Origin of the sequence: Salinisphaera sp. G21_0 (assembly GCF_017744115.1) — a bacterium.
Lineage (GTDB): Bacteria > Pseudomonadota > Gammaproteobacteria > Pseudomonadales > Endozoicomonadaceae > Endozoicomonas.
Window position 1 is genome coordinate 1 of sequence record NZ_JAGHQW010000035.1, and the last position, 57,671, is coordinate 57,671.

The following is a 57,671-nucleotide window of genomic DNA, read 5'->3' on the forward strand; positions in this document are numbered from 1 at the left end:
CTTTAGCGCCGGAAGCGATTTGCCGACAGGATGGTTCCACAAAAAATGATTGTGAAAAAGCAGCAATAAGACGTTTTCTGGCGCAGACAAAACACGACCATCCACGCCTGAAACTAGTGATTCTGCTTGGAGGCTGAACGAGAATAGTGCCCGCCCAGGCGACCCCATAGCGAGGATGGCAGAAAATTGAGGATAAAAAGTCGGAAATTTTTGGTGAATAGTGGTTCTATTTGCTAAAAATTTCCGATTTTTTAGACCAATTTGCTGCCACCGCACGACTGCATGGATGCAGGAGCCAGAGCAACGCAGGAGCAGTTGCCGCGTAGGGCAGTCTATTCTCGGTCAGCCTCCTGGTACACCATTTCAATAATTACAGCAAAGCTCTGTTGGACTTGTTCCCAAGGGGGACCAAGGCGATGTATAACGTGATTATCTAATTCAGTAAGACAACCTTGTCTTCAGGCACGCGAATGGTTGCAGACTGTCGGCATACAGCCACCAGTTTGCCGGTACTGTCCCACATCTCTCCCTGCTCTTCCAGAACGCCATTCGCTAACATACGGCTGCTGAATTTGGTGGCAATATAGCCGGGCGCAGGCTTTGCCAGACACTGGACTGTCAGGTCCAGGGTCGGTAACCAGCCCATAACTCCCGTTCGCATGCCCAATGCCCGTGGCAAGGCATCAGCAAAGGTCAACAGTGCCAACAGATCAGCGGGTCGATTATCCGCAAAGCGAAGCCAGCCGTAATGTTCCATCCGCCCTTTTCCCCCGTCATGGAAAAACTGGAAATCATCAGGCACCAGCCGTGTTTCCACTTGTTCACGAAAAGAGATGATATCAGCAGGCAACAGTTCACAGTCCTCTGGCGGGGGCATGACGGGGGCGCTGAATTCGTTGCAGGTTGCACCGTCCATGGACCCGATATTCCCGTAAGTGGCCATGAGTTGCACACAGGGCTTACCGTTTTGCGTTAAAGTCGCTATCCCCTGAGAAAAGCGTTTCCCCTGTCGGTGAGTAGTTACTTCAATCTCAGCACTGCCTGCATCCGCCGGATTAATAAAAGTTGCCGTGGCGGAAATGGGATCACAATGATTGTACTCGCCCCGGGAAAAAGCCTTGCCCATGGCCCGTGCAACAATGGACATCATATAGCCACCGTTTGGCGCAACGCGAAAGAACCAGTCCTTCGATATCTGTGCCTGCCAGCGATTTGTCCCCACAGATTCAACACCTGTAGCCAAATCAAATTGATACGACATGACTCACCAATAGAGAAATAGAGTAGATTCAATCAGCGGGCTTTAACCTGACATCCGTCGGCCAAGCCCCCCGATAAGTATAAGTTGAGCATTGACCGTTATTTATTGTGCAGCGGCAAAACGCCGGGTATGGAAGTCAGTGCTGCCAAACAAATACTGGATGGTGGTCAGTCGTTTGAACAGATGACCAACATCCAGCTCATCGGTGACACCAATGCCGCCGTGTAATTGCACGGCTTCCTGGCCAATTAAGCGGGCCGCTTTGCCCACCCGGCTTTTCGCGGCAGAAACGGCTTTTGGCGCAATACCCTGATTCGCATCCAGCTGCATGGCGGCCATAATGAGAATGGAGCGTGCCTGCTCATACTCTATAAACATATCGGCCATACGGTGTTGCAGGGCCTGGAAACGGGCAATGGGAACACCGAACTGTTTTCTGGTCCGGGTATATTCGACTGTTTTTTTATAAGCAACTTCCATTGCCCCCACCGCTTCGGCACACAAGGCCAGTGACGCCCGGTCAATCATCTGTTCGATAACAGGGAGTGCTTTACCTTCAGCGCCCAGCAGGTTACTGGCCGGTACCTTGACATCAGTAAAGCTGACTTCAGCCGCCCGGTGTCCATCCACTGTTGTATAACCACGAATATCAATCCCTGCCGTCTGACTATCAACCAGTAACAGACTGATACCGTCAGCGTCCAGCTGCGCTCCGGAGGTACGTACCGCCACGATCAAATAGTCAGCAGCCGGGGCATTCAATACCACGGACTTCTGGCCATTGAGGGTATAGCTGTCATCCTGAGAGGTGGCGGTCATGGCAACATCAGCAAGGTTGTATCGGCTTTGCGGCTCAGCAAAGGCAAAAGCCAACTGCAGCCGACCTTGCATCAGCACACCCAGCAGCTCCTCCTTCTGGGCCTCGTTGCCGGTAGCCGCTATTAATCCCCCCCCCAGGATGGCACTTGCCAGAAAGGGCTCCACCACCATGCCTTTACCAAACGCCTCCATGACGATCATAAGATCAACGGCGGAACCCCCAAGGCCACCATCGGCCTCAGTAAAAGGAACCATCAGCCAACCCAGCTCGGCAAACAGTTGCCAGTGATCGTTACTGAACCCCGTTTCGCTATCCACCAGTTGGCGGCGGCGATCAAAGTCATAATCCTGTTGAACAAATTTGGCAACGCTGTCCTGCAGCATCTTCTGTTCATCGCTATAAGAAAAATTCATACGTCAATCCTCAGATGCCTGCGTTGCTCAAAGTCCAAGTACCGCTTTGCAAATAATATTTTTCTGTATTTCGTTGCTGCCCCCATAAATCGACACTTTGCGATTATTAAAATATTTGGGAGCACTATTGGCGGCGGTACCTGGCCCAACCGCTACACCATCAAACCCATCGACAAACTGCTCTTTCACAAAGGGCATGCTGTAATAACCGGCGACCTCTACATAGAGTTCATCGATCATCTGGGCCACTTCGGAGCCTTTGATTTTGAGAATCGACGATTCCGGACCAGGCGCAGATCCTGTACTGACAGCGGCCAGGGTACGGAGATTGGTGTATTCAAGGGCCAGCAGTTCGATTTCCACCTCGGCCAGCTTTTGGGAAAAGGCCGGGTTGGTCAGTAAATTTCCGCCTGCCCCGGTGATGCTGTCAGGGGTTGATGCGGCAAGCTCCTTCAGAGACTTCATGCATTGCCTGGAAATGGCCACCCTGGCGATACCGGTGCGCTCATGGGTCAGCAGCACCTTGGCATAGGTCCAACCCTTACCCTCTTCCCCAATGCGGTTGGCCACCGGCACTCTGACATTATCAAAGTGCACTTCGTTCACTTCCCTGTGACCATCCAGCGTGATAATGGGGGACACGGTGATGCCCGGGTGATCCATATCAATCAATAGAAAGCTGATAGCTTCCTGATTTTTTACCTCAGGGCTGCCGGTGCGCACCAGGCAGAATATCCAGTCAGCATAATGGCCAAGGGTGGTCCAGGTTTTGGTGCCATTAACAACGTAGTCATCACCGTCACGTACGGCAGTGGTTTTCATAGAGGCAAGGTCAGAACCTGCATTAGGCTCGGAATACCCCTGACACCACCAGACATTGGTCGCCAGAATATCCGGCAGGAACCGTTGCTTTTGCTCTTCAGTTCCAAAGGTGTAGATAATTGGTGCCACCATCTTTAAGCCAAAAGGTATGACATCCGGCGCACCCGCTTTGGCACACTCTTCAGCCCAGATATGCTTTTGGGTTGGGGTCCAGCCAGTGCCGCCGTGCTCAACGGGCCAGTTGACGCCTGCCCATCCCCGGGCGTGCAGGATCTTTTGCCAGGACACATAGTCTTCTTTGGTCAGATGTGTACCTTTCAGCGTTTTTTCACTGATATCCGCAGGCAATTTATCAGCGAGAAACGCCTGAACCTCTTTTTGAAAGGCGAGTTCTTCAGGAGAAAAATCAATATTCATAACAACGTCCCGGTTACTTATTATTATTTAAGGTTCGCAGATCTCAGCTCGCGGCTTTAACCATATTTCGAGCAATAATCATGCGTTGGATTTCCGAGGTGCCTTCGTACAAACGGAACAAGCGCACATCCCGGTAAAAGCGTTCAACAGCGTACTCGGAGATATACCCCGAGCCGCCATGAATCTGTACAGCCCGATCAGCGACCCGGCCCACCATTTCGGTAGCAAACAATTTGCAGCAGGAAACTTCTGTACTGATTGACTGTCCTTCATCACGCTGTCGGGCAGCCTCCATCACCATGCATCTGGTCGCATAGGTTTCGGTCTTACAGTCTGCCAGCATGGCTTGAATCATCTGGTGTTCGGCAATGGGTTTGCCGAATTGCCTGCGATCCATGGCATATTGCAGGGCATCGTCTATCAGACGTTGGGCAATACCAACGCTCAGGGCAGCAATGTGCAAACGACCACGGTCGAGTACTTTCATGGAAGCAATAAACCCTTCGCCTTCCTTGCCGCCAATAAGGTTCTCTACGGGAACGCGGACATCATCAAAAATGACATCTGACGTATGGGAACCGGCCTGTCCCATCTTTTTATCTTTAACACCCAGGGAAATGCCTTCGCTACCGGCATCAACAATAAAGGCTGATATGCCCCGGGCACCTTTAATGGCAGGATTGGTACGGGCCATCACCGTGAAAGTACCTGCCCGGGGCGCATTGGTGATAAATCGTTTGGTACCATTGAGTACATAATGATTACCTTCGAGCCTGGCGGTGGTTTTGATCGCAGACGCATCTGAACCCACATCCGGCTCGGTCAGGCAAAAAGAGCCAATCAACTCCCCGGTGGCATATTTTGGCAGGTATTTCTTTTTTTGATCATCAGTACCATCAAAGACGATGGCTGCGGAACCAATGCCATTGTTGGTACCAATCAGTGAACGAAAAGCCGGTGAGGTGCGCCCCAATTCCATGGCCACCAGGGCTTCTTCCTCCATAGTTAATCCCAGTCCACCGAACTCCTCCGGTATGGTTAACCCGAATAAACCCAGCTCTTTCATCTCCCTGATAATCGCTTCGGGAATTTCATCCTGTTCGGCTACCTGAGCCTCAGCAGGCACCAATCGACCCTGGACAAAGCGGGCAATGCTATCCAGCAACTGGTCAAGAGTTTCCTGATCTCTAATCATTGGTTTACCCTATGGTCTGGAACGATTCCTGTGGCCAGACAACATCTGTTCTTATTATTTAATCATTTTGCAATCCATTAGTTTCGCTTTGCGAAATTAAATGTCAAAATAAACAAAACCCATCGATTAATCAACCGAAAAAATTAAATATAGGGGAGTGCTTAATAAAGGCGGGGCGATTACACAAAATAAACATCAGTCGTTTATTTGAAGGTATTTCCTGCAGGTCACGAGTCGGCTCCCATATGGGAACCGACCCGCATCAAGACTGTTTTACCCGGGTCCGGGAATCAGCATTCCGGGTAATCGATATCGACCCAGTTGCGATGATTTCGTGACTGCTCGGCAGCGGCACCAATGGCACAGAGCTGAGCCATCCGCACCGGGTTATTTCGGGTCTGGCCGCCGCTGAGCAAGGCATCAAAGAAGTCTTTAACCGACTCATGCATGCCGGGCCAGCCAGCAATTGGCAATATTGGATCGATCTGTTCACTGCGCCAGTCCTGGTCACCCTTAACGCGCACACGGAACTCGCCGGTGAAATAACTGGCGGTCAGCTCACCTTCGGTGCCATAGACCTCCAGCACAGTTTCATCGGATGCTGCGGCAGAGGCGATATTGGCCCGGAAGGTGGCACTCACCTTGCCAAAATCCAGCACTGCCTGACTCTGACTCTGGGTGCGTGTCTGAATATATTCCTGATCCTCAAACACCATAACCCGCAGTGGCAGCTGGCTGACAACACGACAGATAACATCAATGTACCAGGGGGCAATATTGTTCATCAGCGACAGGCCGTTGTCTGTCAGCGGCCCCCAGCTGGAATTCAGGCGCAGGTTGATATGGCGTATGTCACCCAGCAGACCACTTTGGGCACACTCAAATGCTTTTGCAAACACCGGAGCATAAACCAGCTCGGTATCGCCATGGAGCAGCTGCGGTGCACTCAGAAGCTTGTCCACCATGATGGGGATACGTGCCGCCTCGTGAGAGATCGGTGGCTCGTAAAAAGTCGGCACCCCGGATTGAATCACCTGAAGCAGATACTGCTCATGGAGCTTGTCAGGCACAGCCAGAAAAACTGCATCCAGTGTTTCTTCGGCCAGCATGGTTTCCAGACAGGTATACAGCCTGAGAGAATCGCCAAGGCTATTACGGGCTTTTTCCAGGGTGGCTTCACTGCGGGCACAAACGGCAACAATTTCTGCCCGGCCATCTTGTTGAATAGCCGGAGTGTAGGCTTCAGCGCCCCACCAGCCATATCCAATCAGTGCAACTTTCAGAGGTGCTGCTTTGTCTGCTGAGGCAACAGACAGTACTTCCTGACTCATTAACATTTGCTCTTGATAACTGGTAATACCCGGCAAAATTAACAGAACCCCGGGGATGAACCAATACGATCATGGTGTGGGGATGGAATAAACGCAAGATGTCTGACGCAGAGCAATAATATCAGTAGCAAGACAGGAAAGATAAAATGGCCAAAATATAAACAACAACGCTATTTTATTACGGCCTGTACTCATTAAGCTTCCAGTTGTAGCGGTAACTGATCCGTCCTCTGTAGTTTTCCAATTGATGCTTTAAATCACCGCTGGCAAATGATTTTATCTCGTTCAATACCCCATCTTTATCAATAAAATCATCTTCATACCAATCAAAAATACTGGACAGCACCAGGCGACCATTGACCAGGGTTGCGCCTTTTTTCTGATTAATAAAGCGTCGGGCGGCTGCCTCCAGCTGTTGATCAATCCTGCTTCCCCGGAACGCATCAGGCAATAAATCAGGGCAGCCAATGCTGGCACAGTTCAATGCATAGTGAATCCGGGGATTGTTCCAGATGGGGCGGAGAATTCGATGTTCAATATCGTGCAGGGAGATAGCCTGACCAGCAATCATGATAAGTTCATCCCGCCAGGGCCCCATACGGAACCATCCCTTGCCCAACTTGGTAATGGACTTGACCGGATAGTAATCAAGAATCAGGTCAACGGTTAATGCGTTATAAAGGTTGATCCAATAAGCCAACTGTTCGGTACGATTCAGCTTTCTGGGGTCCAGCCCGGCAAGACTGTTCAGATAACCATCCAGACTCTCTTTTTCAGTTTTGGTAACACGCCCATACTCAACCATATACATTCCGGTTGATTCAGAGAGTATTACGTAGCGATCCAGAAAATTCTGCCATTGCGAGTGATCAACCACCTGCTCACTACTCTGGTCAGCCTTATCCCAATATGACCAGCGATCCGGGGATGGAACCGCCCGGACCGCAATACTGAACAATAAGAGCAAAGCTGAAACGACGTATCTGGCCATACATGGCACCTTTTTTTAGCGTTATTTCAGAGCCATCCTTTGGTGAAGCGCCTGATTAAGAAAGTTGATCGGCAAAGAAACAGGCTACTTCAGCTCATTCAGGCGCCAGTCATATTGGTACTGAATGGTGCCGGTGTATTTTTTCAGCCGCCGGGCATCTGCCTGAGAAGCAAACTGCCGCAGATGTAAAACAACCCCCTCCTGATCAACAAAATCCTGTTCATACCATTCATAGATGCGCGACAGCGTCAGCTTGCCTTCCACCCAGCTCATGCCTTTTTCCTGCCGGATAAAGCGCCTGGCAAGTTCATCCAGCATTGGCTCAGTATTGTCTGCGGTAAACACCATGGGGGACAAATCCGGGCAACCGATGCTGGCACAATTCACCGCATAATGAATACGGCTATCGTCCCATAGTGGTCTGAGAATCCGGTGTTCAATATCATTCAACGTCAGGTTTTGCCCCGCTACCTGGGTGATATCCATATCCCATGGGCCAAACTGATACCACGGGCCAATTTTGGTAATGGATGTAACCGGATAGTGTTCCAGCACCAGATCAACCGTTAACGCGTTATAAACGTTGATCCAGTACGCTTTCTGCTCCGCTAATGAGTATGTCCTTGGGTCCAGGGAGGCCATAGCCGTCAGGTATTTATCAAGCTTGTCCCGATCTTCCTGACTGACCTGTCCATATCGAAAACGATTGCCACCCGGGCGAAGTGCCAGATAGGTATCCAGTATCTCCTGCCAGAGATGGTGATTGATCACCGCAGAAGACTCTGGATTGCTTTTGTCCCAAAATGCCCAGTAGGTGCTGGCAGGCGCTGCCACCACCAGGCCCGGAAGAATGAGTAGCAAGGCACCAAGGGACAATGTTTTTACTGTTCGCCATAGATTGACAAAGCAAAAACGGAGCGAGGCAGAATTGCTGAATGATATGGTCACGGGAATTCCTTCTTTTAATATTTAGCCTTGATTATGTAAATCATACCGCAGCAATTGATTGCTGTTGATCATGGAAAGCAGTTCTTCAATATATTCTTCACCCCGGATGGAATATGCCCGCAAACCATGGACCAGGTCAGCGCCTGTGACTGGCTCCTGGCTGACTCTTCTCTGCTCCCGCAGCTGCCTCAAAGCCCTGTATTGATGATTGGTGTTCAGGTTGTGCATATAAGCACGGACCGAAGCCGCAACATCCTTAAACTTCTGAACTTCGTAGGTCTCTCCTTCCGGGCGAGCCCCGGGTACAATTCCGCACCCCGGTCTGAAACACCACTGGCCAAAGAAGTTGTTACCCTGTCGGGCAAATCGTGAAGTCCCCCACGCTGTTTCATTAGCCGACTGAGCCAGGGCAAGAGAAGCAGGGATCATATCGACACACGTCAGCAACTCGGCAAAAAACAGCTCATCAAAGACTGACACATCACCTATACGGTACTTTCTACCCATATCAGCCAGCCATAACCGATCGTTCTCCGTCAGCTCTGACTGGGAAGATAACGCCATAATCTGCTGACGATTTTGTAAAATCGTATCATTCTCTTCTTGCACCATCGGCAATAAGAAGCCAAAGAAAGCACTTTTCTTGGCATTGACATCAACCATGCTGCTGAAATCCGGTATGGTCACAACCGGCAACGCTTCTGTCTTTTCAACCGCCCCCGGTATTTCAGGCCCTGACGCAAACTTACCCTGCCAGTGAATCCCCAAAGACAGCACGATTAACGCCAGAAAAATACCCAACATAATTTTATCAATCTTATTGAGCATGAGTACCTCAGTAAAACATCTTGATCAGCAACAGGATAAAGGCTGATGGCCAAAAAAGGGAGAAAATCCACTAAAAAACGTTCAGTTTCTTTACAAACCGGGCGAAACATGACAACACTTGAGGAGCGGCTTAACGCGGTTCTGCGATGGAAAACCTCTGCAGAGAGCCAATAATAATAACAAAGGTTAAGCGCCGGTCAGTATCAGTATCCACCACTTCAGTGGAAGAAGCGGCCTGATATCCTGCCGAATATATGGAGGCACTGTTATGATCCTAAGCCATTTCTGGGGCTTGCTTACTGAGCCCGACAACGAATGGGTCAGCATTCGCAAGAACCCACCCGGATTGATCCAGCTCTACCTTGGCCAAATCATCTGGCTGGCAGCCCTGCCCGCCATCTGCACTTACATTGGTACTACGATGACTGGCTGGAGCCTTCCCGGCAGCACCAATGTGGTAAGACTCACACCTGAGAGTGCCCTGTGGATGTCCATCCTTGCCTGGATGGCGATGGTCTGTGGCGTTGCGGTCATGAGTTGGTTTATCCACTGGATGAGTGGTAACTTCAACAGCGACCCGTCGCTGGCAGACTGTACAGCCTTTACCTGCTATACCGCCTATCCTCTGTTTCTCATTGGTATCTGCGGTCTCTATCCATCCCTGTGGCTGGCTATTATTGCCGGCACTGTGGCGGTATCTGCCACGGCCTACCTGCTGTACAGCGGTCTCCATATTTTCATGAAGATTCCTCAGGAACAGGGCTTTATCTATGCCAGCTCGGTTCTCTGTATTGGCCTGGTGGTTCTGGTGTCCATTATGATCACTACCGTTATTTTCTGGGGTATGGGCATTGGGCCTGAGTATGTTCAGAGTTATTAGTCCCAACCTTACAGATTAACCCGGATATTTCATAAACTGCCCCGAATCTCGCGCAGGACTCTGTCGCTCTAAGGGATTTTGTGAGGGAGCGCCGTACCGGGGAGTACGGTCGACTGAACAAAGCTCCCTTAGAGCGGCGAAGGACAAGCGAGAACGGGAGCATGTTTATGAAATATCCGGGTTAAGCCGTTTTATACGGCTTTTTTTGTGCCTTACGGATTTCACAATCCTGAGCAATCCACTATGATTTGCGGGCAAACTCAGAGAGCAGACAGACCATTGTCGAACGACCTTCACCAAATTGAACAGCGGATTCTTGAGCTTTATCAGGAAGCAGAAAGCTTTTTTCAACAACCGTTTAAAAAACCTTATATTCGACTGGATCTCACCGGGGAGACAGCGGGTCAGGCGTGGATTGAAAAACATCAACTGCGCTTTAATAAAGTGCTGCTTCAGGAAAACCGTGAGCACTTTATCCAGCAAACCGTTGCCCACGAGGTGGCACACCTGCTGGCCTATGAACTGTTTGGCCGAAACATCCGGGCTCATGGCAGAGAGTGGCAAGGGATCATGACCAGGGTATTCAGACTTCCCGCCGATCGTTGTCACCGGTACGACACCGGAAGAAGCAGCCGGAAGCAGTGGCTCTATCGATGCCACTGTCAGGGCAAGACGATTCACCTGAGCACCATACGACACAACCGCTCACAACGGGGAACGGTCTATCTGTGCACCGCCTGTAAAGGACCATTAACATTTCTCGGTAACGCCCTGGCTGCCCCCCAAAACTGCTAATAAGTCATCGCCGTATTTCTCCAGCTTAAACTGACCTATTCCAGTGATTTTCGACAATTCAAGATGGGATTGAGGACGCACCTTTATCAGCTCCATCAGGGTCTTGTCGTTAACGATGACATAAGCGGGGACATTCTGTTCTTCAGCATGGGTACGGCGCCACTGGCGCAAAGCCTCCCACAACTGCTGATCATGGGCTTCCACCACCACACGACCAACTTCCCGGTATTCCTGCTCATACCTCCGGGAAGGCTCATAACGATCACGGCGTAACTGAATACGCTCATCACCTTTTAACAGTGACCGGCAACGCTCATTCAGTTTAAGGGCACCGTGACTGTCGTGATCCACATTCACGTACCCTCTGGCCACCAGCTGGCGATAGACCGACCGCCAGCTGCTCTGATCCAGCTCGGTGCCAATACCAAAAGTGCTCAGACGATCATGACCAAAACGGCGGATTTTATCGGTACTTTTCCCCAGCAGAATATCCACAAGATGAGCCACCCCGAAGCTCTGCCCGCTCCGGTAAATACAGGACAACGCCTTGCGGGCAACTTCGGTCCCATCCCATATTTCCGGTGGCTCAAGACACAAGTCACAATAGCCACAGGGTTTATCCAGAGGCTCATCAAAGTAATTCAACAACACCTGTCGTCGACATCCGGTCACCTCACAAAGCGCCAGCATGGCTTCCAGCTTTTGCTGCTCTATCTGTTGAATATGCACACTGGCACTGGAACGGGCCTGAAGCTGTTTGAGCAGCACCACATCCTGTAAGCCATAAACCATCCAGGCGGTCGCGGGTAGACCATCACGCCCCGCTCGGCCGGTCTCCTGGTAATAGGCTTCAATACTTCTTGGCAGGTCGAGGTGGGCAACAAACCGCACATCCGGTTTATCAATCCCCATACCAAAGGCAATGGTCGCGACAATGATGATCCCTTCTTCGACAATGAACCGGTGCTGGTTTACCCGCCGTTCTTCCGGTGAAAGCCCGGCATGGTAGGGCAGCGCCTTTCGCCCTGACTGCGTCAACCACTGGGCAGTCTGCTCCACTTTCTTACGGGAAAGGCAATAAACAATACCGGAATCTTCGGGATGCTCTTTATTAAGAAAGTTCAGTAGCTGTTGTTTACCCTGCTTCTTCTGGCTGATCCGGTAGAAAATATTGGGTCGGTTAAAGCTATCTATAAATACCCGGGCAGCTCCAAGCCCCAGTCGTTCACGGATTTCCTGCCGGGTTCTCTGATCGGCCGTCGCTGTCAGGGCAATTCTGGGAACCCCGGGAAACCGTGTTTGCAAACAGGAGAGTTGCAGGTATTCCGGCCGGAAATCGTGCCCCCACTGAGAGACACAGTGAGCCTCATCAATGGCAAACAAAGCCACCTGAATCTGATCCAGTAGCCGCTGCATCGACTCAGTCAGCAATCTTTCCGGCGCTACATACAATAAATCCAGATCACCGATCAGCAGTTCCCGCTCAACCTGAAGCCTGTCTTCCCCCAGCATGGCGGAGTGCAGACAGTCGGCACGAATACCCAGCTCCCGAAGACTGTTAATCTGGTCATCCATCAAGGCGATCAAAGGAGAAACGACAACTGCCGTACCACCTCTTAATAACGCGGGGATCTGGTAACAGAGTGATTTCCCACCCCCTGTAGGCATCAATACCAGGGCATCACGGCCAGCAACGATTTCATTAATTACCTCTTGCTGGAATCCTCGAAAGGACGGGTAACCAAATGTATTTTTTAAAATATCCAGAGCAGGATCAGGCATTGAACATAATCGCATCTGATAAAAGGCCAAGTATACGGATACTCGCCAACATCTTCATCAAATCCTGATAGGATCCAACAAATCATACTATCGTCATATGTCGCCCACCTGTTTCAATACATAACTTTAAATCTCTCGATAAGTTATTGACAAATTCATCATTCTCATGGGGATTATTATGCACCTCTATAGTGGTCAAATAATGACCAACCCATGAAGCCTTACACAACACCTTTAGCCTGTTCATGTTCTCATAAAGAAGAATGCTGACCAGCTTCTGGCCTCCGGTTGAGAATCGGTTAAAATACGGCACCAGTTCACGAGCTGGCTCGTGTTTTAATTGGGGACACCCTCGATAACTGGCAACAATTGAAAAGCTGCCCGCCTTGGCTTTTCCCAGTTTGAGAAGATACTCGGCACATAAGCTATTGGACAATGATTTTGCCGCCATTAATTCCTGACGAATGTCATTCAATGCTTTCACCCAAGCCACTACATTTGATGTATTTTCCTGACTTTTACAAATGGCAACGGCAATCTCTAAAAATTCACTCCCATTAGCCTGTAAACTTAATTCTGGAAATACCTGACCGGCATAATCCTGATAATTGAAATTTAAATATTTATCAAGATACTCTTGAAACTGGGCATTCCATAAACACCTGCATTCAGCTAAAACCGCTTGTTTTAGAGCACTCAAATAAGAAACACCATAATTCTTCAGTGTATCAATATTACCCTCAAGCCAAAAATCAAAAAACTGTTTTTTTCCTGAAGGATACCAGCGAAGTAAATTTGAGCATCGCACCACAATCTCTTCCATGCCAGCATGATTACCATCAGACTGGATACCTCTTATTATTAAACCTTCATTATATTCAGACACCCAGTTAAATTTACTCAACTGCCACCGCACATCATACTTACTCAGAGTGGTATCACATAAAAACACCTTATTATCTTTTAACAAAAAACCTTTTTTAAAATAAGTTTTTCTGGTTTTTGGCTTTTTTGAAACAGTAGATAATAGACTATCGTCGCTGTTACAACGCCTCAACCCGCCATCATTCAGTGCTCGAGCAGCAAGCAAACCTCCGGCATTCCCGGTTATCTCTTCGATGTCCAGGAGTAGCCGCCTTGAAGCTGCCGGCTTGATTTGTCTCTCTACCACCCGTGCCACCTTACCATGAAAGTTCAGATTTATTTTTGCTTCATTCAGGCGCCAATTACCACTTTTACTCAAAGAACCAAGACTGATCATCACAGAAAAAGAACAAGGTAATTTCAGTTTTTTTGCCTTACCATCTGCATTGATATACTCATTGTAAGTCACAGTTGATTTCAAAACACACCGCCAGTCGTTTAGTTCCAAAATATGAGTGCAGCTTGAAGATCCTGAGCAACTCAGTTTTAACCCCATTTCAGAGAAGTACGCATATAGCTGATTCAACAAGCCTTGCCCAAGAAGAATTTTCAAGGAATCCGACAGCTCAGAACCCTGCCCCTCAAGATATGAAGCCATCATCCTCTCAACCTCATGATTACTGACAGATTCATCTGCAAGATTCAAACTGCACTTATAGTTTTTGGTGTTGAACTTGTGTGGTTGAGCACCATGCGTACCTTCTTTAATAATGGTTAAATCAACCCTGCCTACGTCATTCTGATACGATTCTTCATATTTCCTTAATCTGACTTTTTCGGTTCCCCCATTTGCCAGATAAGCCGCACAATCCCGGATGGCATCGTTATCACAAATCTTACGTGCCATTTCATGGGGAAGTGTTTCCTCAACATCATTGAGCTTGCAGGAGAAGGTTACCGGAAAAAAAAACGCAGAAAAGCAATCTTTTGCTTTTGCCGACTGGTTTGGGATCCCTCTCATAACATCCACTGCAGCCCCGAATTCAGCTCGCCCCATAGGAGACCTTGCACTGGTCGACGCTGCCTCAACTCTTGACCGGGATATCCTGCCACGTATTTCTGAACTGACTTTTCCGGCAAGTTGCCTATCACAATGCACAAGCTCCCGTCGATCTTTAGCATACACCGGTTCCTCAGCAGGCCTTTGACGCATTAACATCAACCTCAAAGATTTAAATGGCCTTACTGATTTGCCATCCTTCATGCGCCCTTCTCTAACAGGCTTATCCCTTTGGTCATCAGATCGCAAGCTATATGTTTTGCAGGGTCTACCTACAGGCTTATTATCCATACTCAATCTCCAAGGATTCACCATACATATGAACGACATCTGATTTTTTATCTTACGCCCAACCCATATAAGAGATTGTTTGGACGGATTATGAGCTGACCGCTCCCTTACGTTAGCAACCAACATTTAGTTCTATAAAAAAAACAGTGATCCTTATTATCAGGTAACCCATCATGATAAAGGCTTCACCGGACAGACTTTTATCTCCACCAAAGCCAGAGTAAAATCCCTCCTCAAACTTTCAGGATACCCTCTATGTCCAATACCCGTGCTTCTGTGGATGCGCTGTTACAGCCTTATACGGAACAAAATGAAGGAACTCTTGACTACCATGGCCTCCACGGTTTCCTGACGGCCCTGACCATCTGCCCCATAGACCTGACCGAGCAGGTACGGAACGAGTGTATTTTTGATGGTGAGATTGAGCTCCCTGCTGCCAGTGCCAATGAGTTGAATGAACTTATTGCCAGAATGCAAACGACCATCGACCGGGGATTTAACGACGAAGATGAGGGCTTCTCCCTCTCCTGCGAATCCGAGGAGCTGGAAGACCATGACGATGAGGCCCTCGCCAACTGGTGCATCGGCTTTATGGTGGCTCACTTCCTCGATGAAGACGCCTGGTTCGGAACCAATGAACAGGAGGTTTGTGAACTCCTGCTGCCGATCATGCTGGCCTCAGGTCTGTTTGATGATGAGCAGGAGTTTCAGGATATTCGCAGGGACAGCAAGCTCACAGAGGATATGTGCAGCCAGATTCCCGAAGTATTGATGGAGCTTTACCTGATCTTCAACGCACCGGAAGAGAAAAAGCCACACCAACCGGGAAAACGGCGTTCGTAGTCTTGTGCAGGAAATTACTAATACACTCAGAGCTTCCCCTGGCTCTGTGTGGGAATGCATACCGGGGTCTGCAGGATGTGAAACAACCTGTTTAAGCCCGGAATCATGAGAGTTTACCGGGAGCTTTCTGTTGATTTGGATAAATTGCCACGATTTTACCGGATTTCTGCCTTGGGAATTGTCCCGAAATAATATGCACATTTCAGAGTTTCAAAACTACATTCGTCCTGAGCCTGTCGAAGGGCGTGAACTCCGGCTTCATGTATTGTGCCAATCACCCTTCGACAAGCTCAGGATGAACAGAGATCGAGTTCAAAATGTCGAAATTATTTCGGGACAATTCCTTGCTCAGTTTTGCAGCCAGAGAATCCGGGTCCACCGAAGAGCAAAACTCCCGGGCAATGGTTGTCAGCTCAGCGGATGTCAGAACCAGGGCATTACTGATATTCAGCGCCTGCTGTAAACAGGAGCGGTCAAAATGAGATAGATTAATATCAATATGAAATCGTTTAATATATGTAGGACATGTGACGTTTATCATGCCAATCAGTTCCTTCGCAGAGGATATTTTACGGGCACCCTGCCTTAATTGATCATGCGCAATTCGATCATAGCCATATATACCTTCCCTCCCTTCCCAGCAGAAGGTCAGGCTCCCACCGTTGGTGTGGGTCTTGTGAAATAGATATTGAAAAAATGCTTGCTTGATAGATTCCTCGCAATGCTTTTCCAAATTTTCCAGCTTCCGTTCCTCTTCTCTTGAGATTTGCAAGTGACCAAGTTCCCCGCCCCTATCGCGGCCGTGCAGTATTACTTTTGCTTTCAAAGGTAATTCAAGATATGACTGTATAGGCATAGAAAATGTGGTTGTTCTCATAAAATGTAATCTGCCTAAGGTCGCTAGTCGATCATGTTTGTTTGACATGAAAAAGAGTTTATTTGTCTGACAGGCATCAAGCTCAAATGTCGCCTGTTTCTGTCTCAGCACGGCAAACTCCGGGCTATCCCGAAATATCCGTGGCAAAATGGCGTTGACCGTATCAGGAAGGTTAGTTAGCTTCCACTTTGGTTGACCTATCATAATCACTGGGCGCTGATGGTTTTTTCCAGCCCGCATCATGGGAAAGGCGGCCTTGTGTGCCAACATACGTCCAATATCCGGAATTCCTGTCGGATCATTGGTCCAGGAATCATCCAGGGATCGGCCTGCAATCCCGGACTGAAGGAAAGGCGAATTCCCACCGTGGTCGTGGGTAATGAAAATGGGTTCTGCCAAGGCCTCAAGTATTTCCTGGTAATTCCGCTTGCCCGTTTTTTCATATCCAAAAAGATGTGTGTACCATTTTTTCCGGGCATCGATGGCAAGAGGCTTCAGTTCATCAAAGCCTTCCAGGTAATTTATTAATTCGCGATGTCTGCTCAGAAAATGGATAGCGCCGCTACCCCCCCAAAATATTTTATTCTTGTAGCGGTAATTGAGTGTGTCCGGGTCCAGTAAACCGGATGCCAAAGCCTCCCGGACAATATTGATAGTCGAAGGCTCAGAGAAATCAGCGTTTAACCGTATTGCATCGCTTAAAATTTCAAGCCATTTATTAATGTCAAAATTACAATGCATAAACAGTTTTTTGATATCCATAAGTTGATTTATAATTTGACCATCTGCTATTTTCTTGCTTTCGTTGCGCAAGCTGGAGAGCAAGATAGCTTTGAGAGTTGTTTCTTTTTCCTCATATAAACACCTTTCGGCGTTCCTTAAGTCCGGAAGGAGTTCTTTGTCATTACCCAGTTGCGAAATCTTCCGATCCATCTTTTCCAGTAAAGCATCACCCTGGAGCAGCCCGGTTAAACCCTGACGGCACAGGGCACGGATTTGTCCAACGATATTCAGATCGATTGTTGGCAGCGGACTAACAAAGTCAACGGTCTTGCCAGGCTTCCCTGTAACGATGAGTTCACTGCCCCGGCGTTTTTGTTGTTCAGTAGCCTGATCGAAAAGGCCAAGCGCTGTTTGGGATTGAGAACTCTGTGGTGCTGCCTTTTGCGTCGGTTGCACATCGGGTTCCAATACATCCAACCGGACAGGGGCACCACCGAGACCCAGCCTCGACTGCCAATTGCCACCGTTATCCAGGGAGTACTCGGGAAATGTATGGATGGCATTGCCCACCAATCGGGAGGCAATGCCGTAATAGCGGCAAAGTGCTACAAATATCGCGGAGCGATGCGCGCAACCCCCTTGCCGATTGTGCAAAAGATACGAGAAAAAGTGAGTGCCCGGGTCCGGTTTTCCCTTACCGGTAAACTGTTGACAATAATGGGCAATTGCCTCAATGCGTTGCCGGGGAGACTCTGCCTTTTGAATAGCGAGCAGATCTTTACGCAGCCCTTCCGGAACTTTATGCATGTGCTCAAACAGGTCCTTAATACCTGTTTTTATTTCTGCTGAACAGCTTGTTTCCGGACGACGCGTCCAGTCTTTCACACGGTGGTCACCAGTGAACGATGGATGACTGCTATCCGGCTGTTGTTGAACCAGGTAAGTAAAGGCTATGGTTTCGTTGCGTTTGGCAGCAGGTACCACCACGCTGTGCAAGCCGCAATAGTCGTCTCTGGTCAGACGAAATGGCAGACCGGGCTGAATAACCATACCGATAATGTCTTCATGGGGACTTAGACCCGGTAACCTGAACAGGCCATTGACCGCTTTCAGACTAATGTGTGCACGGCTTTGGTTAGCAGCAGGTATTCTATTTTCCCAACCGGTCGGATGGTTGGGTAATGTGACCTCAACCGGCTCTGGGGGCAAATCATCAATAACGATGCCACCGTCAGCAGCCACGATGACATCCAGGCAACGGAATCGATACTTTGCCGCATGGCATTTGCTGTCAATAAAGTATCTGCCAACAACCTCGTCTGGCTTGTTTTGGGATTCAAAATCGGTATCTAAGCACAACTTCTTTTGTGAGGCTTGCAAAAATTCGAACAATAAATTGTCTCTGCGTTTTCTCTTGCGTTGACCGGTAAAGAGTTCCACTATGCCTGATAATATGGACTGTTTGCTGGACCCGGCTTCACTGCTGCTGGCTGATTGGTATAGGGCTTCGACAGCATTGTCCGAGTTTGAGGCTGCGCTGGAGGTTCCGGAACCGCCAACTGGCTGTGTGTCTTCGGTGACATTTCCGGTGTTTCCAGTGGCCAAAACTGCCTGTGGCCTGACCTGATCCGATAACGGCCTGACAGGATGAGTCAGCAGTTGTTCCAGCTCTTTCCACAAAGCGGGCCACAGATGAACCGGCTGCACACCGCAACGGGCAATCAACTGGTCCGCTTGCGGCAGATATTGCTGCCCTGTTCCCGTCATGGCTTGTTGCTGAGCGGCCGTCAGTGGAAATGCGGTGTCCGGGGCCATGCCGGTGTGCCCGAAGCGGTGGTTAAACCACTGTTGTTGCCAGTACCGGTAAAAGGCCTGGGTCAGGGCATTGCCGGTAATATCCGGTTCCGGCGACAGGCCGGACGCTTGCCAGTGCGCCCGGGCCAGCAGGGTGATGATCGCCTGCCGGGCCCTGGGTTCGTCCAGATCACTGTTGACCGTGATCTCATGGCGATCTTCCCGCAGCAGGGTGCATGCACCACGGCGAATCAGCCAGGGGCGTTCCAGGTCGGTGAGGGTGGTATTGAGCCAGGTGCACAGTTGAGGCTCAATGGTACCTTTATACCCTGTTGCCACCGGCTGGTCCGACAACGCCTCCAGTGTCGTTTTTGCCGCCAGCAGATAGAGCCGGTAGTGCTGGCTGAACAGTTCCTTGATCGCCCTGTCGCTGAAGTCGCCACCGTCGGCCACGGCCCGGGCCAGTCGCTGCAGATCCAGGCTGGCAGGTTGCAACGGCAACTGATGCTGCGCCAGGTGTGACCGCAGTTGACAGTGCCACCGGGTAAGGGACGCGGCAACCGCTGTCCTGGTCTGCGGCAGCACTTTACCGGCAATCGCCTGCAGTTCCGCCGGACTGTACTGGCGAATCGGCAGGTAACGGAACCGCCCTGCCAGTGCCGGTGACAGGGCTTTGCGACCACCGTAGTGCGGCGGATTAATGGTGGCGAACAGATGGAAGCCCGGATGGGCATCACCGGCCAGAATATCATTCAGCTCCCCTTCCAGGTGTTGGCTGTCGATCCGGTTGAGTTCGGCAATGACCACGATCTCTCCGCGGATTTTTGCCTGCCTGATGGCCTCGCACAGGGTGTCCCAGGTGCAATCGCAGGCGTTCAGGATGCGGACTTCCGGCAGGGTTTCCGCGCCCAGCTGCTCTCGGTAACTGTTGATCAACAGTTGCAGGGTGACATCCTTACCCCGGCCGGCCGGTCCCTCAATCAGGGTGGCCTGACGTCCACCGTGTTGCCGTTGGTGCTGGTTAGCCTGCTGGCAACGGCTCAGATCCTGCCCCAGGCAATGCACCAGGTTGCTGACGGCGGCCCCGGATGTATCAAATTCGGGTTTGAGCCTGGCCGCTGTCCTGGCAAATGTCTGGTTGATGTCCTTCAGGGTTTTATCCTTGACCAGTTCAGTCAGGGTGTTGTTCACCGGGTATTGACTGGCAAACCAGATCGCCAGGGCGGTTCGGGCATCCTGGTGTATTGCGCTGATGGCCGGGTCAAGCACATCCCGGAAACCCTGCAGGATCAACCCGTTCAGCTGGGCAAGGGTCACCGGCCCGGGGGTTTCCGGCTGGCTTTGGTCCAGATACCAGCCCACCCAGGCGCAAATATCCGTCAGGTCCCGTGGGGTAAACCCGTGGTCTGGCAGCAGCTCCGGGTAATACTGCCAGAGGGCCATGACGCTGTCGGTGCCCTGCTGTGCCAGCGCCTCTGCCCGGCTTTCGGGCAGATGCCGCTGCAGCAGGGTCAGCAGGGCAGGAGCCACCACCCGGTCGCGCAGAAAAGCCCGGTTCAGGGGCGGGTAGTAAACTGCGGGCATCAGTGCTTTCAGAGTGGGGTCCAGCTGTCGCCCGGTGTAATGATCCGGGTTGCCGGTGAGAATCACCCGGTGGTTGGGGCTGACGGTGACCGGGTGACCACTGACATAGACACAGGGGGTTGGCTCCCATAATCCGTTCAGTGCGGCCAACAGTCCGGTCCTGGCCAGGTTGGCTTCGTCCAGCACCAGTGTGACATATTCCTGCTCAACTCCCGGGGTGTTGGCCCAGGCCATCAGCGCCTGATCCTGCTGTACCATATAGCGGTCATTGCTGTCCGGTTGTTGCTGCCACTGCCAGCGTTGCATCAGGGTCTGCTCAGTGTCCGACGGCCCCAGGGAGACCACCCGGGCCGGGCCGCATGCCCTGGCCATAGTGGCGGCGAAATAACTTTTGCCCGTGCCGGTCTCACCCTGCAGGAAAATCACCGGTGCCTCGGCCAGTCGAGCCCGTAATCGGGCCAGACGACGGCTTTCACGATCCTTCTGGTGGCTTCGGGCGTGACAGAGATCCCTGGCCAGTGCCCGTAAGGGTGCCTCTGTGGACCCCTGCCAAACCAGTGACTGCCTTAACTGTTCGCTGATACGCGCTGACGCCGCTTCGCTGGCACCTTCCCCTGCCGCCCGGGCCATGGTAAAGCAGGTGCTCGCCAGGGTGTGGATGGCATCAGAGCGCGTCTGCCCGGGCTTCAGAGGCAGAGACCAGCCGACCGTCAGGGCATCTTCCAGCCGTTTGATCTGGGCCGATGGCCGGACGGGCAAGTATCGGTAGGAGCTAAAGTCCCCGGGGTCGATCTGTAACTGCCGGGCCATCGCCGGTTGCTGTGCCTGGGGTGCCTGGGCCACCAGCAGGGCGCAGAGCGAGTCCAGTTGTTGGGAGTTGGAGTCGCTGAGTGGATCGTCAAAGGATAATGACCACGGCCCATCTTTTTTTACGGGAATGGGCAGCGCCGACCCGAAGGCCCTGGCCAGCGGCCACCAGTGCTCTTTGACAAACGCCCGGTCCATTGGCCGGGCACTGGCAATGATGCCTTGCAAACGGTCCGGGTCTACCCAGTGGTTCCCGTCAGCATCGGGTAGCAACCGTCGGCAAGCCACCTTGGTGAAATCCCGTACGGAGGCCGTCTGTCGGGTACGGTGGGTCAGCAGGCTGTCAATGCCCTTGCGCCAGTGCCGGGGTGCCAGCGCGGGGGCATTGTCCCGGTGTTGCGCCTGGCGGGCGGCCAGGATCAGGCTGTTCAGCAGGCCTTGTGTCAGAGTCGGCAATGGCTCACACAGTGAACGGGGGACCGTCCTGAGCGCCTCGTAGAGTCTGGTGATGGCCTGTTCAGGCAGATCGGCGCGGTTCATGCCGTGCTGCCCGGCGCAGATGGCCCAGATATCTGGCTCGGGACACGGCGTTGCCCTGGCCAGTGCGGCGCTGAGCAGGGGTGACGGACTGTGGTCTGATGCCGACCAGAGCACAGTGATCCGGGCTCGCGGGTAGCTGTACAACTCACCGTTCACCAGCAAGGGCTGGGCGCAGAAGAGCGGCTCCAGGGCCTGCAGCAGCTCCGGGTTGCTGGCCAGTCCTCGCAGAACCACCGGAGTTCCAGCTTGCAGGGCCCTGTGCAGCGGAGTCTGACAACGACCAAACCGGGCCTGTTGCTCCGAGGTAACGTGGATATTGTCAAACAGCTGGCTCAGGGTGGTCTGTTCGTTGACCTGAATTACCAGCGGTGCTTCCTGCTGAGCGGCAAGCCAGGCAATTGCCTGTGGGGCTTGCTGGTAAAGCACGAAGGCGCAGGACCGGTTTTCGGTGAGCGCGGCCAGCAACGCCTGCCCTCTGGTGCACCCGGACTTGCCCGGTAATTCCGGTTGCCGCTGTGGGGCGGCAACCTGCAGTAAGGGTGTTATCCCCGTCGTTTCCCGGATGCCCTGCAAGGCACCGAGCAGCTGGAACCAGAGCGCGGTACTGAGGGGGGCGGTGACAATAACCGCGCCACCGGCCCGGATCTGCTGTTCCAGCAGGGTATTGGGGACAGCATACCCCTGCTGCACAATGCGCACCGGATTCAGCCACTGGGCCATGCTGACCGGATTGATAAGGATAGGGTTCTGCCCGGCAGTCCGAGCAGGGGCTGTGTCATTGTTGCTATCCAGCGAACGGAACAGCGTACCCAGTTCCTGTTCGGAGACGGGCATCCGGTAAAACTGGATGCCTTGGGCTAATTTACGAGTCTCGCCATTGCATGGGTACTCCCTGCGCCTCAGCAGCTGGCGGATGGACTGCTCAAAGGGCAAATCCTGCCAGTCGGCACCCTTCAGAATGACCTGTTGGCCGGGCCGCAGCTGCTCAAGCTGGCCGGGTATGTGCCGGATACGCCCCAGGTGATCGACACCGGGACCTCCAAACAGCAAGGGACGCCAGTGACTGTGCAGGTGGCAATCAATCGTCATGACATCGCCATCGCCGATAGCGGCGGGGGTGCCCTGGTATTCAGGCAGCAAAGCGGTGTCCCGGACATCCGGAATTTTTTTATCGGAGGATTGGGTCTCAAACTGCCAGCTGATACCCGGACGGTTGACACGGCGCCAGAAATCAGCCCCCGGAGCCTGATCGTTGCTGCCCAGCCTGGTCAGCTGCTCAGGGCTGGCCAGAACCAGCAGCGAAACCTGGTTACCCAGGGAGCGCTTCTCTTGCCTTGTCTTGTCGTAAAGACAGGGGTTCTCAGGGTCCAGCAGATCATTAAACGCTGGCAGCTCCTCGCTGGTGAGAGAACGGATGTCCAGTACCAGCGTCAGCGGAGTATCGCAGGCAAAGAGTCGGCCAGACTCAAGGACGGGCTGGCTGTCAGCCGTAATGTGCAGACGCTGCACCAGGTTGTCTTCAAACAAGTCATCGGGATGAGTGATAAGCATGACATCCCCCCCGCTGTCACGGGTCCGGGCTTGCAAAAGACTGCGCACCTCATCATCAGAGGCCATAAAACGAAAACCAAATGATCGGCCAGGTTCGGGTTGAGGGGTGGGATACTGCCGAACTGCTCTGGTTTTTGCTGTTGTCTGGTGTTTTGCACCAAGGGGCGTTGTAGGAAATAATTGCCCTGGTTCAGAAGCCATCTGAATCTGAGGAGATACAACCTTTATTAATTCTGGTGTTTCGGGCTTGTTGTTTTTATCAGGACATAAATTGTCATTTGTTAAAACAGCCGGTTGAGAAGAGTTATTAATGTTCATAAAAATCATTCTAAAGCATGGTTTGTGTCGTGTTTCTCCCAGGCCTGTTGGACAAATAGACAAATAAAAAGTTCAAAGACTTCATTAAATACAGAACCTACGCATATATGCATAGTTGGAGCCTGTATATTTTGGTAGCAGGTAATCCTTACCCTTCTGGCAAGTAGACACAACGTCACAAACGCTGGCTTCAGTCCCTAAATCAGCACTTCAATTAACATTTCTCGAAAGTCGTCGTTTTTGATCTTGTTTTCAGGTTTGGCTCTTCAACTCTGGTAAATGGGTAATGGGAAGTTTCTTTGTTGTTGTCAGGAACTTTGTACCGATCAGGTGTTCAAAGAGCGCAGGTTCATGCACGAGGTCACTTTGTTATGAATATCACTTCTCAAATTCAACAGCATATTCCGGCTTCACCAGTCCAGGAGACGCAACACGAAGGGGTGGAAGCCATACCAGCAAAAGAGCCGTCCTGCAGTGAGACGGCTAAAGTCTTCCCGAAGTTGACAGACACAGAGACGCTGATCGAAACAGCCAAGGCGGTTGCTAAACAATTAAAAGGTCCTGACGGTGAATTAAACGACTGGGATTTCCCTTGTGGTTTAACCCCGCTGCACATTGCCTGTCTTGCTGGTGATATGGAACTGTTAAGACTCGCTATCCTGGATGATTTTTGCCAGGAGCACATTGATCAACAAACATCTGCTGATGCTGGCGCTACTGCAGATGAAGCTACTGCCAATGCAGCTACTGCATCACCAGAGGGCAATAACGAAGTTGGTGATCAAAAGGCAATTGCCACGAACCACGACACGGCTTTGCATTTTGCCCTGCTGACCGGCTGGGACAAAGGAGCAATAGCGCTTATGGATGAGCTTGATGTTCAGGATAAACTGCAAAATACCGTTAACGACAAAGGCGAAAGCCTGTTCAGTCTGGCGGCAAGTCACAGCAGTCTTGAAGTTGTTCGTGGGCTTTGTGATTCTTTCAAGACGAGTGAAAATTATCGAGAGTATCTGTTTCACAAATCAGAACACCAGAGAACCTTGCTTCATTGTGCAGTAGACCAGAAAGGTCCGGAAGTTTTCAATTATCTGCAAGATCAGCAAATGTCCGCAACCAGAGAAATGATCAGAGATTCGGCGAATGATCAGGATAACCAGCTCCGGATGCTCCCGAGAACAACGCGTGCTGATAAAGATAGAAATGGTAATACACCCGATAAACTTGCCGCAATGAAAGCTGGTCTGCTTTATATCCAGCAATTTCATGACAATCCCAAACTTGTAGAGCAAGTACGTTTTAGTGACAGTAATAACCCCTGGCTAGATTACTACTTGCAAGACATTACTGGTTTAATGCAGCCTATATCCTCGATTTCGCCGTTTAGATCATGCACCCTCGTGTGAAGTGATTAGTCACTGCCTGTTCCGAAGCATTTTCTGACCAGGCAGAATGGATTGCCATGGCTTTCCGGTTTATCACAGAACATGGCAACCATCTTCACGTTCTACTCTTCAACCCTGATAAATAAGTGATGGGAAATTTTTGGTTGTAGTCAGGAACTTTGTATTGATCGTGTATTCAAATTACCCAGGTACACGTTCGAGGTCACTTTGTTATGGATGTCAATACTTCTCAAATTAATCCGTCTTTTCCGTCTTCAGCAACCAAGGAGACGCAATTCGAAGGAGTGAAGGTCATACCAGCAAACGGGTCTTCCTGCAGTGAGGTTGCCAAGGCGTTTACGGAGTTGACAGACATTAAAATGTTGGTCGAAACAGCTCAGGTGGTTGCTGGACTATTAAAAAGTGCTGAAGGTGGATTAAACGACTGGGATCTCCCTTGTGATTTAACCCCATTGCACATTGCCTGTCTCGCAGGTGATATGAAACTCTTACAGCTCGCTCTCAAGAATGATGTCTGCCGGAGTCGCATTGATCAACACACGGCGTCTTGTTCTACTACCACTACGTCTTCTACTCCCGATTCCATTACTATCACTACTACTATCTCTGTCACTGCGGCTATCGCTGCTAATGCTGCGGGACTGAAGGACCCTGGCGAGATTAGAAATATCCTGCCAATTGCCATGAACCACGACACGGCTTTGCATTTTGCCCTTTTGACCGGCTGGAATGAAGGGGCACTAACCCTTATGGAAGCACTCAGAAGCTTGGGTAAACTGGAAAATACCTCGAACGACAAACGCAATAGCCTGTTTAGTCTGGCGGCAAGTCACAGTAGTCTTGAAGTAGTACGTGAGCTTTGCAGTCATTTCATGGGGAGTGAAAATTATCGAGCGTATTTATTTCACAAATCAGAAGACCAGAAAACTTTGCTTCATTGTGCAGTAGAGCAGGATGATCATGAAGTTTTCAGATATCTGCAACGGGAGCAAATGGAAACAACCGACAATATAAACAGGGATTTGGCAAGAAAACATGGCTACCGTCACCTGGATTTCCCGGGGAGATTACCGATATCAACACGTGATGATAAAGATAGAGATGGCAACACACCCAAAGAACTTATTGAGTTGAAACTTGGATTGGATAACATCCAGAAATTGAGAGACAATCCCAGGCTCTTAGAGCAAAAACGTTATAATGGCTGTGATAGTCTCTGGGAAAAATATTACTTGCAAGACATCGCCTTTCTAATTGATCCAGTATCCTGGATTCCGCCGTGGAAAAAGCCACCACTTAGCTACTTCTTCGGATGAAGTGATTGCCTGTTCCGAATCATTTTCTGAACAGGCAGAATCGATTGCCATGGATTTCCAGTTTATCACAGAACATGGCAACCTTCAGAAAATTTCGGCTTTGCACTGGGACAAGGTGCGGCCAATTGTTAGAGATTTAGCTCAGGACAAAATATCAACAACTGCTTCTAATTCCGATATTGCCTGCGCTATTTCAGTACGATAATCAAACGTTTGTCGCTTGACCGCATGACGCTTTAGCTGCGAGCGGGCTCCATCAATGGTAAAGCGCTGATCGTATAAAAGACTGCGGATCTGTCGAACCAGCTGTACGTCTTCATGGCGGTAATAGCGCCGATTACCTCGACGAACCGGTGACAGTTGGGGAAATTCCTGCTCCCAATAGCGCAGCACATGAGACTTAACCAAACAGAGCTCACTGACTTCGCCAATGGTAAAGTAGCGTTTGCCAGGGATGGCTGGCAGATCACTCGTCCTGGGTTCCATGTCCTGCATAGGTTTCCACTCTCGCCTTGAGTTTCTGACCGGGTTTGAAGGTCACCACACGACGTGGGGTGATCGGGATTTCCTCTCCCGTTTTCGGGTTCCGGCCTGGTCTTTGACGTTTATCACGCAAATCAAAGTTACCAAAGCCGGACAGTTTCACCGATTGATTTTTTTCGAGAGACTGGCGAATTTCCTCAAAAAACAGCTCGACCATCTCTTTGGCTTCGCGTTTGTTAAGGCCAAGCTCTTCATTCAGTCGCTCGGCCATATCGGCTTTCGTCAGGGCTCCCATGAACCAATCCCCTTTTTTGTTTTTCCCATGGTAATAGCTGTATCGGGTTTCCTGAAAGAAAGATAACAGGCTATTACCATGATCTTATTATTCACTCTGAGGCCATTGACTGGCGTTTACTGACGCAGGCTGGCATCGAAGTCCTGTTTCAAGCGGGCAACAACACGGTCAACCAGCTCATTAACCTCGTCATCCTTTAGAGTGCGGGAAGGATGCTGTAAGGTCAAGCCCATGGCCAGGCTCTTGAACCCTGCTTCAATACCCTGACCGGCATAAACATCAAAAGTATTGACCCGGCGCAACAGTTCACCGGCTTCACTGGCAATTACCCGTTCAATGTCGCCAGCAGCAGTGGCGGCGTTAACCACCAGTGCCAGGTCACGGCGAACTTCAGGATACTTCGACAGGGCTGCAAAACGGGTAACTTTGCCTTCAGTCACCGCTTTCAGGCTAAGCTCAACCAGATAGACCGCAGCGGGCATATCCATCGTCTTTGCCAGCGATGGGTGCAGTGCGCCCATATGACCAATCACTTCGCCATCACGAACAATTTCGGCACACTGGCCAGGATGCATGGCAGCATGCTCGCCCTTGCGGAACACAAACTCATTACCGGCCTGCCCCAGGGCAAAGACCGCTTCGAAATCGCCTTTCAGGTCAAAGAAGTCAACGGCTTCAGCCTTACCCTGCCAGCTTTCCGGATGACGGCTGCCAGTAATCAGTGCTGCCAGCATTGGCTCCTGTTTAAGTTCATCGCCGTCTTTGCCCTTTTCCCTGATAAAGGTCAGACCTGTTTCAAACAGACGAACCCGGCTTTGCTGACGATTCAGGTTGTAGCCAGCGGTTTTAACCAATCCTGGCAGCAACGTTGTGCGCATCACGGACAGATCGCTGGCAATCGGGTTGGACAGGGCAACAGGCTCACGCTGAGGGTCAAACAGCCGGTGCAGTTCCGGAGCGATAAAGCTGAAGCACACCGCCTCCTGATAACCACGGGCCGTCAGTACACGACGAATGTCTGATTCCTGAACCCGGGACTCGTCCACCTGTTTCATTTTTAGCAGCGCTGTCGGCGTGCTCTCAGGCAGATTGTTGTAGCCGTAAATTCGGCCAAGCTCTTCCACCAGATCTTCTTCGATGGCAATATCAAAGCGCCAGCTGGGGACAGACACCGTCCAGCATGCCTGGCCACCGGTCTCTTCAACAAGCGTCAAGCCCAGACCCAGGCGCGACAGCAAAGCTTCAATATGACGATTTTCAATGGCCATACCCAGCAGTGACGTCACTTTTTCAGAACGCAGTGTCACTTCACGCAGAGCAGGCAGGTGGGCTTCGCTGGCCACTTCCGTTACCGGACCCGGTTCACCGCCACAAATCTCAACGATCAGGGCCGTGGCACGTTCAACCGCCTTGTTCTGCAGCTGGAAATCAACACCACGTTCAAAGCGGTGGGAAGAGTCGGTGTGCAAGCCATAGGAACGGGCCTTACCGGCAATGGTAATCGGATCAAAGAATGCGCTTTCCAGGAAGATATGACGGGTCTGGTCACTGACGCCGGAACCTTCTCCCCCCATCACCCCGGCAATCGCCAGAGCCTTCTGCTCATCAGCAATGAGCAGTGTGTTGTCGTTCAGTGTGACTTCCTGGCCATCCAGCAGGGTCAGCTTCTCGCCAGACTCCGCCATGCGCACATGAATGCTGTCAGAGAGCATATCCAGGTCAAAGCCGTGCATAGGCTGACCCAGTTCCAGCATAACGTAGTTGGTGACATCCACCACCGGGTCAATGGAGCGGATACCGGAGCGACGCAGATGCTCGGTCAGCCACAATGGCGCAGAACGGGAAACGTCCACGTTACGAATAACCCGGCCAACATAGCGCGGGCAGCCCTGTGGAGCATCGATATGAACCGGGAAGGTATCATCAATGGCGGGTGCCACTTCCGCTATCTGCTCTTCCGTCACATCCGCCAGAAAGTTTGCACTGACTTCACGAGCCAGACCAGCGATGCTCAGACAGTCACCGCGATTAGGCGTCAGATCCACATCAATGATCTTGTCGTCCAGCGACAGGTATTCACGAATATTCTGGCCAACCGGGGCATCTGCCGGCAGCTCCATCAAACCATCGGAAGACTCTGCCATGCCGAGCTCTTCTTCGGCACAGAGCATGCCGAAGGATTCAACACCGCGCAATTTGGCTTTTTTAATTTTGAAGTTGCCGGGCAATACGGCACCCACAGTGGCAAAGGGAACCTTGATACCCACCCGGGCATTAGGGGCACCACACACCACCTGGAAAGACTCACTGCCGGTACTGACCTGAGTCACCCGCAGCTTATCGGCGTCCGGGTGCTGCTCACAGGCAACAATTTCACCAATAACGACACCGGTAAACTCACCGGCAACCGCTTCAACCTCGTCAACTTCCAGACCAGCCATGGTGATTTTGTCCACCAGCGCCTGGGTATCGACCTCAATATTAACCCACTGCCGCAACCACTTTTCACTGAATTTCATGCTATTTACTCAATCCTGCTAAAACCGTCCGTTCTTAAACGTTTGAAAATGACGCTGTCCCAACCGCTCTTAACGGAACTGATCCAGGAAGCGCAAGTCGTTCTCAAAGAACTGGCGCAGGTCATTGACGCCATAACGCAGCATGGCAAAACGCTCAACCCCCATACCAAAGGCAAAACCAGTGTACTTCTCAGGATCAATCCCGGAGTAGCGGAACACGTCCGGATGCACCATGCCGCAGCCCAGCACTTCCAGCCATTTGATCGAGCCATCGTCGTTACGGCCCCACTCAATATCCACCTCGGCAGAAGGCTCAGTGAACGGGAAGTAGGATGGACGGAAACGAACCTGCAGGTCATCCCGCTCAAAAAAGACCCTCAGGAAGTCAATCAGAACACTTTTCAGGTCTGCAAAGCTGACTTTCTCGGCAACGTACAGACCTTCCACCTGATGGAACATCGGGCTGTGGGTCTGGTCAGAATCACAGCGATACACCTTACCCGGGCAGACAATGGCAATGGGCGGGTTTTCATTATTTTTGACGAAGCGCTCCATGGTGCGAACCTGAACCGGTGAGGTGTGGGTTCTCAGTACGGTAGTGTCGTCAAAATAGAACGTATCGTGCATGGCACGCGCCGGATGGTGACCGGGAATATTCAGGGCTTCGAAGTTGTGATAGTCATCTTCGATTTCCGGCCCTTGCTCCACAGTAAAGCCGATGCGACCGAAATAGTCGGTAATCCGTTCCATGGTACGGGTAATCGGGTGAACAGTACCCGCCACCTGACCACGCCCGGCCAGGGATACATCAATGGCCTCACTGGCCAGTCTGGCATCCAGGGCCTGCTGATCCAGCAACGCTTTCTTATGGTTGATCGCGTCCTGAACCTGCTGCTTACCCTTGTTAATCAGCCCACCCGCTTTTGGTCGCTCCTCAGGGGAGAGCTGGCCAAGGGCCTTGAGCAAAGAGGTCAGCTCGCCTTTCTTACCAAGGAACTGAACGCGGATCTCGTCCAGACCTGAGGCGTCAGCAACGGCTTCAACGGCACTGAGTGCGCTGGCCACCAGCGTATCAAGCGTGTTATCCAGATTCTCCATGGGGTTTCCAAAACAGATGAGCTACAGAAAATAAACGGTCAATTCTAACGGCTGAACCCTGCCTTGGATAGAGTTGTCACCGCCAATAATGAAGAGTATTAGTCTTTCCGCCGCAACGCGGCTGCGCAGATCATTTGTCAAACACCACCCGGATTCTTTAGAATCTTGCCAACTTAAAAGGACTGGCACCAAATTGACCATGCAGATCACGGTAAACAATCAGCCGATGGCAGTGGAGCCCCCTATCAGCGTTGAGGCCCTGTTACAGCAACTGAACCACCTTGAAAAAGGAATAGCCCTTGCGGTCAATAGTAAAATCATCAGCCGCTCCCGGTGGGAATCTTATCTGCTGAGTGACGGGGATCACATTACGCTGATAAAAGCAACGGCAGGTGGCTAAGGAATTACCATGAATAACTTCCTCTTTTTTGCCACGGAGGCACGGAGTCACAGAGGAAAAGATTTTTTCTTTTCTCCGTGACTCCTTGCCTCCGTGGCAAGGTTTTTCTTTAACTGGTTACGATATGGAAGTTATTTCAGGACAGTTCCTAAACCTCTATTGTTTTAGTGTAAATTTGAACAGACATAAACCGAAGCTCATTAAATAACGTAAGGCTGGCATGCTGGAAATTGCGGATAAAACCTTTTCTTCACGACTGTTTACCGGAACCGGAAAGTTCAGTAACAGCCAATTGATGACCGATGCCATCATTGCCTCCGGCAGTGAACTGGTCACCATGGCGCTTAAGCGGGTTGACCTGAATGAGCAACAGGATAATATCCTCGGGCCTCTTCTGGACCGGCAGCTTGAGCACAACCTGAACCTGCTGCCAAACACCTCAGGGGCCCGCACTGCGGATGAAGCCGTTTACGCAGCCCAGCTGGCCAGAGAAGCCCTCGGCACCCATTTCGTCAAAGTCGAAATTCATCCAGACCCCAAATACCTTCTGCCAGACCCTATTGAAACCCTGAAAGCCTGCGAAACATTAAGTGCCATGGGTTTTGCCGTCATGCCTTATATCCATGCAGATCCGGTTCTCTGTAAACGCCTTGAGGAAGTGGGTGTTGCTGCCGTTATGCCCCTGGGTTCTCCCATTGGCAGTAACCTGGGGCTGAAGACCAAAGAGTTTATCCAGATTATTATTGAACAAAGCTCGGTGCCGGTGGTGATTGATGCGGGCATAGGAAGCCCTTCCGACGCGGCCCTGGCCATGGAGATGGGGGCTGATGCCGTGCTGGTCAATTCCGCCATCGCCGTGGCCCGTGATCCGGTACAAATGGCCATCGCCTTTAAAGACGCCGTTATCGCCGGGCGCAGGGCTTACCAGGCCGGTCTTGGTGGGCGCTCTTTACAGGCCCAGGCCAGCAGCCCGTTAACGGCCTTTCTGGATGACCTTTAGGAGAGGACGTGATGACCTTTCTTGACCACTTTAATCAGCTTCAGTGGGATGAATTGAAAATGACCATCCACAGCCAGACCGCTGCGGATGTAGAGAACGCCCTGCACAGCACCAGACTGAACCATCAGCAGTTTCTGGCGCTGATATCCCCGGCAGCAGAACCCTACCTGGAAGCCATGGCGCAAAAAAGCAGGCAGCTGACCCGACAACGGTTCGGCAATACTTTGCAGCTCTTTATTCCGCTCTATCTTTCCAACAAGTGCACCAATATCTGCACTTACTGCGGTTTCAGTCTCGGTAACAAAATTCGCCGGAAAACCCTGAAGATGGACGAGCTGGACCAGGAGGTGGCAGCCATCAAAAAGATGGGATTCGATCACATCCTGCTGGTGACTGGCGAAGCCCCGGGAACGGTGGGTGTCAGCTACATCAAATCGGTGATTGAGCGGCTGCGGCCACACTTCTCCCATATCAGTATTGAGATCCAGCCTCTGGACCAGGAAGATTATCAATCCCTGATGGCCGCTGGCCTTGATGCAGTGCTGGTTTACCAGGAAACCTATCACCGGTCTGCCTATGAGCAATACCATCTCCGGGGCAGCAAAATGAATTTCAACTACCGCCTGGAAACCGCTGACCGACTGGGACGGGCAGGCATTGATAAAATCGGTGTTGGTGCCTTGATTGGTCTGGAAGACTGGCGAACCGACTCGGCCATGGTGGCGGCTCACCTGGATTACCTGGAAAAGACCTACTGGCGCACCCGCTACTCCATTTCCTTCCCCCGGCTGCGCCCCTGTGAAGGTGATTTTCAGCCGGTATCGGTGATCTCTGACCGACAACTGGTTCAGCTGATCTGCGCTTACCGCCTGTTCAAACCCGAAGCCGAGCTCTCCTTATCCACCCGTGAATCGGCAACGTTCCGGGATAATGTCCTGCCCCTTGGTATCACCACCATGAGCGCCTATTCCAGCACCCACCCCGGAGGCTATGCCGATGACAATATCCTGGGCAATGAAGATCTGGAACAGTTCACCATTGACGACAATCGACGTCCAGAAGCAGTGGCGGATGCCATTCGGGCCAAAGGGCTCGAACCGGTCTGGAAAGACTGGTCCCACTGTTTCAGCCATTAACAGTTTCACTTGGTCAGTTATCCGGCTATGAGCAACTCAACAAACAATTCATCAGGCAACTCTTCTGACAACGATGACATCTCTGCTTTCCTGAAAGAGATGAAAGGCGTAAACCCATTAAAGAAAAAAGCAACCGCTGATATCCAGAAAGTTCAGCGGGTCACACCGGGCCAGGAGATTCGCAAGGCCGCTGCGGAAGACACCTTTACCGACCCGAATTTTCTTTCACTGCTCAACCCGAAGATGGTCAAACCCCATGACTTTCTGGTCTGGAAGCGGGATGGTGTGCAGGAAGGCGTGTTCAAAAAACTCCGCCTGGGCAAATATGATATTGAGGCACGCCTCGACCTCCACCACAAAACCGCCCGGGAAGCACGGGAGCAGGTTTTCCAGTTTATCAATGATTGCCGGGAACACGAGCTGCGTACTGTCTTGATAGCCCATGGGCGCGGTGAGAAAAGCACCCCGCCTGCCCTGCTGAAAAGTTACCTGTACAACTGGCTACCCCAGATGGAAGCAGTGCTGGCCTTTCACAGCGCACTGAAAGTCCATGGCGGCTCCGGAGCGCTTTATGTGATGATCAGAAAAAGTGAGCGGGAAAAACTGGAAAACCGCGAGCGCCATGCAAAACGGACAAAATAAACCACCTGAAGCAGGTAAGTGTTAGAACTATAAGACCAAATCCGAGTCTAATCTGAACTCAGAATAGCTCGGAAAGGTGACAGAGATGGATGCCAATCAGTCGGCTTCAGCAACTCAAGGTTCTTCAATTGGTTCTCAAATTGAGACTCCCACCACTCAACCAGGAGCTCGTTCACGGCATAAGCATCGAACGCTTCATCGACCCAAAAAAGCTTCCGGGAGTGCTTCTGCCCGCAGCCTCTCAGAAAGAGAGAAAGTTGCAAAAGCTCTATATGACAGGGGGGCTTCCTCTATGCAACATATTCCTGACCGGGTTCTTAAAAATCAGTGGCAATCAGAAGCCGCTCACCTTCCCAGAGAATACCAACGACAGCATATTGCTCAGATGCAAGGATTAAAAAAAATACAAAAACTGGTTCAGGAGGGACGGAAAGATGAGCTGGATAAAATTATTGGGACCACAGTGTCCTATACAGATATTACCGATGGCATTCAAACAGTTATAAATAAAAGTGAACAGCATCCGCGAAAACCCGGCATAAACCAGCAACTCCAGCAGATTAAAGAACAAACGCCTGTTACTCAATTAAAAGTGCTTAAATCAATAGCGCTTGATTTGTCAGGTACATTACAAAGAAAAAGCAAGGAGTTCCTGACAAAAACAGACAAGGAAAACTTTCATCACTGGTTTCAGGCAACCATGCGCTGCATGCTGAAAACAGACACTATTGAGCAACCATCTGACAGTAAACTGCCTGTAATTGCTGAAGCAACCCTTCAACTGTTTCAGATAATAATCGACAGACAATTAGCCGATTCTGACCTCGTGCCTTATGTTCTTCTGGCAAAAACATTGGGCAAACTTTACAAACTGTCCATTAATCAATCTGTTTCGGGAGAAACAAGAGCCAGACTAACGACGGTCATAGCATCACTGTGTGATAGTTTTGAAAACTCTGACATTGCCCGAACCCCGGCATTTATTGGCTTGAGAGAACAATCGCTGGTCATTCACCTGAAATCACTAAATCCTGCCGGAGTTAATATTCCTTCCAGCAAAAGCATAGAGCTTCTTACTGATCTTATTGAAATAGCGCCAACCACAGAAAACATATTTTTATTGATAAAAATCCTTGTAAACTTTTATGGTCTGGTTGATTTTGGAGATGAAGAGCAAGTAAGGCAACAGATAAAAAAAATCACTGCATCAGATGTTTCCGATGCTCTGATTGCTTACCTTGACGGCAACATCGCTGAAGTTGTTGCTTTAGATAGTCAAAATCCCATGGTTATTTGGCTGAAGGCAATGATTGCCCTTAACCATCAGCTTGACCCGGAAAAGTCTGAACGGTTATTAGTTGATGCTGCCAGTAACGATGATACGATGCACTTTGAACTGGCCCGGTTTTACCTTGAGCACTGCCAATCACCTGGTCGTGAAAAACTGGTAACCATCAAATCTTTATTAGAGAAATCAGAATCCAGACTCCATGAAGCAGAACGGTCTTTATGGTTGCAATGCAATGCAAAGGTTAATCAACTGATATTCCTGGAAGAAGAAAGCCAAATAACACCATCAAGTAATAATGCATTGCAAACCGTTCCTCCTGAGAAAAACGACAGGATCGAGCTAATTGAAGCCAAACCTTCAGCAACACCTACCATAGAGACGAAACAAGTACTATTAACCGATCTATCTTCAGTGATGTCACTGGCAAAAGCTCTCATTAAGAAATATCAATATCACCACGATGCCACTTCTGGCAACAGCGATGAGGTTAAAACATTTTCAGTTATTGGCTGGAAGGGAAAAAAACTCAACCCTTTTGAAGCCATGAAGCCTGAAAACCGGAATCCTGTCATCAATAAGCTGCTTCGCCATATTCATACCTGTAGAATTTTCAACAATCTTGAACAGGAAGTCAGATGTTATGACATTCTGAAAAACCAGAAATTCATGTTCATGTTACAGTTCGAACGCCTGCTCGAAGAAGCAACATGGACGCTTCTTCATTGCACTGAAGATCCTCATAGCGGTGGTTTAAGATCAAGTCAACAAGAGCGGCTGGATGCTCTGAATTTAGCAAAGCAGATGATGATCCTATGCCTGCAACACACGGTTAAACAAACTGAGATAGTAGACGGTGAACAGCGGGTTAACGACCGTATTGCATCGCTAACTGACTGGCTTGATAACATCAATAACTTCGGCGGCGATAAAGAATTGCAACAGTATATGAGACACAATATCCGCTGTCGCGCAGGAAGTGGTCTTGGTCATATCTTCCGATTTATTCAGGAGGAAACGGGAAGAAGCGAAATGGCAAAAATGGCCTCCCTGTGCTTCGGGGCCAAGACGACATTTGACCCCTGTTATAAACCTGAATGCAAAGCCCCTAAGGAAAATAGAGAGCAATACTACCGTCGGGTGACTCTTTACCGATAACCTGAATGTTAAACCACACTCAGCGCTGGAAGCGCTGAGTGTGGCATACCCGTCCTCATTGCCAATCACAAGCATAGATACGAAAACTGATCAAAATTGATACAGATCATCCCTTTTCTCTATTTTTGATACCTTTTTATTCAGTTAGGTAGTACCACTTATTGCTGATAATTATGGAGAGGCACAGACTAAACCGAGCCAGCCTGCTTTTACCAAGCAAACAGGCTTATCCGATGCAGGCTAATGTTTTTCCTCCAGTGCGCAACTATGGCGCTATCCCAGGCCAAGAAATGACAGACCTTACCCAATACCGAATTGAACACGATCTGCTCGGTGAAGCTCCGGTTCCGGAAAATGTTTACTATGGCATCCAGACTCAGCGTGCCGTGGAAAACTTCCAGATCAGTGGTGTTCAGCTTAACCACTACGCCAACCTGCCACGGGCCCTGGCCATGGTTAAGAAAGCCTGTGCATTGGCGAACCGTGATCTGGGCATGCTGGACCAGCAGAAAGCGGAAGCCATTGCTGATGCCTGTGATGAGATCATCGAAGGCCGTCTGCACGATCAGTTTGTTGTTGACATGATTCAGGGCGGTGCGGGTACTTCCACCAACATGAACGCCAACGAAGTCATCTGTAACCGTGCCCTGGAGCTGATGGGACATCGTCGTGGTGAATACCAGTACCTGCACCCGAACACCCACGTCAACATGGCACAATCTACCAACGACGTATACCCGACAGCGATGCGTCTGGCCATGGTGCTCAAGCACAAGTCACTGCTGGTAGCCATCAAGAGCCTGAAAAATGCCCTGGACGTCAAAGCCAACGAGTTCAACGACATTCTGAAGATGGGCCGTACCCAGTTGCAGGACGCGGTTCCTATGACCCTGGGTCAGGAATTCCGTGCCTTCAGCACCACCATCGGTGAAGACGTTCAGCGTATCGGTGAAATGGCCGCGCTGCTGCGTGAAGTGAACCTGGGTGGTACAGCGATCGGTACCGGCATCACTGCTGACAGCCGTTATGCGCCGCTGGCCATCAAATACCTGAGTGAAATCTCTGACCAGGAAATGATTCTGGCTGGCGACCTGGTAGAAGCCACGTCCGATATGGGCGCATTCGTTATTTTCTCCAGCGCCCTGAAACGTCTGGCGGTTAAGCTGTCCAAAATCAGCAACGACCTGCGCCTGCTCTCCAGTGGCCCGCTGTGTGGCTTTAACGAGATCAACCTGCCAGAAATGCAGCCTGGTTCGTCGATCATGCCTGGTAAAGTAAACCCGGTTATCCCGGAAGCCATGAACCAGATCGCGTTCCACGTTATTGGCAACGACATGGTCGTAACCCTGGCTTCTGAGGCCGCGCAGCTGCAGCTGAACTACGCTGAGCCAGTATTGGTTTACAAGATTCTTGAGTCTATCCAGCAGCTGTCTGCCGGCATGAACATGCTGACCGAGAAGTGCATCAAGGGCATTACCGCCAACCGTGACGTGTGCCAGAGCTACGTAGACAACAGTGTTGGTCTGGTTACCGCACTGAACCCATACCTGGGCTACGAAAACTCCAGCCGCATCGCCAAGACTGCCCTGAAGAGCGGCCGTCGTGTAGTTGAACTGGTGCTGGAAGAAGGCCTGCTGACCGAAGAGCAGCTAAAAGAGATCCTGAAACCGGAAAACATGATTGCGCCGCTGAATCTGAGCCAGTCAGCTCACTGATGATTTAACACTGACATCAGATGGAAGGCCTGTAGAAGTACAGGCCTTTTGCCTTTTCAATACACCCATCACAAACACCCCGCCTACGCACAAAACCACAACCCAAGCAGTATTATCCCTGATAACAATACAGGAAATATCATCTAATATACTGCGCCTTACTCAGATTGATGTTTGTTTGCGTTACATAACCTGTAAATTTACGCAATCAACGGAAATACTGGTACGGAACCAGAAAAAATTGATGCCTGCGGGAAGTATTACTCTGCACAAACTGCGAAAATAACTACTGACCTTCAAAAAGAGCTCCAGTGTAAGCCTGCGTTGTTTTTATTTGCCCGGATAAAGCAACAGCATCACACTCTGCTAAACTCTTTGCCGAGAGACGCTAAAACACAGAGCGAATTCCACAACCTTTAAGCAATCTTTTTCAACCTGTGTGACCTCCGGCCAACCTTCCGGTTAACACAGTTGATGCTCAAAGAGTGTTAATTATGGCTTTCCCGCATCACTTCTTTCCAGCCTGATGGCAAAAACACCGAATTATACGGCAAACTTCTCACAGTGGAGTCATTATGCAGCAACAGGACATGAAGCAAGAACCAACCGTATTTATCATCGATGATGACGAGGCTGTGCGTGACTCGCTGAAAATGTTGATGAGGTCAGTAGGTCAGACTGTCGAAGCCTTCTCTTCACCTGCTGAGTTCCTTGAAGTTTACGATGAAAACCGGCCTGGCTGTATTGTGCTGGACATCCGTATGCCCGGCATGAGCGGACTTGAGCTGCAGAGCAAGCTCAACGAGATGCACTGCATTCTACCCATCATCTTCATCACGGGTCATGGTGATGTGCCTATGGCGGTCCAGGCCATCAAAGATGGCGCAATGAACTTTATCCAGAAACCTTTCCGCGACCAGGAACTGCTGGACCTGATCAACGATGCCCTGAAACTGGATACGCAGCAGAGAAGAGAACTGCTGGAGCACAAGGAAATTCTCCGCAGGCTTTCCACCCTGACTGATCGTGAGCGTGAAGTACTGCACCATGTGGTTGAGGGTAAAGCCAACAAGGTCATCGCTGCGGATATCAACCTGAGTCAGCGCACGGTGGAAATCCATCGCTCCCGCGTTATGGAAAAGATGGGTACTAAATCCCTTGCTCACCTGGTGCGTCAGGTCATGCAGGTAAAAGAACATCTGGACGGCGAATTTAACTTCAAAATCTAAGCTGCACCGGCCTGCTCCGCATAGCTCACTCTACGAGATTGCGGAGCCACTCTCGCCTAAGCTGCATCATCCGCTTTCCTGGATTGGTTAAACAGCCAGCTTGAAACACCTGTATAAAGTTTCGATACCTTAGCTAATAGAATGAAAAGCAAGTCGTTTACTTCTAAAATGGAATTACCCCAAAGCCATTACGGGATAGACCAAATAACGACCCATTATAATTTCCGTTTAATTCTAAAAAAAATGATCTAAACGAATAATATAATAATTGACCGAACGAACAGTCATACACTTAGGTACTCGCCGAATCACGTCAAGTACATCCCTCCATTCAGGATTAAGCCAGCTAAACCTAAACTGAAGTCGTACCATTAGACAATGGCAAGAAGAGACGGTGAAATACCTTCTAAACAATTTCGGTTTAATTTGAATCAGACGGTATTTCATATTTTAAAGGTTGCTTCTTGAGCTGCTGTTAACGGCGGAACAACCTGTATGCGACTTGCATGCCAATTCTGCCCGCACGTTATCGATAAGCAGCAGCTTTTTTGCTTACAGCTGTTTCATTGCAACACGCATTGCAAACGACAGGTTACTTATTACCGCCAGGCTGCCTTTATGAACCTCGCAACCCACTGCTCAGTCTACTTATTGGAACAGGATTCCGGCACTGCCGAGGCTATTCGCAGCCTGTGCCATGAAAAATCCATGGAGCTTATCTGCTTCAGCTCGCATTTTGAACTGTTAAATGCGCTTAAGGCCGATCAGCCATCCTGTATCATTGCAGCCAATGACCAGCCTGATGGCCAGGCCCTGAACCTGATGCAGGACCTGGCCAGTAGCAACCACCAGGTTCCGGTTATCATCCTTGGTCATCATAATGATGTATCCAGCGCTGTTGCCGCCATTAAAGCAGGCGCTGTCGATTATATTGAAAAACCCACCATCTACGGCCGACTGGCAGAACAGCTGAACCTGGTCGTCAAACATTCATTCCAATAAGCTTAAGCACATAAAACCCTATGTGCTTACAGGCTGCTTTATTGGGATGGCCACACTTTCAGTCAACAGGCTTAAAACAGTTACACACTTATAGCAGATTAATAAAAGTCCTGATTGGCCAGAGTGTTCTCACGCCCCTGCACATAATCAGACAATTGTGCCAGTATACGCTGTTTTTCCAAATCTTCCCCGGCCACCGCCTGTGCCTCTCTCAATTCGTTCCAGAAATGATCAAGCGTTAATAGTTGATTATTGTCCGGATGTAGCTCCCCCGACAACCGGTCCCGACAATATTGCTTCCAAAGCCCCCGGTCTTCTTTATCCATGGTTTCAAAGTAGTGTCGGCCACGATAACGAAACAGCATCTCTTCCAGCCGCTTATCGGAAAACGAGAGACCAAGTTCAGGCAACTGCGCAGGGTTGGATGAAACAATCCGGCTCATTTCGTTTTTGTCTGCCGGAGAGAAGAAACCACCCGAATAAAGCATCTGATCAGGATCCGTGTGCTTTATCGCTGGAGACTCTGAAAACACCGCTCTGAGTTTTGCGGCCAGCCCGCTGTCCGCCAGCAACTGACTCCGGTGTGTTTCACACCTGGCAAGGTCCAATTCAAGACGATCCTGGTCTTCGGTCCTGAGAACATTCAGGGGAGCAACCGCCGGGCATTTATTAATATGAATGGTCTTTAACGGAATTCGTGCTTCCCCATCGCCTAATTGATCAACGGGTGTAAACAGCCTTCGTCGTATTTCATCCACCGATAAATTCAACAAGGGTGCCGGATCCACCGACAGATCATAAACGACAATACCATTACGGTTTACCGGATGATCAATCAGCGGCATCACCACAGCCAGGTTATTGCGCCGTGCTCCAAACATGCCCGAGACATGCACCACCATCTGCTGGCTGACAAGATTTAACAACCCGGCCACTTCACGTTTACCACGATGGGACAGATAGAACTGGAACACCCTGGGTTGCCGTTGGCGAATCAACCTTGCCAGCGCAATAGTGGCACGAACATCCGACAAGGCATCATGAGCTGCACCGTGATCCAGACCGTTCGCCGCAGTAATCTCCTCCAGCCTGAAGCTTTTGCACCCATCCTCACGCAACGGCCATTCAATACCCTCAGGTCTCAAAGCCGCAGTCAATCGGACCAGATCGATCAAATCCCAGCGACTGTTGCCATTCTGCCACTCCCGAGCATAAGGGTCATAAAAATTCCGGTAGAGGATGTTCCGGGTTACCTCATCATCAAAGCGAATAGTGTTATAGCCCAGAGCACAAGTGCCCGGCACCATAAACTCGGTATGAATGCGGCGAATAAATTCCGGCTCCACTGTCCCCTGCTCGTTCACCTTTTGTGGTGTCAAGCCGGTTACCAGACAGGCCATAGGGTTCGGCAGATGGTCTTCCGGCAACTTACAGAAAATATTCAGCGGTTCTCCCACCTCATTCAATTCTGCGTCCGTCCGGATACCCGCAAACTGGGCTGGCCAGTCAAGGGCAGGATCGATACCGAAAGTTTCGTAGTCATGGAAATAAAATGACTGCATGTTAGCCCCTTTCATCATTATTCATAAAATCAGACACAACCGATCCCAACAGAGTTCAGGCTCTCTTTAAACTTCTTCTCTTTGCTTTTGGGAATCACGATCTGCTGCTTACCCAACCGCTGACACCACTTGGACAGCACTTTATCGTTGATTATAAACTCGACAATGTCCTGAGTTTTGCAGTTCACGATCAGCGCTTCTTCTTTTATCTCCACGCCCCCGACATTGGCCGCCGCCTGTTTGAGGATACTCTCACAATCTTCCGGTAAAAAGGGCTGATCATCCCGAGCCTCAAGGAAGGCCTTTAATTCATCGACACTACCGCCAATTTGCAGCGTTTCCATCATCCTTTTACGGGATAACTTCCAGGTATGATCCTTATGATGGTCAGCGTACAGTGACAGGAACCGCTGCTCCCAGGGCGTCGGCTCACGGTCAAAGGCAATGCGCCCTTGTCGTTGAATGGTCAGTGGTGTTTCAGTTGACTCCGTATGATCTGCCTTATAATGGTCAGTCAGACCCAGTGCGTACTGGCCCAATGGGGTCAGGCGGAAATATCGCAGACCGTCGTAGCGGCTGAGGCACTCCATATCGCCGTATTGATCATAAAAGCTCTCATCGTCATTAGGGGGAGCCATTACCACATCCACCAGCCCCAGGGTTGCCGCATACTCCAGCAGGAAGCAGCGCAAATAACGGACTTCAAGATAGTCCCAACTCCTGCCATCGATACATCCATCATCCGGGTTGTAGATATAGAGATGGTGCAGTGCTGTTGTCACCTCCAGGTCAGCACCGGTAATGAACATAAAATTGGCAAAGTCGGCAAAGGCAATCCAGGCATTAACTTCACACTCCTTCAGGTAAGCAGTAATGACCTCTCTTCTTTTCAGGACATCAGTGAAATAGCGCTTCCCTTTGCCGGTTTGTCCCTTGATGCGATCAATACGACGAAATTCGTCTTCTTTCTTATTATTCAACCATTGAGCCCACATTTCCCTGATGGTGTCAGCCGGGTTGCGATCTGTCTTTTTGGCCGGAATCAGTGTAGTGCCTGACTGTTTGGTAAATTTACTGTTGCCCAGTAGTCTCAGCCAGCCGTAAGCCAGCATGGACTCGCAACCTTTTGCATCATCACACGGGTCGTCGCCATAGTATTCATGTACGGCGGAAGACACTTTTTTCAGCGTCGCCCCTGAGGCAACCCCTGTTTTCTCACTGACCTTGATTTGCTTATCCTGCAATAACAACTGTATTGAATGCAGCTCACTCAGGGCCAGCCGTTCCCGTTCAAACAGAATATGATGGTTGGGCAGAGGCTCTGGCAAGACGACGGTTGCCAACCTGTCCGGTTCAGGCTTTGAAACCAGCTGCTTTAGGGAAGCCATAACCGGCTCCGGCATTTTTCGAATGTTGTACCAGTCAGAATCCACAGTGTAGAAAAAGACCATGACAGCGTCTGATGGTTCCTGTCGATAATACCAACTGCTTTGTGGTTTATTCGGAAAGTCACCGTATTTCAGTGTGAAGCGGCCCCGATCAATCAATCCGCCGTAATTGAACAGCGACTCCTGCAACAAGGCCATCTCAAGTTCTGACAGTTTCCCCAGGTATGTTTTCAGGATCGTCTGGTCTGTCAGACCTTCTGCGATTGAGTTAACCAGCTCGGCTTTGAGGTTTTTTTTCGATTTAACGCCAAAATAGGTCAGATACTTGCTTTTCAGGCTGTCGACCTTGTCGTTGCTGATAGCTCGTTTAAGTTCAGACATAAATTCGATACACGTTTAAAAAGGTTGGGTAACCGTAAGGCGGAATTTTACAGCAGATACTCAGTGTAGCAAGATCAGGTAAAGCGTCCTGGTGCCTACCAATACAACAACACTCTCGCTCAGCAATAACGTGGCCGATATCAAGTTTGAGAAGAGGAGAAAAGACAATGAAAAAGGGAGATATGCGCCACGGCACTTTTGCCCCGGTTTTCAAGGGAAATTACCCGCTGTGCCTGCAGGCGATTGCAGGACTGCGCATCCAGTGGCAATACATGGGAGAAAGCACCATGCCCCCACTTGGCACCGGACTGTTTATGGCCATGAACGACAACAAACTTCTACAGGATCAGAAGCACTGGGTTCTGGAAAATGCCATTGAGTTTGATAACCATAATTAGCGGGAGCCTTCACTCCCGTTGTTGTCTCACAGAGCTTATGCTTTAAACATACGCTCATAAGACAGAAAGATTCAGACATCATCCTGCCACTGAATAATAATCTGGCCCCGGCTGACATTGTACAAATGTCGGGTAAGGTCCTCTCTTCCGGTTTCTGGCATCAAGATCATCATCCTGACTGACTGGCCATAGTCACACTGCTCCAGGCTCGCGTGAAACTGGTCAAGGTGATGGCGAACCATCTGCTCCCGGGCATAGTCACAGAGAAGTACGCCCGCTCTTAGTGCAACCCGCTGCTCAAGGGGCAATTGTTCACAGGCCTGCTGAACAGACGCACTGTAAGCCCTGACCAGCCCACCAGCCCCCAGTTTCACGCCACCAAAGTAACGCACCACTACAGCCACAACATCACCAATACGCTTATGTTGAAGTACATTCAACATCGGGCGACCAGCAGTACCAGAAGGCTCACCATCGTCGTCAAACCCAACCACAGCACCGCCATCCGGTGCACCTGCAACGAAGGCTGAACAGTGATGAGTGGCATCCAGGTATTCGATACGCTTTTCTTCGACAAACGCCAGGGCTTCCTGGCGAGAGTGGGCAGGAGAAATGCAGGTAATAAATCGGCTTTTTTTGACTTCGGTTTCAACCGTTATAACTTGGGCAGGGACAACGTAATCAGCAGACATGACGACCTGAGACAGCAATCGATCGGTAACGTAAGATTCTACCTGTAAACGTCAGTCTGTGACTTCGTCAAAGGTAAAATAACTTTTCAATGTTTCAACCAGATCGATAATATCATGACCCGCATTGACAATACTGTAGCCAGAGTCAAAATATTCCGGTCCAACATCAGGCTTGCACCAGTGGCACCGTGAATCAAAATCCAGGTACCGCTCTCCCATCTCATCATCGGGAAGAATAATACGCATATTATAAACAGCGCCAATCAACACAGGGACAGAGCTGATCAGCATTAAGCCATTACAACTGATGTTCCCGATACTTCCCATAACCCGCATGGTGTTACGGTTATAAATTTTCAGATAATCCTGCAACTGATGACGCTTAATCGAGCGGCGTTCCTTGCCACTGGGTGTTAACGACATATATCACGCCTTGTTTGTTTAAATATGAAAACCAGACACCATCATCTTGTAATACCGAAATCAAATAGCGCAACTCGAATCTAATCAAACGTTCCCTTTAAGAAATAGATTTCGTCATTATCAAATGTTCATTGCAACTTGATTGTTTTTCTTCTATCGATTGCATCTTGGGTACGCGCAGCATCTTTTACCAGTGTTTTTCTATATTTTTTATTAGCGGCCAACAGCTCGTCCTGAATCCGTCCCAGACAATTCGTCAACTGTACACCTCCCCTTATGCTTAATTCTGCCCTGGCCATTTGTTTGGCATTATCTTCTTTTCTAATATCTTCAAGAGCAACAAACTGGTTCTTTAATCGATCATCCAATTTTGGAACAGAGACTTGCCAGTTCCATTTTCCGGTTGGTAATCCGGACTTTTGAGTCAACATGATTTCGGTAGGATGTGGACCTTTTTTCGCTGGATAGAGATGAGTTTTTCTATCGCCTACGCTTCTGAATTTTTCCTTAAGCCCCGGCATTCTTTCTCCCAGGAATCCACACAACTTTCCGAAATTATTATTATTATTCTTATCCGGGGCAAATGTAACTGCAGATAATGCTTTGGCCAGTTCATGATAAAATACCTCTACGGCACTGTCCTGTTCCCGGCAAAACTCTGTGAGTGTGGCTAAATCTCCACGATCTTTCACTGCCCGGAGCTTATCATCCAGCTCTTGTTTGGCTGCTTTGACTCTATCCCATCCTGAAGTAGCCACAAGTCCGATATCTTTATTCCGCTTATTTTCAATGGGCTTACCATTATTGCAAAGACTACTGATGTCTGAATATAAACGATCAGCCTTTGCCCACAATTGGCCGCAATGCTCTTTGAGTTCCTGTGGAATGTTACGTATCACTGGCTGAGAATCTGGCCTGATTCCACTTTTCTGTAATTTAGTAATACATTTTTTAATTTCATCATCCATATGCTTGCTTTTGGCAACAGCCTCAAGCGATTCATCTTTATTAAAGCTATCAAAGCTCTCCCTTTCTATTTTCTGTAACTCTTTATGAACTTCGCTTCTCAACTGACTTTCAAATTCCTTAACATACACTTGATGGTTATATTCACCCGCACTTTCCACCGGAGTGATAACCTGTCCAAGCTCAACCTTATCAAGCACCTGTCCGGCCCCGTAACCGCGCCAGGTATGAGCACTGGATAAAATCTCATCAACATCTGCGCGCTTGCTCCCTCGCTCAAAGCTTGTCTCACAGGCTTTTACAAACGATGAATCTTCACGAAGTGCCATCATGGTAGCTATGGTTTCCCGGGACTGATTCTCCCCATACCACTGGGCTCTTTTGAAATCCGCCAGAGCGGTTTTCACCGAATGGGGAAAGACATTGCACTCCCAGGACTTGATAAAGGTTCCCAGATCACGTTCGAGGTTAGTGTCATATTGGCCTTCTTCATCCGGAGGCGAAACATGCAGTTTGGCATGGATCACTCGTAACTGCTCAGGACTCACCTTATTGTCTAACCCGGCCAGCAGTTTTGCCATCGCTTCCTGAGCGCGCTCATCGGCTTGATCACAGGCATTGGTCAGTTCTTTCTGCTTCTCACGGTACTCGTGGCTCACGCTGCCATTGGGTGGCAAGAATTTCGTATTAAGCACCATAAAGAATTCCTGCCCCCCTTTTATATTTAAAGGACTCGACGCGCGCGAGAATCGACCAAACTCCTGGCCCATTATATTGCCGCGCCTGTTGTTATCTTCAAGCATACCAAGGTGGATACCGACACTGGTCGCACTTTGAGGACAATCCGTTCCGGTACCCTGCGTCTTGTCAAGGCGAACGTCGTAATCCTCAGGGTTCTTTCGAATCAACGCCTCCAATTCCGGTGAAACCACGGCGTCCGATTGCTGGTATTTTTCCTGTTTCGGATGGTACAAACAGAGCTGTTTCTGTTCGTTGTAGTACAAAAGCCCCCGAACCTTGCCACCTCGTGCTTCTTTCAAATATTCATAATCCTTCTTAACGTGCATGAACCGGTCTTCACCATTATGGTTACCATCAAACAGAATGATCTGTTTATCCTTACCGGAACGCTCCATCACCTGCTTGAGGACGTTAATTCTATTCTCCGGGTCGGATGTATCACCGGACAAGATAGGCGTGGTTTTCGATAGCCAGTTGAAGAGTCTGGCTTGGGTTGTCATGGCGTTCGATTCACATTTTTTCGCTGCCTCTTTAACGGTGGCCGATTTCGTCAACCCAGCCATGGTAAAACCGGTTCCCATGGTGGCTGACAGACAGACTTTATTCTTACTGCCGCTCAAAAAGGCTGCCAGCAATTCGGCCACTTCGCGTTCATTTACCGGTTCCGTCCCGAGCACGCTTTGCGCGCGGCTCATATCTGCGGCCTGCTCCTTAAACTCATCATTACTGCTGGGTGTAGATAACCGGTCATACTCATCAACAACCTTCAGGCCGTCGTATTGCAATGAATCCAAAATGTCGTCTAATAGGCGAATCTCTTTTTTCAACGTAGCCGGGGTTTCTTTACAGTGAGCCTGGTAGTCTGCCGCATCAATGGTTTTCAGTCGGTCCCTGAGCGTCATTAATAGCAGGACATCCTTTGTGGAGATACCCAGCGGGGCTTCCGCGGTCACCTGCGCTTTAATATCCTTCAACACCTCCGGCGACCACCATTTCTCGGGAGTTTCGGAGTTGGACACAAAATCTTTAAAAAGATCCAGCCTGCGGTACGTTACGCCCGAATCAGCAAAATAACCTGTCAGGGAGTGGTCCAGTTCAGCCTGGTTATTGGCTGGCGCAATGATCCGAACAGGATGCTTTTTCCTGCAGGCCTGATCGGCAACAAGGGGAATAATTGTTTTACTTTTACCGTAACCGGTACCCAGCTGGAACACCAATGTATTACCTTTTGACGTTCTGCCTTTCCCCATTTTCTGCACAAATTTAAATGCTTTTTCAGCCATCTTTGGCTGATCGCCACGCAGGACCAGCCCGCCTTGCTCAAATGAAATCATGGCCCGGCTTTGTTCATCCAGACCACGACGGTAGTGAGACTCAATTCGTTCAGTAGCTTCTTTCTGCGCACCAGCCAGTAGCGCCATATCCAGATTCAATGCCTGACAGGCACCTTTAAACTCATCATCAGGCATCTGCTGACTGCCAAAGCGCTCACTCCTGACCACCGCCAGTTTGTCTTTCAGAGCGTCCATACGCCGCCCCATGCTGCGACAGAAATCGCGCTCATTCTTCACCAACATCAGTTGTACCAGGTCATCACAGAATGTGCCACGATTTACCCCGACCGACTCTGGCAGATGCCCGTTCTTAAACTGATTAATCGCGAAATCGACCAGTTCATCATCCCGGTAAAAATCGAGCTCTTTACCTTTATCTTTATTTTCATTTCTAATGGCAGTACCCAGCTTTCTGGTCAGATAGTCCACGCCCTCGCTCAACCGCAGCTGCCGGTCCCGATTCACTTTGACCACCTTGTCAAAATTTGATGCAACCTCATGGATTGAGCCGTCTGACCATTCCGGTGCATCCGGTTTAATTTCACAACCGGCAAATACCGACATGTTATGAAAAGCACCCGCTTTGAACACCTTGAGGTTTTTCTCACCAAGTTCAATCAGCTCATTACTGCCAAATTTCTTCCGGCACTGCTCATAATAACCTTTGCCAACCTGATCAAAACTGGTATCTGGCGAGAGGTTTTGATAGCGCTGATCCGCTGATTTCAAGCTGGCATTTTCCAGATGAGTCCCTACCTTCTTTTTATTTTCTTTTTTATTCTGAAGATCGGTGTATTGACTCTTCCTTACCTTCCGACCCGCCAGAAGTTCACTTTGATCCCTGGTACCAATCAATTCCTGTAGAGCTCCATCACTGGATCGTTTTTCCACGTCAATGCGGGTTTGGTGATATAACGAAGCCAGCTTTTTCTGCGCATTCTGTGTTTTATTCCACTTGTCGCGGACCGACTGTACGCCACCTCTGAGCGCACTGGCTTTGGCCTTGGCGACCTCATCTGGCTTTTTATTGAAGGAGGCCTGACCAGGGCCTTTTGCTGCCCGCAGCAAAAACTCGGCATCGACCAATTCATCGTCACTGGTAGCATCTATAGACCTGGGCTTTAACTCTCCTTTGCCATCCGGCTCATACAAGAAATACCGGGGCTCCTGTGCCGTAGTCTGCAGAACCAGAATACCTGGCTTGCCATCATCTGCTCTCACTGGCAACCAGTTGTCGGCAAAGGGAATATTGCTTTTCGGGTACTCGTAGAGAAAGCGGGGGTGTAATGTATAATGTCTGTTGCCCAGCATGCCATGCCAGTCGCCAGCCCGGTTTTTTTCAAAGACAATGCCTTCCGGTTTGCCGCCATCGATCGCTATACTTTCTGCCCCTTCATCCGCTTTTCGATAGTTGGCATTGGGAACGCCAGCAAAAAACTCACTCAGAGGGCCTTTACCTCTGCCAAGCCTGGTGACTGTAAAAGATCCTTCCGTGGTCGCTGCACCATCTTTTAAGGCTTCATAATCGAAGATGCTTTTCTGGTGAAATGCCTCCATAAACTCCAGTTTCTGGCCAGTTGTTTCCGGAAAATCCCTGGCATTGTCCAGCTTTTCCCGTAAACCATCACAACGTTCTTTCAGTTTCTTATATCTGGGCTGACCATTTTTTGCAGTTAATTGGCCTTTGTGCTGATTAACTGACTCAGCAGCCAGTTTGGAATTGGGCTTTTTCAGATCACTCTGGCAGGCTTCCAGAACAGCGAACTTACCCGGCATAGGATGCAGGTTGAATTGATCGCGAATATCCAGCAACCCTTTTGTCAATGCAGCATCCAAGTCCTCTGCCTTTTCCACGGCGGTATTTGTAATGCCTTCCTGCTTTGCCTTCAGGCTGTTCAACAGCGCCAGCAACCTCGGCCTGATGCGGGCATCCTCTATCAGCCTGGCGGCCTGTTTTTCACTGGCTGACGAACTTGTATCTGACAAAACCTCAGCATCGGTTTGCTGGTCACCAAATACCTTACCCAGTTCTGCCTCCTGTTGCCGGATAGCTTCCTGGGCAAATTGCTCACCTCTGATACTCAATTTTCCCTGATGAACGCGGGCGGGAATTCTCTGTGGGTCGAGCTGCTGTAACCTCTGGGCATACTGCATATAAAGCTTCTGAAGCTCCAAATGACGCCCTTCACCACCGGGAACTTTAGCAACCTCTGCGTTACATCTTCTGACCAACTCCCTGGATACCCGATCAATGGTTTGACCCGCCAGGTAACTGCACGCTTCTCCATTATTAGATGCAAATACACTGGCCAGGTCTGGTAACACCTTTTCCATATAGTCATTAGTGTTGGGATAGTTAGTGCTGGTCTTATCAAGATCTGCAAGCCACTTTTGGACTGCTGGTCCCGTTATTGCCCGGTTTGATTCATCAATACTGTCTTTTTGCTGCTGCAGACTTACTTTGATACTGCTCGCTCTATCTTCAAGTGCTTTACACTCTTTAGGGCGATTGCCATATTTATTCTTAAAATCCTTAACGGTCTGATTTATATCTTTCCCCAAGGTTTGAATTTGCCCGGCAATCGCATTTCGCAAACGGGTATTACTTGGCTCAAGTTTTCTATCCTCTCCCTCCAGCCAGGTAATCTCTTTCTTTGCTATCTCTGCATCCTTCCAGTTATTAAACTGCTCCACTTTAGCGGCCATACTGTTTACCGCTTGTTGCAGGGCAACCGTGTTCTGATGAACCCCGGAAAGTTGAACCGCTTCCTGGTTAACGGGAACATTGTTTAAATACTGCTCCAATTCCCCGGGCTCCTGATCCGGTGCAGTTGGCGAAGTCACCTCTGGAAGTTCTGCTGGTGTTTGACTGTTGCTTTCTTCAGTCACCTTAGAAGAGTTACTGGTTGAGTCAACAGTAACCTGTGGGGCCAGATCACTGCTGTCAGTAACCTCCGACGATACGGGTGCTGGTGTGTTGTCACCATTCGCTTCTGAGGCCACCGCCATTAGACTACTTTTGTCGTCAATAGTCTCAGGAATCGGACTGGTTGCCTGATTGGCGGTCTCGGGTTTCGCATTGGTTGAAGCATCAGCAAACTGTCGGGGTGGACTGTTTTTGTCGTCTTCCCCTTTCGCTACGGGTATTGGGCCGGTTCCGGTTTCTGTGTCCACTGGAGAGGAAGGAGGAGTAACAGGGCGCGACCCACCCACTGATTCCTCAGCTTCACCCCCAACCGGACTTTGCCTGACTCCAATCTCTTCAGGCATCTTATTGATTGAGTCATCAGTAACCGGTGAGGTCTGACTACCGGTAGCAGCCATCTCTGAAGCTGCAAGCTCCGGACTGGTTTCAATCTCTATGTCAACTGCAGATGGAGGAGGAGTAACACCTGATTTCTCAGCTTCATTCCTGACTGTACCTTTGTTGTCTTCAGCACCCTCAGGAGTCGGTCTGATTGTCTCAGGAACCGATGAGGTCTGACTGCCTGTAATGAACGCCCCAAGTGCTTCTGGACTGGTTTCAGTTCCTTGATCAACTAAAGATGCTGGAGAAGCAATGTCAGAACCCTCTCCTGATTCCTCAGCTTCATACCCAACCGGACTGATTCCAGTCTCTTCAGGCATTGACCCGGGTGAGCCATCAGGAACCGGTAAGGTCTGAGTACCTGAAGTGGACGCACGCCGCGCTAAGGATGTTGAACTGGTTTCAGTTCCCTGGTCCACTGAAGATGAAAGAGAAGCAATGTCAGAACTCTCACCTGATTTCTTGGCTTCATCCCCAACCGGACTTGTTCCAGTCCCTTTAGGCATGGGCTTGAGCGACTCAGGAACCGATGAGGTCTTACTGCCTGTAATGAACGCCCCCGGTGCTTCGGACGTTGAACTGGTTTTAGTTCCCTGGTCAAAGGGAGATAAGAGAGAGGCAACGTCAGAACCATCACCTGATTTTCCAGCTTCATCCCCAACCGGACTTGTTCCAATCTCTTCAGGCATCGGCCCGGGTGAATCAGGAACCAATGAGGTCTGACTGCCTGTACTGGACGCCCCGAGTGTTTCTCGACTGGTTTCAGTTCCTTGATCAACTAAAGATGCTGGAGAAGCAATGTCAGAACCATCATCTGATTCCTCAGCTTCATACCCAACCGGACTGATTCCAGTCTCTTTAGGAATTGACCCGGGTGAGCCATCAGGAACCGCTAAGGTCTGAGTACCTGTGGTGGACGCATGCCGCGCTATGGATGTTGAACTGGTTTCAGTTCCCTGGTCCACTGAAGATGAAAGAGAAGCAACGTCAGAACTCTCACCTGATTCCTTGGCTTCATCCCCAACCGGACTTGTTCCAGTCCCTTTAGGCATCGGCTTGAGCGACTCAGGAACCGATGTGGTCTGACTACCTGTAATGAACGCCCCCGTTGCTTCGGACGTTGGACTGGTTTTAGTTCCCTGGTCAACGGGAGATAAGAGAGAGGCAACGTCAGAACCATCACCTGATTTTCCAGCTTCATCCCCCACCGGACTTTTTCCAGTCTCTTCAGGCATCGGCCCGGGTGAATCAGGAACCGATGAGGTCTGACTGCCTGTACTGGACGCCCCGAGTGTTTCTGGACTGGTTTCAGTTCCTTGATCAACTAAAGATGCTGGAGAAGTAATGTCAGAACCCTCATCTGATTCCTCAGCTTCATACCCAACCGGACTGATTCCAGTCTCTTTAGGAATTGACCCGGGTGAGCCATCAGGAACCGCTAAGGTCTGAGTACCTGTGGTGGACGCATGCCGCGCTATGGATGTTGAACTGGTTTCAGTTCCCTGGTCCACTGAAGATGAAAGAGAAGCAACGTCAGAACTCTCACCTGATTCCTTGGCTTCATCCCCAACCGGACTTGTTCCAGTCCCTTTAGGCATCGGCTTGAGCGACTCAGGAACCGATGTGGTCTGACTACCTGTAATGAACGCCCCCGTTGCTTCGGACGTTGGACTGGTTTTAGTTCCCTGGTCAACGGGAGATAAGAGAGAGGCAACGTCAGAACCATCACCTGATTTTCCAGCTTCATCCCCCACCGGACTTTTTCCAGTCTCTTCAGGCATCGGCTTGGGTGAATCAGTAACCGATGAGGTCTGACTGCCTGTACTGGCCCCCCCGAGTGCTTCTAACGTTGGACTGGTTTCAGTTCCTTGATCAACTAGAGATGAGGGAGAAATAGCGTTAGAACCATCACCTGATTCTTTAGTTTCATCTACATCCGTACTGTTTCCAGTCTCTTCAGGCATCGAGCTATCTGGATCCGTCTGAGTGCCAGCAGAGGAGGCCCTCCGCGCTAATGACGTTAAACTGGTTTCGGCTCCCGGGTCATCTGGAGACGATAGAGAATCAACGTCAGAACCATCACCTGATTTCCCGGTTTCATTCACATCCGGACTTTTTCCAGTCTCTTCAGGCATCGGCCCGGGTGAATCAGAAACCGGTAAGGTTTGAGTGCCTGTAGTGGACCCCCGCCGCGCTGAGGACGTTGGACTGGTTTCAGTTCTTTTATCAACTGGAGCTTTAGGAGAAATAGCGTCAGAACCACCGCCTGATTCCTTAGCTTCACCCCAAACCAGACTGTTTCCAGTCCCTTCAGACATCGACCCGGGTGAGCCATCAGGAACCGGTAAGGCCTGAGTGCCTGCATTGGACACTCCCCGCGACACCGGGCTCGGGCTCTTTTCAGTTTTTTTGTCAACTGGAGATACAGAAGAAGTAACGTCAGACTTATAACCTGATTTACCATCTTCATCTGTGGCCTCAGAGGTCACCGCAGGCATATCATGCCCATTTGTCGAGATCAAGGTATCTTCACTGATTACGGCCGGTGTTTTCTCACCATCCGGCCTGATCAAGGCGGTACCTCTGCGCCCGGCTGATGTTGTCTGGTCATCCGCTGAAGCAGGAGTCACAGGGTGCGACTCATCACCTGATACCTTATCCCTGACTGGAGCAATAACTTCTTGCTTTGTTACTCCCGGATTTCCAACACTGTAATTGCTGAGTATATCTCTAAGCTTTCCTTCGGAATCAATCAGTTGTTTGCCTGTAATTAACGTTTTGTCGTAGCCTGCGTTAAAATGCCAATCCCGGATATCATCCATTGATGAAACAATGATTTGTGCAAGTTCTTTGGGGCTGCTCAAATCAATTCTTTTAAGATCATTCAGGTGGTTTTTTAGCTTTGCTGAGAAATCAGCATCCAGATCTACTTCTTTTTTTGCTGACTTGGTTTGAATATCTATTAATATGTTCTCAACTTCATCCAGATCTGACTGTAGATTTCGACCGTCAGCCTTTATATCACCACCACTGTTTAATGCTTTTTCCACATCCCGAAAATGATCAGACTTTAGCAATCCCCTGATTTTTATATCAAGAACAGGAACCGTGCGAATACTTCTGGCACTAAATGGTTTTCCTGGAACCTCATGTAATCTTCTTCCCCTGACAGACTGAACATATCTATGGGGTTTAGAGCTTATATCGCCTTTTTCTTTTTCCTTGGCAGTTTCCTGATGATCATCCCGGAGGAATTCTGGCGGTGTTGAAAAGCTGGTTCCTCTTGGCCCATTGACATTACTCATAACCTGTCCTGACTGTTTGTTGTCCTTAACTATCAGCAGGCAATCAGTTGAAAAAACATCATCAGATCCGGTTTCTGGAGTCTGATTAATCCATGATTACACTTATTTAATTTCAGGCTAGCAGAATAGAAGGGCTTATTTAGTCTTTAAACGAAAACTCAGAACAGTTATCAACAAAACGAGACAGATTGAACATTTTTTTTTAAATTATCAAACAACAACCTTTTAAAAATTCATTCAGTACATTTTTTTGACTAGTCTGAAAATATCCGGGCCAGGAGGCTGACCGAGAATAGTCTGCCCTACTGCGGCGGCAGCAAATTGGTCTGAAAATCCACTTTTGTTCGGCAAATAGCCCCGCTATTCACCTCACAAAACCGAATTTTTATCCTCAATTTTCTGCCATCCTCGCTACGGGCGCTATTCTCGGTCAGCCTCCTGGTACCTGCATCCATGCAGTCCTGCGGTGGTTGGCAGCCTGATAAATAAACCAAAATAGTCCATGCTCACCGCCTTTTTCTTTCCAGAGCTTTAAGTAGCTAACCACTACTGAATTGTCAGCCCCTTCTCTTTCGGACTTCCAAGATCCCGCAGGGTGTTTTCCAGCTGTTGCAGCCGCAGGGAGACCTGGCTCTGGAAAGCGCCCAGCTTTTTACTGAGTTCATCCTGGGTTTGCGCAGAGGCTTTTATTTGCTGCTCGACACTCTGCTGTGCAGATAAAGTGCTCTTTAAACCATCAATTTCAGCTTTCAGTGCTTCAACACGGCTAACCATATCCGAATTGGCAACCAGCTGCTCAGTGGTCACTGCCTTAATGACCTGGTCCAGCTCATTCAGCTTTGAGACCGCCTGCTCAGAGGACTTTTTAACTGCATCAAACTGTTTGACAGCAAGGTCTACTTTCTTCGCCCCCTGGTCAATCTTATCTTTATTCTCATTAATCCACTGACGGTTTCTTTTGTTAGCAACATCCCAGAGCTTGCGAATTTCAGAGTTCACTTCTTTAAGTTCTGAGCGAAAGATGGAGTCACTCTGGTTAATGGACTCACCGGTTTGAGAAACCTGCCCGGTCACCAGACCCAGTTGATCCCGGGTTGCCTGAAGCTCCTGCCGGGTCTCCTTCAGGACCTTCTGCAGCTCAGTCACCTGCCAGTAACCGCCAGCAGTAACACCGGCCAGAAGCACAAACAGAACACCCGAGACCAGATAGCCCGCACCGCTGCTTTTACCGGTGGCTGCGGATTTACTGAAACTTTTTGGCCTGGAGCCTGCAGAACGCTGCCTGGAAGGACGCTGGTCAGCGGTTATGGATAAGTCCTGGTTTGACTGATAAATCTTGTTATCCTCTTGCATACTCACTGCTTTCCATCAAAAACACCGATCAATTTGTGTATTTTTTAGACTCGGACGAAACGGTGCTCCCGGCTCCTGGCTGTTCAGAAAAAATGAGGGACTATTGTAGAAGAAAGAAATCCTGCCCCCAACCTTTTTATTCAACGTAAAGGAGTGAGTTGGACTTGAAATTTCTGCGGCAAACCTCAAGATACATTCCACATGGATTCGTAGTAGCCACGGTGCTACTATCGCTTTGCGAAAAATCAGGTCTCTGAACGATACTATTCCAACCACAGCGGGAGAACACAAATGGCTTTTCAACTGCCTGAGCTGCCCTACGAGCGCAATGCCCTTGAACCACATATCTCCAGGGAAACTCTGGATTACCATTACGGCAAACATCACCACACTTACGTTGTCAAACTGAACGGTCTGGTTGAAGGCACCGAGCTGGAAAACAAGAGCCTGGAAGAGATCATCAAGACGTCTGAAGGCGGCATCTTCAACAACGCTGCCCAGGTATGGAACCACACCTTCTACTGGAACTGCCTGAGCCCCAATGGTGGCGACAAGCCTTCCGGTGAACTGGCAGCAGCTATCGACAAAGCCTTTGGCTCTTATGATGAGTTTGTTGCCAAATTCTCTGACATGGCCGTTAACAACTTTGGTTCCTCCTGGACCTGGCTGGTAAAAAACACCGACGGTTCCCTGGAAATCGTCAACACCAGCAACGCCGGCACACCAATCACTGGCGACCAGAAGCCTCTGCTGACCTGCGACCTGTGGGAGCACGCTTACTACATCGACTACCGTAACGTGCGCCCAGACTACCTGAAAGGCTTCTGGGCCCTGGTGAACTGGGAATTTGTTGCGGCTAACCTTGCGGCTTGATCAGTCAACTGTCCGATAGCCAATTAAGTAGGGAAACAAACCTGACCAATTGGCAAATAAACCTGTTGAGCTAGGAAATATTTCCGAGACAGGAGTCTATACCGCCTGATAAGAACGCTTATCAGGCGGTATCTAAAATACTGAAAAGAGATAATAGCAACTTTCCTTAATTCCAGATCGGAAAGAAAATATTCCACTTGGGAAAAGCAAAGTCGTGGCTCCGGCTTAGGTGCAGATTACATCCCCGGACTTTTCATCACTGAAGTGCCTTCATTACACGGTAACCAGAAACATTCTGTTCCCGGCAATCTTCTTCTTGGCCCTTGATGACGAATCACCTTAATTGTGAAACCCTGATTTTCAATGCCTGCCGTACCGGGAATCTGGCTAACCTGAGAATGCTGCCAGGAGCCTGTATTTCCATCCATAGCCTACGCATTAAGAGCAGAGCGACCTTTGCTTTGCAGGTTTGGATAGAAATAGATAGCAAGCTGGCGCAGAGCAAACTCTGTACTAACCTCAATGA

38 protein-coding genes (1 of these 38 running past the window's edge) are annotated in these 57,671 nt (G+C 49.9%); 16 read left to right on the forward strand and 22 right to left on the reverse strand.

From position 1 onward, the window contains the following. Positions 1–433 precede the first annotated feature (433 nt). The 8 genes from J7439_RS16060 to J7439_RS16095 all read right to left on the reverse strand — a co-directional run bounded on the left by J7439_RS16060 (position 434) and on the right by J7439_RS16095 (position 9,026). Positions 434–1,222, reverse strand: coding sequence for a thioesterase family protein (locus J7439_RS16060; protein ID WP_209202992.1), 789 nt, complete (start codon positions 1,220–1,222; stop codon positions 434–436). A gap of 141 nt (positions 1,223–1,363) precedes the next feature. Then, positions 1,364–2,494: an acyl-CoA dehydrogenase family protein gene (locus J7439_RS16065; RefSeq protein ID WP_209202993.1), complete on the reverse strand. Its 1,131-nt coding sequence runs from the start codon at positions 2,492–2,494 to the stop codon at positions 1,364–1,366. A gap of 27 nt (positions 2,495–2,521) precedes the next feature. Then, positions 2,522–3,733 (reverse strand): acyl-CoA dehydrogenase family protein, encoded by a 1,212-nt coding sequence (locus J7439_RS16070; RefSeq protein ID WP_209202994.1) that lies wholly within the window; start codon positions 3,731–3,733, stop codon positions 2,522–2,524. 43 nt (positions 3,734–3,776) lie between these two features. Beyond that, positions 3,777–4,928, reverse strand: coding sequence for an acyl-CoA dehydrogenase family protein (locus J7439_RS16075; protein WP_209202995.1), 1,152 nt, complete (start codon positions 4,926–4,928; stop codon positions 3,777–3,779). Positions 4,929–5,218: 290 nt separating this feature from the next. Then, on the reverse strand, positions 5,219–6,259 hold the full coding sequence (locus tag J7439_RS16080; RefSeq protein ID WP_209202996.1) for a Gfo/Idh/MocA family protein: 1,041 nt from the start codon (positions 6,257–6,259) through the stop codon (positions 5,219–5,221). 178 nt (positions 6,260–6,437) lie between these two features. After that, positions 6,438–7,250, reverse strand: coding sequence for a DUF547 domain-containing protein (locus tag J7439_RS16085; protein ID WP_209202997.1), 813 nt, complete (start codon positions 7,248–7,250; stop codon positions 6,438–6,440). 84 nt (positions 7,251–7,334) lie between these two features. Continuing rightward, the gene (locus J7439_RS27215; protein ID WP_209202998.1) at positions 7,335–8,198 is read right to left on the reverse strand and encodes a DUF547 domain-containing protein; all 864 of its coding nucleotides are present in this window, start codon (positions 8,196–8,198) and stop codon (positions 7,335–7,337) included. Positions 8,199–8,219: 21 nt separating this feature from the next. After that, a complete protein-coding gene (locus tag J7439_RS16095; protein ID WP_209202999.1) occupies positions 8,220–9,026 on the reverse strand; it encodes a glucosaminidase domain-containing protein in 807 nt (268 codons plus the stop codon). Positions 9,027–9,294: 268 nt separating this feature from the next. Here J7439_RS16095 and J7439_RS16100 point away from each other — a divergent pair, with 268 nt between their 5' ends. Both J7439_RS16100 and J7439_RS16105 read left to right on the forward strand, forming a co-directional pair. Next, a complete protein-coding gene (locus tag J7439_RS16100; protein ID WP_286196849.1) occupies positions 9,295–9,906 on the forward strand; it encodes a Yip1 family protein in 612 nt (203 codons plus the stop codon). Between the two features lie 279 nt (positions 9,907–10,185). Beyond that, positions 10,186–10,701 (forward strand): SprT family zinc-dependent metalloprotease, encoded by a 516-nt coding sequence (locus tag J7439_RS16105; RefSeq protein ID WP_209203000.1) that lies wholly within the window; start codon positions 10,186–10,188, stop codon positions 10,699–10,701. Here the strand turns inward: J7439_RS16105 and recQ are convergent. Both recQ and J7439_RS16115 read right to left on the reverse strand, forming a co-directional pair. Continuing rightward, the gene (recQ, locus tag J7439_RS16110; protein WP_209203001.1) at positions 10,657–12,483 is read right to left on the reverse strand and encodes a DNA helicase RecQ; all 1,827 of its coding nucleotides are present in this window, start codon (positions 12,481–12,483) and stop codon (positions 10,657–10,659) included. The genes J7439_RS16105 and recQ overlap by 45 nt on opposite strands. A gap of 82 nt (positions 12,484–12,565) precedes the next feature. Next, positions 12,566–14,698, reverse strand: coding sequence for a hypothetical protein (locus J7439_RS16115; RefSeq protein ID WP_209203002.1), 2,133 nt, complete (start codon positions 14,696–14,698; stop codon positions 12,566–12,568). 255 nt (positions 14,699–14,953) lie between these two features. Between J7439_RS16115 and J7439_RS16120 the strand changes: the two genes are divergently transcribed. Further along, on the forward strand, positions 14,954–15,541 hold the full coding sequence (locus tag J7439_RS16120) for a YecA/YgfB family protein (RefSeq protein ID WP_209203003.1): 588 nt from the start codon (positions 14,954–14,956) through the stop codon (positions 15,539–15,541). A gap of 274 nt (positions 15,542–15,815) precedes the next feature. Here the strand turns inward: J7439_RS16120 and J7439_RS16125 are convergent, their stop codons facing one another. After that, positions 15,816–23,735 (reverse strand): AAA family ATPase, encoded by a 7,920-nt coding sequence (locus J7439_RS16125; protein WP_209203004.1) that lies wholly within the window; start codon positions 23,733–23,735, stop codon positions 15,816–15,818. Between the two features lie 371 nt (positions 23,736–24,106). Here J7439_RS16125 and J7439_RS16130 point away from each other — a divergent pair, with 371 nt between their 5' ends. Both J7439_RS16130 and J7439_RS16135 read left to right on the forward strand, forming a co-directional pair. After that, positions 24,107–25,141, forward strand: a complete 1,035-nt coding sequence (locus J7439_RS16130; protein WP_209203005.1) for a hypothetical protein — start codon at positions 24,107–24,109, stop codon at positions 25,139–25,141. A gap of 212 nt (positions 25,142–25,353) precedes the next feature. Then, a complete protein-coding gene (locus J7439_RS16135) occupies positions 25,354–26,457 on the forward strand; it encodes an ankyrin repeat domain-containing protein (protein ID WP_209203006.1) in 1,104 nt (367 codons plus the stop codon). Between the two features lie 141 nt (positions 26,458–26,598). On the opposite strand, the gene J7439_RS16140 is transcribed toward J7439_RS16135, so the two are convergent. The 4 genes from J7439_RS16140 to pheS form a co-directional block, all read right to left on the reverse strand. Beyond that, positions 26,599–26,943 carry a MerR family transcriptional regulator gene (locus J7439_RS16140; protein WP_209203007.1) on the reverse strand — a complete coding sequence of 115 codons (345 nt, stop codon included), beginning with the start codon at positions 26,941–26,943 and terminating at the stop codon, positions 26,599–26,601. Next, positions 26,924–27,235 (reverse strand): integration host factor subunit alpha, encoded by a 312-nt coding sequence (gene ihfA, locus J7439_RS16145; RefSeq protein WP_101747798.1) that lies wholly within the window; start codon positions 27,233–27,235, stop codon positions 26,924–26,926. Before ihfA ends, J7439_RS16140 begins: the two co-directional genes overlap by 20 nt. Before the next feature lie 116 nt (positions 27,236–27,351). Continuing rightward, entirely contained in the window at positions 27,352–29,754 is a 2,403-nt protein-coding gene (gene pheT / locus J7439_RS16150) for a phenylalanine--tRNA ligase subunit beta (RefSeq protein ID WP_209203008.1), read from the reverse strand. Between the two features lie 69 nt (positions 29,755–29,823). Continuing rightward, entirely contained in the window at positions 29,824–30,852 is a 1,029-nt protein-coding gene (pheS, locus tag J7439_RS16155; RefSeq protein WP_209203009.1) for a phenylalanine--tRNA ligase subunit alpha, read from the reverse strand. 199 nt (positions 30,853–31,051) lie between these two features. Here pheS and thiS point away from each other — a divergent pair, with 199 nt between their 5' ends. The 8 genes from thiS (at position 31,052) to J7439_RS16195 (ending at position 40,422) form a co-directional block, all read left to right on the forward strand. Beyond that, on the forward strand, positions 31,052–31,252 hold the full coding sequence (thiS, locus tag J7439_RS16160) for a sulfur carrier protein ThiS (RefSeq protein WP_209203010.1): 201 nt from the start codon (positions 31,052–31,054) through the stop codon (positions 31,250–31,252). A gap of 220 nt (positions 31,253–31,472) precedes the next feature. Next, positions 31,473–32,252, forward strand: coding sequence for a thiazole synthase (locus J7439_RS16165; protein WP_209203011.1), 780 nt, complete (start codon positions 31,473–31,475; stop codon positions 32,250–32,252). A gap of 11 nt (positions 32,253–32,263) precedes the next feature. Continuing rightward, a complete protein-coding gene (gene thiH, locus J7439_RS16170) occupies positions 32,264–33,388 on the forward strand; it encodes a 2-iminoacetate synthase ThiH (RefSeq protein WP_209203012.1) in 1,125 nt (374 codons plus the stop codon). Between the two features lie 27 nt (positions 33,389–33,415). Continuing rightward, complete coding sequence (smrA, locus tag J7439_RS16175) at positions 33,416–34,030, forward strand: DNA endonuclease SmrA (RefSeq protein ID WP_209203013.1); 615 nt, start codon at positions 33,416–33,418, stop codon at positions 34,028–34,030. Between the two features lie 85 nt (positions 34,031–34,115). After that, on the forward strand, positions 34,116–36,476 hold the full coding sequence (locus tag J7439_RS16180; protein WP_209203014.1) for a hypothetical protein: 2,361 nt from the start codon (positions 34,116–34,118) through the stop codon (positions 36,474–36,476). Positions 36,477–36,766: 290 nt separating this feature from the next. After that, positions 36,767–38,191 carry an aspartate ammonia-lyase gene (aspA, locus tag J7439_RS16185; RefSeq protein ID WP_209203015.1) on the forward strand — a complete coding sequence of 475 codons (1,425 nt, stop codon included), beginning with the start codon at positions 36,767–36,769 and terminating at the stop codon, positions 38,189–38,191. A gap of 590 nt (positions 38,192–38,781) precedes the next feature. Further along, positions 38,782–39,420 (forward strand): response regulator transcription factor, encoded by a 639-nt coding sequence (locus J7439_RS16190; protein WP_209277995.1) that lies wholly within the window; start codon positions 38,782–38,784, stop codon positions 39,418–39,420. A 618-nt stretch (positions 39,421–40,038) separates the two neighbouring features. Continuing rightward, positions 40,039–40,422 carry a response regulator gene (locus J7439_RS16195; RefSeq protein WP_209203016.1) on the forward strand — a complete coding sequence of 128 codons (384 nt, stop codon included), beginning with the start codon at positions 40,039–40,041 and terminating at the stop codon, positions 40,420–40,422. 98 nt (positions 40,423–40,520) lie between these two features. Here the strand turns inward: J7439_RS16195 and sbcB are convergent, their stop codons facing one another. Together sbcB and J7439_RS16205 are read right to left on the reverse strand one after the other, a co-directional pair. Beyond that, entirely contained in the window at positions 40,521–41,984 is a 1,464-nt protein-coding gene (gene sbcB, locus J7439_RS16200; protein WP_209203017.1) for an exodeoxyribonuclease I, read from the reverse strand. 29 nt (positions 41,985–42,013) lie between these two features. Further along, positions 42,014–43,753: a hypothetical protein gene (locus J7439_RS16205; protein WP_209203018.1), complete on the reverse strand. Its 1,740-nt coding sequence runs from the start codon at positions 43,751–43,753 to the stop codon at positions 42,014–42,016. A gap of 167 nt (positions 43,754–43,920) precedes the next feature. Here J7439_RS16205 and J7439_RS16210 point away from each other — a divergent pair, with 167 nt between their 5' ends. Further along, the gene (locus tag J7439_RS16210) at positions 43,921–44,151 is read left to right on the forward strand and encodes a hypothetical protein (protein WP_209203019.1); all 231 of its coding nucleotides are present in this window, start codon (positions 43,921–43,923) and stop codon (positions 44,149–44,151) included. Between the two features lie 71 nt (positions 44,152–44,222). On the opposite strand, the gene J7439_RS16215 is transcribed toward J7439_RS16210, so the two are convergent. The 4 genes from J7439_RS16215 to J7439_RS16230 form a co-directional block, all read right to left on the reverse strand. Next, positions 44,223–44,843 (reverse strand): YigZ family protein, encoded by a 621-nt coding sequence (locus tag J7439_RS16215; RefSeq protein WP_209203020.1) that lies wholly within the window; start codon positions 44,841–44,843, stop codon positions 44,223–44,225. A 51-nt stretch (positions 44,844–44,894) separates the two neighbouring features. Further along, positions 44,895–45,266, reverse strand: a complete 372-nt coding sequence (locus J7439_RS16220; protein ID WP_101747812.1) for a PilZ domain-containing protein — start codon at positions 45,264–45,266, stop codon at positions 44,895–44,897. 128 nt (positions 45,267–45,394) lie between these two features. Continuing rightward, a complete protein-coding gene (locus J7439_RS16225) occupies positions 45,395–54,919 on the reverse strand; it encodes a hypothetical protein (protein ID WP_209203021.1) in 9,525 nt (3,174 codons plus the stop codon). Positions 54,920–55,465: 546 nt separating this feature from the next. Further along, a complete protein-coding gene (locus tag J7439_RS16230) occupies positions 55,466–56,272 on the reverse strand; it encodes a hypothetical protein (protein WP_209203022.1) in 807 nt (268 codons plus the stop codon). Positions 56,273–56,563: 291 nt separating this feature from the next. On the opposite strand from J7439_RS16230, the gene sodB reads away from it, so the two are divergent. Beyond that, complete coding sequence (sodB, locus tag J7439_RS16235) at positions 56,564–57,145, forward strand: superoxide dismutase [Fe] (RefSeq protein ID WP_209203023.1); 582 nt, start codon at positions 56,564–56,566, stop codon at positions 57,143–57,145. Between the two features lie 236 nt (positions 57,146–57,381). Here the strand turns inward: sodB and J7439_RS16240 are convergent, their stop codons facing one another. Beyond that, complete coding sequence (locus J7439_RS16240; RefSeq protein WP_209203024.1) at positions 57,382–57,573, reverse strand: hypothetical protein; 192 nt, start codon at positions 57,571–57,573, stop codon at positions 57,382–57,384. A gap of 94 nt (positions 57,574–57,667) precedes the next feature. Between J7439_RS16240 and J7439_RS16245 the strand changes: the two genes are divergently transcribed. Beyond that, a protein-coding gene (locus J7439_RS16245; RefSeq protein ID WP_209203025.1) for a hypothetical protein crosses the window boundary here: on the forward strand, positions 57,668–57,671 show its beginning. It continues 371 nt past the right edge of the window; the window shows 4 of its 375 coding nt (coding positions 1–4); its start codon is at positions 57,668–57,670; its stop codon lies off the right edge, out of view.

What these genes read in the sequence shown, in the direction of transcription:
- sodB (WP_209203023.1), top strand. Translation starts at nt 56,564, where the DNA reads ATGGCTTTTCAACTGCCTGAGCTGCCCTACGAGCGCAATGCCCTTGAA.
- J7439_RS16195 (WP_209203016.1), top strand. Translation starts at nt 40,039, where the DNA reads ATGAACCTCGCAACCCACTGCTCAGTCTACTTATTGGAACAGGATTCC.
- pheT (WP_209203008.1), bottom strand. Translation starts at nt 29,754, where the DNA reads ATGAAATTCAGTGAAAAGTGGTTGCGGCAGTGGGTTAATATTGAGGTC.
- J7439_RS16205 (WP_209203018.1), bottom strand. Translation starts at nt 43,753, where the DNA reads ATGTCTGAACTTAAACGAGCTATCAGCAACGACAAGGTCGACAGCCTG.
- J7439_RS16165 (WP_209203011.1), top strand. Translation starts at nt 31,473, where the DNA reads ATGCTGGAAATTGCGGATAAAACCTTTTCTTCACGACTGTTTACCGGA.
- aspA (WP_209203015.1), top strand. Translation starts at nt 36,767, where the DNA reads ATGACAGACCTTACCCAATACCGAATTGAACACGATCTGCTCGGTGAA.
- thiS (WP_209203010.1), top strand. Translation starts at nt 31,052, where the DNA reads ATGCAGATCACGGTAAACAATCAGCCGATGGCAGTGGAGCCCCCTATC.
- sbcB (WP_209203017.1), bottom strand. Translation starts at nt 41,984, where the DNA reads ATGCAGTCATTTTATTTCCATGACTACGAAACTTTCGGTATCGATCCT.
- J7439_RS16115 (WP_209203002.1), bottom strand. Translation starts at nt 14,698, where the DNA reads ATGGATAATAAGCCTGTAGGTAGACCCTGCAAAACATATAGCTTGCGA.
- J7439_RS16070 (WP_209202994.1), bottom strand. Translation starts at nt 3,733, where the DNA reads ATGAATATTGATTTTTCTCCTGAAGAACTCGCCTTTCAAAAAGAGGTT.
- J7439_RS16220 (WP_101747812.1), bottom strand. Translation starts at nt 45,266, where the DNA reads ATGTCGTTAACACCCAGTGGCAAGGAACGCCGCTCGATTAAGCGTCAT.
- smrA (WP_209203013.1), top strand. Translation starts at nt 33,416, where the DNA reads ATGAGCAACTCAACAAACAATTCATCAGGCAACTCTTCTGACAACGAT.
- J7439_RS16225 (WP_209203021.1), bottom strand. Translation starts at nt 54,919, where the DNA reads ATGAGTAATGTCAATGGGCCAAGAGGAACCAGCTTTTCAACACCGCCA.
- J7439_RS16085 (WP_209202997.1), bottom strand. Translation starts at nt 7,250, where the DNA reads ATGGCCAGATACGTCGTTTCAGCTTTGCTCTTATTGTTCAGTATTGCG.
- pheS (WP_209203009.1), bottom strand. Translation starts at nt 30,852, where the DNA reads ATGGAGAATCTGGATAACACGCTTGATACGCTGGTGGCCAGCGCACTC.
- ihfA (WP_101747798.1), bottom strand. Translation starts at nt 27,235, where the DNA reads ATGGGAGCCCTGACGAAAGCCGATATGGCCGAGCGACTGAATGAAGAG.
- J7439_RS16095 (WP_209202999.1), bottom strand. Translation starts at nt 9,026, where the DNA reads ATGCTCAATAAGATTGATAAAATTATGTTGGGTATTTTTCTGGCGTTA.
- J7439_RS16215 (WP_209203020.1), bottom strand. Translation starts at nt 44,843, where the DNA reads ATGTCTGCTGATTACGTTGTCCCTGCCCAAGTTATAACGGTTGAAACC.
- J7439_RS16080 (WP_209202996.1), bottom strand. Translation starts at nt 6,259, where the DNA reads ATGAGTCAGGAAGTACTGTCTGTTGCCTCAGCAGACAAAGCAGCACCT.
- J7439_RS16140 (WP_209203007.1), bottom strand. Translation starts at nt 26,943, where the DNA reads ATGGAACCCAGGACGAGTGATCTGCCAGCCATCCCTGGCAAACGCTAC.
- J7439_RS16075 (WP_209202995.1), bottom strand. Translation starts at nt 4,928, where the DNA reads ATGATTAGAGATCAGGAAACTCTTGACCAGTTGCTGGATAGCATTGCC.
- J7439_RS16125 (WP_209203004.1), bottom strand. Translation starts at nt 23,735, where the DNA reads ATGAACATTAATAACTCTTCTCAACCGGCTGTTTTAACAAATGACAAT.
- J7439_RS16100 (WP_286196849.1), top strand. Translation starts at nt 9,295, where the DNA reads ATGATCCTAAGCCATTTCTGGGGCTTGCTTACTGAGCCCGACAACGAA.
- J7439_RS16230 (WP_209203022.1), bottom strand. Translation starts at nt 56,272, where the DNA reads ATGCAAGAGGATAACAAGATTTATCAGTCAAACCAGGACTTATCCATA.
- J7439_RS16130 (WP_209203005.1), top strand. Translation starts at nt 24,107, where the DNA reads ATGAATATCACTTCTCAAATTCAACAGCATATTCCGGCTTCACCAGTC.
- J7439_RS16180 (WP_209203014.1), top strand. Translation starts at nt 34,116, where the DNA reads ATGGATGCCAATCAGTCGGCTTCAGCAACTCAAGGTTCTTCAATTGGT.
- thiH (WP_209203012.1), top strand. Translation starts at nt 32,264, where the DNA reads ATGACCTTTCTTGACCACTTTAATCAGCTTCAGTGGGATGAATTGAAA.
- recQ (WP_209203001.1), bottom strand. Translation starts at nt 12,483, where the DNA reads ATGCCTGATCCTGCTCTGGATATTTTAAAAAATACATTTGGTTACCCG.
- J7439_RS16120 (WP_209203003.1), top strand. Translation starts at nt 14,954, where the DNA reads ATGTCCAATACCCGTGCTTCTGTGGATGCGCTGTTACAGCCTTATACG.
- J7439_RS16190 (WP_209277995.1), top strand. Translation starts at nt 38,782, where the DNA reads ATGAAGCAAGAACCAACCGTATTTATCATCGATGATGACGAGGCTGTG.
- J7439_RS16210 (WP_209203019.1), top strand. Translation starts at nt 43,921, where the DNA reads ATGAAAAAGGGAGATATGCGCCACGGCACTTTTGCCCCGGTTTTCAAG.
- J7439_RS16135 (WP_209203006.1), top strand. Translation starts at nt 25,354, where the DNA reads ATGGATGTCAATACTTCTCAAATTAATCCGTCTTTTCCGTCTTCAGCA.
- J7439_RS16240 (WP_209203024.1), bottom strand. Translation starts at nt 57,573, where the DNA reads ATGGATGGAAATACAGGCTCCTGGCAGCATTCTCAGGTTAGCCAGATT.
- J7439_RS16065 (WP_209202993.1), bottom strand. Translation starts at nt 2,494, where the DNA reads ATGAATTTTTCTTATAGCGATGAACAGAAGATGCTGCAGGACAGCGTT.